The sequence below is a fragment of the Pontibacter qinzhouensis genome (genome assembly GCF_008017455.1).
GTDB lineage: Bacteria > Bacteroidota > Bacteroidia > Cytophagales > Hymenobacteraceae > Pontibacter > Pontibacter qinzhouensis.
This window is the reverse complement of the sequence record NZ_VRTY01000053.1, coordinates 1-42,354: the sequence shown is the minus strand read 5'-3', so window position 1 is coordinate 42,354 and position 42,354 is coordinate 1. Positions and strand designations below refer to the sequence as shown.

Sequence of the window (42,354 nt, the reverse complement as noted above, 5' to 3'; positions counted from 1 at the left end):
TTGCCCGTGCAGGGTAATAAACTGGAAAGTCCGGTAAATATCGATGCCCTTGATATCAATAATACTCAGTTTGTTCTGCTGCAGCTCCTGACCAATGGAGTGTATCGATAAAAAAGCAGCACAATCGGCATAGAGCAGGTACTGTTTAATGCTCTCGGTGCTATCGAGCTGTATTTCGGTTATCAGATCTTTCGGATGGATACCTGCCGTAGAGAGTTCTTTGTAAATTACGTCGAGGGTACCGGAACCGTGCTCCCGGAGTATAAACGGCATGTGGAGCAACTGCTCTGGTTTAATCTCATTCTTTTTGGCAAGTCGGCCATTGGTACGGGTTACCAGCACAATTTCGTCTTTTACGAAAGGCTCATACATGATCTGCGGATGGTGCGAGATACCTTCCACAATGGCAATATCTATTTTCTCGTTTATTAGTTGATGCTCGATTTGCTCGCTGTTGCCGGTGGCAAAAGTAAAATGTATGGCAGGATGAGCCGTTTTAAACAACGCCAGGATTTTTGGCAGCACGTACTGCGCCAGCGTTGTGCTCGCCCCAATATGGATAGTGCCGCCAGAAGTATTGGTTAGTTGCACCAGGTCGTTTTCGAGGGTAGCGTAAATCTGGAATATTTTCTGGGCGTGCTCCAGCAGAATTTGTCCTGCCGGGGTAATGGAAATGCTGTTGCCCTGCCGCTTAAAGAGTCCCACCCCCAGTTGCTGCTCCAACTCGTTTATATGCTTGGTAACGGCAGGCTGTGTTATAAACAGTTCGTTGGCGGCCTTTGTGAAGCTGAGCTTACGGGCAACGGTATAAAAAACTTTCAGTCTGAAGTCGAAGATCATGTAGCAAGATACTCAGCAGAACGTAGCTACCGCAGAAACAGCCATATAAAAGTTATGGTGTTTCTTTACAGGAAAATAATAGTCCTCGACTTTGTTTTAGCTAAAATAGCGTTGGAAGGGCTTTTTATTAGAATAATTCAGCGCTAAACATGCTGTTTCTCCTTTTCCTGGCAGGCACTGAGCCAGATAAGTGCTTCCATCCTGTTATCAAACATGCCGTAGGTCAGCTGCTGCCCTATCTGCCCCACCTGCATGACCTTACCAGCTTCTTCGCCAAAGGTACCTGGTGCGGCTACATGTGCCAGGTACCGGAGTCCGGCATGCAAAGCACCGGGCAACCATGCCTGTTCCAGCCACTCTACCATTTCACTCCACGGCCCCCTCAGGTTGGTATTATCATTCAGCTTGTACCGGCATCCGGTTTCCCGCAGCAGTTCCAGTCCTACACTACATGCCGTGCGGATGTCATTTTTAGAGGCGTAACCATGCCACACTGTATTAATAATGTCGCGACTTTGCTGGTACTCTACCACGTAATAAATTTTCCCAAACTGGTTCAGCTGCTCTCTGCGCATGTGCCGGATAAGATTTTATCGATTTTCTGAATAAAGGTAATTAATTTTCAGGAGGTTAGAAAGGGTCTTACTGAAGCAATATAAAATTTGGTTTGCTGCCAACATGGCCGCCCTTACCTTGCGGTATAGCTCCTGAGGTAGTTGCAAGGCAGATAAACAGCATTATTCTAATAAAAAAGCCTTTACAAAAGAAATTCACCAGAAATTGCATGAGGGTTTTCTAAGTGCTTCGGTACCGATGAGCCTGGTTATGGCCTTGGAAATGCATTTTGCGGAATACCTGCATTCGTTTTCCGCTGCCACAAAAGGCAAGCAGTGTGTTATGCAGGAATAGTGGCAGCCTCTGTTTTTTGAATTTTCTCGCTTGGGCCGGTTAAGGCTTGAGTAGCTTTAAAAAATGGCCTTCAGAAGAGGCAACAGTAATGCAACAGCAGCTTGAGAAACTAAAAAACCGCTTAGATTATAATGTCTAAGCGGTTTTTTAGTTTTGTACCAGGAGCGGGAATCGAACCCGCACGAGCTTGCGCTCACAAGATTTTAAGTCTTGCGTGTCTACCAGTTCCACCATCCCGGCAGCCATTCGGAGGAAGGTCCGAAGTGGTTTTTTCAAAAAATAAAGACGTTGTTCAGCACAACGTCTTTATCTTACCTTTTATTTGAGCGGGAGACGAGGTTCGAACTCGCGACCTCGACCTTGGCAAGGTCGCGCTCTACCAACTGAGCTACTCCCGCTTTTAGTCATTTCCTAAACCGTTGTAGTGATTTAGTGATGCAAAGATATAGACAATTTCTTACTTGTCAAGAGTCTGTGTAAAAAAATTCTGCTACTTTTTCGTTTCCAACTGATTTTCAGGAAGAAAAATTTTCAGATTCTCCGAATTTCACTTAACCTAAGTGACTAAAAAAGGAACTAAGTTGAAAAAAGTATCCGGAAACAGCCTGCAAGCAGTCGAATTATGGCAATAATGACAAATCAGGAAATGAGTATTATAAATCATTCACTCACCCTCTCATTCAAAATGACCCCATCCTCAACTACCTAAATCAACAATTTAACAATTCAACAATTTAACCATTAACGATCACCAACCAATTATTCAGATGAAAACCGCCTTCCGAAGCTTTTTCGCTGCTAAAAGGTCAAGGGTTCCTTACCGCACTTTATCACGTTTTGGTTTTGCCAGCAGCAGCTTTAGCTCATTCAGCTTCAGGAGCGCCTCTACCGGGGTTATGGTGTTAATGTCGAGTTGCTCCACTGTTTCCTTCAGGCGCTGCAGCTGCGGGTCCTGGGCTTCGAACATGCTGAGCTGGTAGCTGCTCTTTGGGAGCGCCTGCATGTCGGGTTGCTGTTCCGGGTGCGAGATCTTGTCCTGCTCCAGGTGGTGCATAATTTCGTTGGCCCGCAGCACCACGCTGTTGGGCATGCCTGCCATTTGCGCTACGTGTATGCCAAAGCTGTGCTCGCTGCCGCCTTCCACGAGCTTGCGCATAAACAGAATCTTGCCATTCGCCTCCTTCACCGACACATTGTAGTTCTTCACGCGCGGCAGGTCTTCGGCCAGCTGGTTGAGCTCGTGGTAGTGCGTGGCAAACAAAGTTTTACCTTTGCATTTGGGGTGGTTGTGCAGGTGCTCTACAATGGCCCAGGCAATGGAAATACCGTCGTAGGTGCTGGTGCCACGACCAATCTCGTCCATCAGCACCAGGCTGCGGTCCGAGAGGTTATTCAGGATGCTGGCCGTTTCGGTCATCTCCACCATAAACGTAGACTCGCCTTTAGAGAGGTTATCGGAAGCACCCACCCGTGTAAAGATCTTGTCGATAATGCCTACTGATGCTGCCTCTGCCGGCACGAAAGAACCGATCTGGGCCATCAGCACGATCAGGGCCGTCTGGCGCAGCAAGGCGCTTTTACCCGCCATGTTGGGGCCGGTAATAATGATGATCTGCTGCTCTTCGTTGTCTAAGAAGATATCGTTAGGCACGTAGCTCTCGCCCAGTGGCAGCTGCTTCTCTATAACCGGATGCCGCCCCTTTTTGATGTCGAGCACGTGTGCGTCGCTCACCTCCGGCTTCACGTAGTTATTTGTTAATGCGATGCTGGCAAAAGAGCTGAGGCAGTCGATGATGCCGACCACACGGGCATTCTGCTGCACCTGCGCCACAAAATCTACAGCGTAGAGCACCAGTTCATTAAAAAGACTGAACTCAATGGTATAGATGCGCTCCTCCGCGTTCAGAATCTTCTCCTCGTAGGTCTTCAGCTCCTCGGTAATGTAGCGCTCCGCATTCACCAGCGTTTGTTTCCGGATCCAGGAGGCAGGCACTTTGTCTTTGTGCGCGTGCGTTACTTCAAGGTAATAACCGAATACTTTGTTGTAAGCAATTTTAAGTGAGCTGATGCCGGTATTCTTCATTTCGCGTTGCTGCAGTTGCGCCAGGTAATCTTTGCCTGAGAAGGCGATGGCGCGCAGCTCGTCCAGTTCCTCGTGTACCCCTTGGTTTATCATGTTGCCCTGGTTGGTGAGCATTGGCGCGTCAGGACGCAGTATTTTCTTGATCTCCTGCCGCAGCCCGTCGCAGGGAGCCAGTTGTGCCGCCAGCTTCTGCAGGGCCGGAATATCGCTTATAGCCAGACTTTGCTGTATCGGCTCTATGGCATCGAGGGCTTTTACCAGTTGCATCAGCTCCCGTGGGTTTACACGGCGCACGGCCACTTTCGAAATCAGGCGCTCCAGGTCATTTATCTGCTTCAGGTGCTGCGTGAGTTCGTCCAGCAGTTCGCTGTGCTGCGTCAGCGCCTCCACGGTGTTGAGGCGGCGTTTTATCTGGGCCACATCTTTTAGCGGCAGCACCACCCACTTCTTCATCAGCCTTGCACCCATTGGCGTTACCGTCTGGTCGAGTACCTGAATGAGCGGTACTCCCTCCTGATGCTGCGTAAAAATCAGCTCCAGGTTGCGCACGGTAAACCGGTCGAGCCACACGTATTTATCTTCTTCCAGCCGCGAAAGCGTAGCAATGTGGCTGACTTCCTTGTGGTGCGTTTCGGAAAGGTAATGCAGAATAGCACCTGCTGAGATGATAGCTGCCGACATACCTTCCACCCCGAAGCCTTTGAGCGAGGTGGTACCGAAGTGGCGGGTAAGCGACTCGTAGGCAAAGTCGTGGCTGAACACCCACTCCTCCAGCGCATAGTAGCGGAAGTCGGGGCCGTAGTTTTCAAAAAAAGTCTCTTTCTCGCGCTTGCAGAACAGCACTTCGGCCGGAGAAAAACTCTGCAGCAGTTTCCCGATGTAGCTTTTGTCGCCTTGGGCGGTCATGTACTCGCCCGTAGAAATATCGAGGAAGGAAATGCCGGTTTCGTTTTTGCCGAAATGGATGGCAGCCAGGTAGTTGTTGCTGCGCCGCTCCAGCACCTGGTCGTTGAACGACACACCGGGCGTTACCAGCTCCGTCACCCCCCGCTTCACGATGCCTTTCACAGATTTCGGGTCTTCCAGCTGGTCGCAGATGGCTACCCGCTCCCCAGCCCGCACCAGCTTGGGCAGGTATGTGTCGAGGGAGTGGTGCGGAAAACCGGCAAGCGCCGTTTCGGAGGCAGAGCCGTTGCCGCGCTTAGTCAGCACGATATCGAGAATCTTGCTGGCCTTGATGGCATCTTCGCCAAAGGTTTCGTAAAAATCACCTACCCTGAAAAGCAGCAGCGCCCCCGGATGCTTCACCTTAATGGCGTTGTACTGCTTCATCAGCGGGGTTACGGTACTGTTGTCTCCACCTTTCATGCTACTGGTTGTTGGTTGTTAATTGATGATTCCTGGCTGCTCTTGCACAGCTTAGCTTACAAAGATAACAGGCTCATAAGAGCATCGGAATGAAACAACGGGATTTTATAGGAAATTATTCGAATGAAAATGGCCTTCGGAAGAAAAATTGGGCAATATCAGCCAAGGGGCAAACACGATTAGGTAAGCTTGAGGCATTGCTAAGTACATCCAAGAAAGTTATGTCAGATAAAATAACCTGTTGCAGCGCTGGCTTCCAAATTATTCGAATGAAAACAGCCTTCAGAAGGTTTTGCATCCGAATTTACCCAAGGGTCCATCCGGCAAAACTTCTTTGAATGTTACTTAGCAGGATTAGATTTAAACGAATGCAACAGGCCTGTGAATCTGACTATAGTTAGGTATGAATTACAACATGATCTTAAGGAAATTGCCGCAAAAGCGTTGATGCATGTTACAGGCAAAGAAGCACCAGCGCCACACACCGACAGCAATCAGAAACTTCCAATTTTCATTTTTAGCAGAAGACCCTCTATCTGAAGCCCCAATTCAGCGTATGCCCTTTACCTTTTTAACTTTCTAACTTTCCTCACTCCCTGCGTATTGCCTCCACCGGATCGAGGCGGGCGGCACGCATAGCCGGATAAGTCCCGAAAACCACCCCGATCAGCACAGCAATAATGGCGATAGTCAGGAAGGTAGCCCAGGTATAGGCCGCCTGAAAAGGAGCATCTGTAAGGGCTTTGATAATAGGCACTGCTCCCATAGTTCCCACTACCCCCAACATTACGCCCAGCACACTTCCGAAAACCGATACGGCCACAGACTCTGCCAGGAACTGCAGCAGAATATCGACTCGTTTTGCTCCCATGGCCTTGCGCACTCCTATCTCCACGGTTCGCTCGTTTACCGAGATCAGCAGCACATTCATCACACCTATACCACCCACCAACACCGACAATCCCACGATCAGCCCCATCACCACCCGGAACAGCATAATGCCTTTGGTTACCTGCGCTACCCGCATCTCGTTGGTGCCTACACTAAAATCTTCCGAGCCGGTTTTGTAGTGCGTTTTCAGCCAGGTTTCCACTTCCTTTTTCAGAGCGGGCACCTGCTCCACATCGTGTGCCTCCAGAATAGCCTGTGGTGGCTCTTCCCGCAGCTCTGCCCCAGAGAAGAGCGTAATGGGCACGTGTATGGCAGGTGTTTTAATGGTCTCATCCTGCGCCATGATGCCTGTTACCTGCAACTGCCTGTCTTTGAAGGCAATTATCTTCCCAAGCAGGTGCTGCACCGAATCTTTGCCCATCACCAGGCTGGCAAATAAGTAATTTACATACGCCACGTTTGCCCCGCTTTTTACATCAGCTTCTGTAAAGAGTTTGCCGTGTGCTAAGGTTATATCGCCATAAACAGCAGCTCCCCTGCCCACCACAGAGGCGCCCATTGTTTTGCCTTTCTCCACTACCTGCACCTCGCTGGGCCGGTGGTATTGGATGTATAAGTTGGCAGGTATTTTAAGAGATGCGGTAAGCGCTTCCAGATCCGGATAGGTAAGGTAGGCGTATGTCTCCTTCTTCAACCATACATTGTTTACCTGCTTGTTTAAATTGGTGCGGATAAAAACGGCTTTTAAGGAAGTAGTTCTGGTTATCTGCTCCTGTGCGTACTGCTGCATGCCATCAATCAGAGCCAGCACTGCCACCAACGCTGCCACGCCAATAACAATGCCTAGCACAGAGAGCAGCGTATGAAGCAGCCGGCCACGCATGTTCCGGAACGCAAGCAGGAAAGATTGCAGAAACTTTTTTACCATGGCTGTTGATGCTATCTGTACCTATGTTGCTCTTCCAAATTAAAAATTAGAAATTCAAAATTAAAAATGAGGTAGAGAAAGCACATTTTCTGAGCTTTCGATTCTAAGAACTAAGTTGGAACAGCACTATATTGCCTTTATTCCTATAAATCACAACAACCGGGCATCAGCAGCAAAAAAATGCCCGATAGGTTACTTGTAGCAGACCTGTTTTAACTATCTCTTTCTTCCAGTATTATGATTTCTCCGCTGTTCCCCTGACCTTTGCACCTAACGTTGCTCCGATGACAGCAGCAGCATTGTTAAAACAGAAGAAGCCTTGTGTCTTTTACACTTCGATGCTTGTGTCTTCTAAAATTTGTACCGAATAAAAATGCGTAAACTCTCGATGGATGAACTCAACCGCGACTCGGTAGAGGACTTCAAGAACAAGAAAAAACTGCCGCTCACCCTGATCCTGGACAATGTGCGGAGTTTGAACAATGTAGGTTCGGTGTTCAGAACAGCCGATGCCTTTATGGTGGAGAAGATTTACCTCTGCGGCATTACGGGCACTCCACCGCACCGCGACATCGAAAAAACGGCTTTGGGAGCTACGGAATCGGTACAGTGGGAGCATGTGCCCGGCACCCTGGATTTGGTAAAGCAACTGCAGGCGCAGGGCTACAACATTGTATCGGTGGAGCAGGCCGAGAACAGCATCATGCTGCACGAGTTTGTGCCAGAGCCGGAGCAGCAATATGCCTTTGTGCTGGGCAACGAAGTATTTGGCGTGGAACAGGAAGTGGTCAGCCTCTCCGATGTGGTGCTGGAGATACCGCAGTTCGGCACCAAGCACTCCCTTAACATTTCAGTAGCAACAGGCGTGGTTGTGTGGGATTTTCTGAGTAAAGTTATTCGGTAAGTGCAGAGGAGGGTAGAACCTGATGCGTGAACTGCTAACCTGCAATTATTCTAATGAAAACACCCTTCCGAAGGATTTTCAACAAAATCTATCCAAGGGTTTGTTCTGCCTGATTCTTTGCAAACAGTAAGCATTCTGCCAAGTTAGTTTTCTGAGTTACACCAACTGCAACTTCAATTTCTGTAACATCAAACTGTACACCTAAGAAAAACAAATTACCAGCCTCTTTTCCTTTTACCGCTGTATCAAGCATAGTGCCTCCAGCCACTGCCTTGGCTAATGAACCTGCACCAGTCTTTGGCCATCGCCGCCTTGAGCGCTAAGACCTAAACTATAAAACATATCGGCATAAGGGCACCTAAGAAAACTATTGCAAAAAGTATTAGAACCAACTTAAAGGAGACTTCCTGATAAATGTGCATAACATCTGTAATTAAAATAAAACAGCACCTTCTCTTCTGCTACTATCTGCCTCACCAACTCTTCCAATCCCTTCTCTTACACTTTATAATTTACTCCTGTTACTAAGCACTTCCGCCATTTAACGAGTACTATTAAGCCGATTACCCAAAAATAGCACAAACCCCAGACACTTGCGTTAAACCTAAGGAGGACTTATCGGTCTTACTCCTAGCGGCTACGGATTAAAAGTACGGTTTAAGATATTGTCTAACCCGATTCCGGACCGAACTTGCGGATCCGATTACAACTGTCGCGATGCGTAACCTGTTAAACCCACAGCTCTTCCTGGAGCTATTTTATACAAGAAACTATGAAACTGATTTATACTTTTATCTCCTTCTGCCTCCTCACCAGCATAGCCACTACCTCGTTGGCACAGTCTCAGACCGGTAGCGTATCCGGAACGGTAATAGACAGCAATACAAAAGAACCTGTGGGTATGGCCAGCGTTGTACTGCTAACGCCTGCAGACTCCAGCCTCGTTACCGGCGCTAATACCGACTTCGACGGTCTTTTCAGGATAGAGCGCGTGCCGATGGGGCGATTTATCATGCGCATAACAGTAGTGGGCTACCCTACCCGGTTTTCAAGTGTTTCTGTTTCGGAGAGCAACCCCAATGCAGCGGCAGGCACCATCAGCTTAAACCCCAGAGCTACGACTCTAAAAGCAGTAGAAGTAGTATCGCAGCGGGAGCTGGTGCAGTTCGAGCTCGATAAAAAGGTAGTGAACATCAGCCAGGATATTGCCGCCGAAAACGGGTCTGTGGCAGAGGCTCTGCAAAACGCCCCTTCTGTTGAGGTAGACATAGACGGTAATGTGAGCATGCGCGGCAGCAGCAATGTAACTGTGCTGGTAGATGGCAAGCGCACCGCCCTTGCCAACCTCAGCCTCGACCAGATTCCGGCCAACATGATAGAACGTGTTGAGATCATAACCAACCCATCTTCTAAGTACGACCCCGAAGGCACGGGCGGCATCATAAACCTGATTCTGAAGAAGGACAAAACCTCCGGCATGAACGGAGTTGTATCGCTGAACGCCGGCACCTACGACAACTACAATACCTCGCTTAACCTGAACTACCGCCACAACAAGCTCTCGCTTAACGGAGGCTACGATTTCAGGCAGCATAACAGGCCCGGCAACAGCTCCAGCTTCCGGACCACCTATTTCCCCAATAGCACGAACCCCGATCGTTTGAGTTTCCTGGACCAGGAGCAGGCCAGAACCAACCTCGACGTTTCGCATAACATCAGGTTAGGAGTTGATTATTACCTCACGCCGAAACGCACCCTCTCTGCCTCCACCCTGCTCCGCACCAGCAAAGAGCGTGGCTCTAACCACATTTTGTATCGCTTTCTGGGCGAAAACATGGCCCAGGACTCAGCCCAGACCCGCACCACAGCCGACCGGGAAGAAGACTTTTCTATGGATTATGTGCTCGGTTACCGCCAGACATTTGAGCGCCAAGGACAAGAACTGACAGCCGATTTTATTTACACCAACCACCTGGAAGATGAATTCAGCAATTTCGAGGAGCAATATGAGATAGCAGACCGCCCTCCGCTGTTGCAGCGCACTGCAGCCGATAATATGTTCAGGCGCATTGTGCTGCAATCAGACTACGTGCACCCAATTTCAGACGAAACGAAGCTGGAGGCAGGCTACCGCACCTCCATTCAGCGCATGGACACCGACAACACCTTTTTTAACTTCGATAATACTTTTGGGCAATGGGCAAGCGACAACCTGCGCAGCAACCATTTTGTTTTTGATGAACAGGTGCATGCCTTATACAGCAACTTCAGCAGCAAATGGAACAGCTTTAGCTACCAGGTAGGGCTACGCGCCGAGCAAACCCTGACCACCTCCGATCAGCGCACGCAGCAGGAGGTGTACCGGAACAATTACTTCAGCCTGTTTCCGAGTATTTTTGTTACCCACGACATTAACCAGGACAACAAAGTGCAGTTTAGCTACAGCCGCCGCATTAACAGGCCACGCAGCCGTAGCCTGAATCCTTTCATCGATTACACCGATCCGCTCAACATCCGTTTCGGTAACCCCAGGCTCAACCCCGAGTTTATTAATTCGCTGGAGCTGGGGCACCTCCGCTACTGGGAGAACTCCTCGCTCAACACCTCTCTGTTTTACCGCCGCACCACCAATCAGGTGCAACGTTTCCGGGAGTTCAACTCTGAAACCGGTGTTACCACTACGTCTTTTATTAACCTGAGCACCGGCTCCAACTATGGCGCAGAGGTAGTAGCTACACACTCCTTCTCGAACTGGTGGCGCTTAAACGGCAGCATTTCCGGTTTCCGCACCGAGCTAAACGACAGCCGCGGCGATACAGAGCTGAGCAATAACCAGTTCAGCTGGAACACCAAACTTAACTCCACCATGACTGTCTGGAAAGACATGGCCATACAGGTATCGGGCCAGTACCGGGCCCCTATGGTGACCATACAAGGACGCATGGAACAAATGTATGGTGTAGACCTGGGCATAAAGAAAGATGTGCTGAAAAAGCAGGGAACCGTTTCGTTGCGCGTAACCGATATTTTTAACACCCGCGAGTTTAACTTCCTGAGCTTTGGCCCCGATTTCGAGATGATAAACCGCAACAAGCGCCTAACGCAGATGGTGTACGTGGGTTTTACCTACCGCATAAATCGCGAAGGCAACCAGCGCAACCGCGACAAACAGGAAAATAACGACGACGCCGGCGACATGGAAGAAGGATTCTGAGACAGCATCAGAATAGAAGCCTACGATCCAGTAAACACTGAATCTCCAGACTAAAAGAGCCATTTTAGGCATCTACGGCACCAACTACTGCTGCAGCAAACACTGCAATAACTGTTGCTGACCCTTTTAGGTGAACCTTACAAAATGTTGTAACTAAATAAGCGTTTAGTAGTTACGTAGCGGCGGCAATATAAAATGTGAGAATTGGCAACAGGCTGTAATTTTTATTGTTATTTTCGAATAAAAATTTATATATTTAAGCAATACTCTGCTTATATTGCACCACGATTTATAGAGGGTGGCTTCTACTCCAGTTCAAATTTTAAATTCTTATTAGATGAAATTCTTCGGAATTCTGCTTTTTATGGCTGGGCTACTGTCGCTTTTGCTGGAGTTGATGGGTGCTAACTTATTAATTTTGAATTGGCTAAACCAATGGGGCCCTGCTGCCAGTTGGGGTATACGCATCAGCGCGATAGTACTTGGCGCCATTTTGTATTACGTGTACCGCAACGATGACTAACGTTTGTGCCCTTTACGAATCGGGAACTGCCCTGCAAGCCGTTTCGTATAATAACCTGATCTAACATACATCAGCACCCTGTTCCCGGACTGTCAGGCTGCTTCTTACACCTTTGAAAGACCAAACAGCCATGGATGCTCCGGAGTATATACCGCGCTTTGTACAAATAAACGAACTCTACATCGACACCGTAGTGATCGACGACACTGAGTTTCTCACCTTATGGTGCTTTACCCTGCTAGACGACGAGTACAAGTTTATTTACCTCGGCTGCGATTTCACACAGTTTAACCAGATACTGATTGGTGCCGGAGAAAAAGGCAAAGAGATAGCGCTGCACCTGGCAGAGGTGCTCAACAACCCTTACGAAACGCCTACCCTGATTCCGATAAAAGAGCAGTTCGAAGAATACCTGGAGTTGCTCGGCTTCGATATTATAATGTATGAACCGGTAGCCGTGGAAGATGACATAGAGGAGGAAATGAACGATGAAGACGAGCTACCGATAGAACAGCTCTTTGGCGCTCAACCCGACAACACCTCGCGCAAACACCTGATTTACCAACTCGACAAGCTGTACCCATCGAAGGTATTTGAGCCGGAAAAAATGCTGCACGACAAATTTGTGGAAGCCTTTGAAGACGACTCGCTGGAGCTGGCGCAGCTCTACTACGATTACCTGAACGCCATAGAAAATGGTTACAACGAAGAGGAAGCCCGACAGGTAGCAGGCCTGGAACGCGACATTTTCTTCCGGATGGCCAAGAAGGCGACGGAACTGTGGAAGTAGCAGGTAAGCAAAGTTTTGAATAATGAGTGAGAGAATGAGTCAATAACAAACCTCTCGCCTACTCAACCCTCAAATCAAAAACTCTTTTAAGTCTTCTGAAGGCCGATTTCATTCGCATAATTTAGTTATGGGTAAATTGTTAAATGGATGGATGGTAAATTTGAAGTTGTAAAGAGAAGGAGCTTGAGTTGAGTAATGAATGCATGATTCTCACTTAAGAATAGTCTTGCCCCTTATGTTCTTTGTCCCTGAAAAACCTTTGGGAGGCCAGTTTGATTAGAATAATCCGCTGGCATGGCATTTATCCAGATCAAAACACATACTCCTTCCTAACCACCAGCAGGTTACTGTCGCGGCCTTGCTCCGGAATTACGTGGGCGGGCATGGCAGTTTTGATCAGTTGCTGCGGCAGGCCTATGCTTTGGTCGAAGAGCAAAAGCCGCAGAGGCGTGCCCTGCTTTACCCGAGCCTCCAGCACCACCTCTTTTGAGACAGGCAACCCATAGAGCCTGGCAAAATAATACGGCTGTTCCTCTGCTGCTTTTATAGGACTTAACTTTAGCGGCAAGCCATTTAAAGTGGAGTAGCGCAGGCTGTCCTGCTCCGGTTGCAGCACCAGTTCCAGATGCGCCGCACCACGCGGCGAAAAGAGGCGCAGACGCAGGTGCCGCTCTCCTGCCGCTACAGAATCTGTCAGTACTTCGGCAACAGGCACTGGCACCGCTATGGTATCGGCAGTGTTCATAAGATAGGTGCGCGAAGCAAAAGGATAGAGGGCCGTTAAGGAGCCGGTGCTGGCATCTGAAAAAAACTGCTGGTTCCACTCATCCGTCTTCTGGAAAGGCGACACCCAAAAGGCCTCCCCACTGTCGGCATTCAGGTAATAAGACACAGCGCTGTGTAGTGGCTGCTGCGGCGAAGGCGCCTCGCTGCCGATGGCTTGTGCTAGTTGCAAGCCTCCTGCCAGCAAGAGCAAAAGCGGCAGCAAAGGCCAATTACGCCAGCTGTAACTATGCTCCAGCATGTGCAGCAAAGGCAGCAACAACCCGGCCAGCAGCACCAGCAGCGCCACCATGGCTATGGGCATCTGCAACTCAAAAATCACGAACAGGAAATGCACGTAAGGCATGAGCATAAAAATGGCAGGCAAAGCAGCCACAAACAAAATCAGGAGAGGACGCGCCAGGTAAGGCTGCTGGTGCAAATTAAGCCTGAAAACGAGCAAAGTGCCAGCCAGGCAAAAGAGCAACGGAAAGAGCAGCAGGTAAGTAGCCGACAGCAGAAAAAAGCAAACGCCCAGTACAAGCAAGTAGCAAAGCAGGTACACACCCATCAGCAGCGAGAACAGCCGGACCCAGCGCAGCGCCAGCCAACTGAGCAATAAAAATAGCCCTAGCGCCAGCAGCAGGTAGGCTATAAAAAACTGATCTGCACCGTACACGCCGTTAAAGGGATGCGAGTAAGGCAAAAGGCCAGTTACAAGATTATTCAGCAGAAAAACAACACCAACTGTAATGGCCAGCAGCAGCAGGTACATAAAAAAACTGCCTACTACCTGCAGCGCCGTTAATGCCTGCCGCTTCGCCCCCACCACACAGGTAGCCACCAACAACAGCGTTAGCAGGGCCAGCCAAACATAATTCAGCCACAGTGGGTACTGTAGCAGCCAGCTTCCGGCAGGGTTAAAAAACACTTTGTCTTTTGCTGCGGAAGTATTCAGCGGCACGTTGCCCAGGTGCCGGGTCAGGGCCAGCAGGTTGCTGCCGTGGTGCTGCAGGGTGTTTTGGTTCAGGTTTTCCGGTGAGTCTGTCAGTTTGTGGTAATGCACAAAGCCAGCCACAGCAGCCGAGTTAATGCCTTTATAACCAGCTTCGCGGAAAGGAGTGAAATCGGTATTGTTAGGCAGCATACGGTACACCTCGTACATCAGGGAGCTGGCAAACGGGTAAGGTGCGGCTTCAGCTAACTGCTCCACCACCCACTCGTTCCCGGGGCTTATTTCAAAGGTCATGCTCGGTCCGGAGTTTCCTCTTGCGTCGAGGTTGAGCACGATGCCAACACCTTTGGCCCAAGGGTGGTCCAGAAAGGCATAAGCGCCATACAGGCCATACTCCTCGCCATCGGTCAGCAAGAAGATGACATCGTGCTGCAGGGCTTCCTGTTGCTGTAGCGCACGGGCTGTTTCGAGTAAGGCAGCCACTCCGGCAGCATCGTCGCTGGCGCCCGGGGTGTTGGGTTGTGAGTCGTAATGCGCCATCAGCAGCACTGCTTCAGTAGCTGTGCCACTTCCTTTTAATCGCCCCATAATGTTATAGACATAGCCTGGCATGGCCGTTCCTGCCAACGAGTTACTTGCCATCGCTTCCTGCACCTGTGTCTCCAGGCCCAGCTTCTTCATTTCAGAGACTAAGTAAGCGCGAACTCTGGCATGCGCGGCAGTTCCCATGGCATGCGGCTCTTGCGCCACCTGCCGTACATGCTGCATGGCCCGGGCTGCCGAAAACTCCTGCAACGGAGCATCTGAGGGCAAAGCTTCCGGAGGGCGAACCAGGTAAATACTTAACCAGCAAATAGCCACCAGGCTTAGCAACAGGAACACAGCGTTAGTATGATGTCGGAATGGCATAGCAGCGAATTTTAGTGGCACTTACAAGAAGAAGAGGGCGCAAAGCGATTCGGGCAACTTGTAGAAACGCTTCACTTTAGTTTATCTCTGAAATATAGCAGTAAATCTGAAAATGACCAGCTGCAAGTTTCAGAATCCTGCGTTTCCGGTCTGTATAGTTACCGCTGCTTTAGCTGCAGGAAATTAAAAAGCAACAGCAATGGCTGCTATGCCAGACCCTTGACGAAATTCTGATGATATTCTTTTGGAAGGCTCTTTTCATTAGCATAATTCTGAAACACCTTTCACGCCATGATCCTGGGTTATAACTTTCTTAGCGCGCCTCACACAAAACCTGACTAACCTGCAGGAGATGTTCCTGCTTTACATTATCTTGAAAATTTGGTGATGATCCTGACACAGGTTCCAGGCAGCTTGAATCAAGTATTGCCTGGTAAGAACTCATTTTCTGGCCTTTTACAAGTTTATGTACTGGTTAAAGCTGAAGCAATAAATAAGCTTGTGTGTTATTGTGTAAAAAACACAATACAATAAAAACACACCCCCATGCACCTCCAAAGAAGCTGCAGATTAGAATAGTTATAGTTAACGCAACGCCATTAATCCTTCTCATTTTGCACACCACACCCATGCTACCGAAAAAATACAAAGTTAAGCATCAGAGCAGCACAACAGCAGTACTGGTGCAACTAACTAACATAAAAGCAAATACATCTTTACAGCTATCTGGAAGGGCTTCCATTTGAATACCGTTTTTTATTTTATTCATAATTTACAACCTGATTTTATTTCTGTGAGTTTCCGAAATAGTTCAAAACGCACTTGATTGGTCTTAATCGGCCAATTTTACTATAGATAGTCAAAGTTATAACTAACAAAAATTAGTTAAATTATATTATAGTCTTTGAAAAAAATAATTAAAAAGGATGTACATACCTTGCATCTTAATTAAATAATTTTTAAACTTACAGAACAAGGCTTACACAATTTCCACATTTACAGCATATTCTTTGATTAAATCATAATATTTTGATTCAAATCAAAGGCAGGATGAGATACATCCGCTCATTGCTTCACGAAGCAGTCTCATAATTATTTAATTATCCGGAATTACCCCTACTCCTTTACAGTACATATACCTACTGGTAATGTGCAAAATAAGGGCGCTGACTCTTCGCGTCTATTGTTTTCTGATTAGCTTATTTTATTGCAACCTCTAACGCTAGCACCATGAAACACTATTTACTTCTTCTAACCGCTTTACTCTTTGTACTAAAGACGCAGGCACAGACACCACATATTACAGGTAAAGTAACGGATGCCGGAGATGGCTTACCCTTGCCTGGGGTTACAGTAGTTGTAAAAGGTACTACTCAAGGCACTGCTACAGATGCAGAAGGATCTTTTGAACTAGACTGTCCGCCAAATAGTACCCTGATATTTTCGTATATAGGCTATAACAAAGAAGAGATACCCGCTAACAAACCTGTAATCAACCTGAAACTAGCCTCTGACTCTAAGCAACTTACAGAGGTAGTGGTAGTGGGTTACGGTACGCAGACCAAAGAGGAATTTACAGGATCAGCGGCCAGAGTATCTGGCGATGCCGTAAAAGACATGCCGGTGCAGAGCTTCGACCAGGCATTGGCAGGGAAAGCCACCGGTGTGAGCATTGGCTTACCGAATGGGGTGCTGAACAACGCCCCCGTTATCCGGATAAGGGGCATAAACTCCATTTCGCTTAGCTCCTATCCACTTATTGTGGTAGATGGCATTCCGATAAACACCGGCGACGCCTCCGGCAACTCTACAGTAGCCAACAACCCACTAGGCGATATAAACCCCGCCGACATAGAGTCTATCGACGTGCTGAAAGACGCTGCCTCTACGGCTATTTATGGCTCCAGAGCGGCTGCAGGCGTTATTTTAATAACGACCAAGAGCGGCAAATCTGGTAAGCCAAAAGTGAACTACGAAGGCTGGACCGGCATAACCAGAGCAGTGCGCTTGCCCGACCTGCTGGATGCCGAGCAGTTTATGATGCTCAAAAATGAAGCTGTTCTGAACTCTAAAATACTGAGCGGCAACATCAACAACCCTTCTGTGCCGTCTGAATCGTTTTTCCCGATGTACAACGAAGATGGCTCGCTGGTGAACACCAACTGGTACGATGAAGTCTACCAGACAGGCGTATCGCAGAACCATAGCATTAACTTTTCGGGTGGCAACCAGACCACCAAATACTACTTCTCTACCAACTACAGCAACCAGTCGGGCATACTTAAAACAAACGAGTTCACCCGCAAGGCCGCGCGCTTTAACCTCGACCACGAACTCACCAACTGGCTAAGCCTGACGGGTAGTCTGAATTATAACAACAGCCTCAACACCTCTCCTAACACAGGATCTCTGGAAGGAAATGCCTTTGGATTGGTAGGTGCTGCGAGGTTAGCCACGCTCTCTGCTCCAAACGTACCCGTGTTCAACCCGGATGGCTCCTACAACCTCAGCAACTCCAACACGCTGGGCATGGGCAATAACACTGTGGCGAGCAACTTTTACAATGTGGTGCCCATGATGGACCTGAACAAGTACTCCTCAGAGAACGACCGTATTATTGGCAGTTTCTCGGCGAGGGCCAAGCTGCTGAAGAAGTTAGATTATAAACTTACTTACGCCGTTGACCGCCTCAAAATTGAGAACAGCAACTTCCAGAGTGCCGTACACGGACCAGGCTTTGGTGCCGGCGGCAACTCTACCAACAGCAGTGTGCTCGTAGATAACTGGAACGCCACCAACACCCTGAGCTACCAGACCACCCTGGCTGAGAAACACAATATTTCAGCCCTGGCCGGTTACGACATCCAGAAGTTTAAGAGAAGCTCCTGGGGCGCCACCAGATCGCAGCTGTCAGATGAGTTTTTCGATGAGTTTCAGGGAAGCTTCGGCAACATTTCACCATCGAGCAACTCGCTTAACGAGCGGGCTTTTGCCTCTGTTTTCTCGCGCCTCACCTACGACTACGCCAGCAAATATTTTGTTACGCTTAACTTCCGCAGAGATGGTAACTCTGCACTGGGTTCAGGCAAGAAGTATGGCAACTTTGGCGGTGTATCGGCAGGATGGTTGCTTTCTGAGGAAGAGTTTTTCAGAAACTCGCCTATAGCCAATGTAGTGGATAACGTGAAGCTGCGCGGTAGCTGGGGCCGTGTAGGAAACGGGAACCTGCCCAATGCCTTTGGCTCACTTTCGCTTTACAATTCAGCCCTTTACGGTACTGCCGCCACATGGGCCTTCAGCCAGGGCGGCAACCCAAACCTGGGCTGGGAAACCAGCGACCAGACCAACATAGGCGCCGACATTGCCTTGCTCAACAACCGCATTACCCTGGACCTTACCTACTACCACAACAACGTAAACGGCCTGATCCTGGATGTACCGCAGTCTCCATCTAAAGGCATTCCAGGCAACTCTATTCTGATGAACGTAGGTGCCATGTATAACAAAGGCTTTGAGTTCGGCATTAATGCCAGCGTAATCGAGAAAGGCAAATTCAGCTGGAGTACCAACTTTAACTTCACCACCAACAGGAATCGTGTAACAGAACTGTTCGGAGAAGGAACCGAAATTGTAGGCACCACCAGCGCCTCTGCCGAAACCAGCAACATTACACGGGTAGGTTACTCCGTTGGCAGCTTGTTTGGTGCTAAAACAGACGGCGTAAATCCTGCCACTGGTCAGCGTGTATTCATTAACGCAAACGGCGAGCGTGTACAGTACAGCCATGCCGTGCCTTCTGGCGGCAGCCGCTGGACCTACTTCGACGGGTCTCCTGCACCGGCCATCAGCGTATCTGATTACCAGTTGCTGGGCAACGCACTGCCAACCTGGTACGGCGGCTTTAACAACACCATTAAATATGGCCAGTTCGATGTAGCCGTTAACTTTACTTACTCTGGCGGCAACTACATCATGAACGGCACCAAAGGCACCTGGCGCGATCAGCGCTTCTGGAACAACTCAACCGAGGTGCTGGAGCGCTGGACCGGGGAAGGCCAGGTAACCAACATTCCGCGTGTGGTAATCGGCGACCTGCTATCTAATGGTTCTTCTTTCCCGATCTCCGAGAACGTAGAGAAAGCTGACTTCCTGCGCCTGCAGACGGCCACACTTGGTTACAAAGTACCTGGCAGATTATTCGGAAACTCCGGCATTAGCTCTTTGCGCCTCTACACACAGGTGTTCAATGCCTTCCTGATTACAGGTTACACTGGCCAGGACCCGGACATTTCGTCTAACGGTAACTCGAACCTGACTCCTGGTGTCGATAAGAACTCTGTGCCACAAGGCAGAACGTTCACCTTCGGTGTAAACCTCGGATTCTAATTTTTCACTTCAAAAGATTCAGCATGATAACTATAAGCTACACAACTGCAGGAAAACTGCGCATGGCCTGCCTTGCCATTTCGCTTTGCCTTTCGGTGAGCGCCTGCGACGAAAAAGAACTTCTGAACCCAACGCCTGATACTTCGCTGCAAGACACGTTTCTGTTCGACTCGCCGGGCCGGGTACTGGGGCAGGTAAACGGTATGTACGCCGCCATGAAGAACGGCAGCTTTTACGGAGGCCGCTACTTAATGCTCTCCGATATCAGGGGCGAAGAGTTTATGAACCGCCTCCAAAACGTGTTTACCGGCTACGATGCCTGGAACCACACCATCAACTCCGGCTCTAACGATGCCCTGACTACCTGGAGCAACGCCTACTCCACCATTAACTCCGCCAACCTGCTCATAGATGGGCTTGCCGCTAACCCCGATGTAGTGCCTGCCGCCACAGCGACCCAATATGTAGGCGAGGCCAAGCTGGTGAGAGCTATTTCTTATTTTGCGCTCATAACCCTCTATGGCAAACCTTATGTGATGGATAACGGAGCCTCGCCGGGCGTGCCACTCCGCTTGCAGGGCGAAAAAACGCCTGCCAATAACGATCTGGCCTTAAGCACCGTGGCGCAGGTATACGAGCAGATTCTGACAGACCTGAACGAAGCCGAAACTGCCTTGCCTACCTCTTATGCCTCTGCATTGCTAAACACTACCCGCGCGCACAAAAACACCGCTATTGCGCTTAAAACCAGGGTGTACCTGAACATGGGCAAGTTTGAGGAGGTAGCGCTGGAGGCGCAGAAAATAGTGCAGCCCACAGCTACTGGTTCTTTTGCAGCTCCAACAGGTGTGGCGCACCAGTTGCAACCCAGCATCCGCACCATTTTCATGAATGACTACACCACCACCGAGTCTATCTTCTCAATGCCCATGACGGAGTTGAACAACGTAAGCGGGCAATCGTCGCTGGGCTACGAGTACAACACCAACCAGGAGTACAGCATGAACCCGACCGGCATTTACGGCCACCCAACCTGGCCTGCTACCGACGAGCGTAAAACCATGTTCCGCACCTCCGGCACCACCACCTACCTCATGAAGTACAGCAAGTTCAGCCCGTTTCTGGATTACATTCCGGTTATCCGCTACTCGGAGGTATTGCTGAATTATGCCGAGGCACTGGCCCGCAAAACAAGCCCCGACATGGCTCTGGCTACGCAATTGCTAATGGCTGTGCGCAAACGCGCCGATGCAACTTATACATTTCCGGCAGAAGCACTTGCAACTCAGGAAGCGATTACCAGCACAATTCTGGTAGAACGAAGAATCGAGTTTGTAGGCGAAGGTCTCCGCTCCAACGATTTGCTGCGCAACCTGCTCACCATTCCGGCAAAAGGTACGGCCCCGGCTATCTCACCTTCACAGCCAGAGTACATCTTCCCTATTCCGAATGCAGAGATTTCTGCTAACAGAGCCTTGTGACAAGGGGACTTCTGAGGCTGCGGGTCGGGCCTTCTGCTTCTATGCCTGACCCCGGCCAAAGAATCTTCTTCTTATATAACCTCAGCCTAAAGACAGTATTTGCTCAAAATGTCAGATCAGCGAAGGACAAGCTTACCACCAACTACTACTTCCTAAAGATTATATAACCGGAGCATTGCCCAATTATGCAAATGAAAATGGCCTTCAGAAGAAAAATTAACAAAAAAAGGTCAAGGGCTAAACCCGGGAACTACCTCTTTATGCAGTACCAGTCTAATAGCTTGCGTTCTGAAATTACATGTTGTGTACACCTTATAACTTGATGCCACCTGCTGCTGCCAGCCCTCAACAAGCTGGCGGCCTTGGCAGCAAAAAACCTAAACTCACATTAAAAACGCCTAACCTTTTCTTATGAAGATTAACCGATTACTAGTAGCAGGGCTACTTACGCTTAGCAGTCCTGTCATAGCTCAGGGTCCTGCCGGAAGAGCCGAAACGGCATCGGAAATGAGCATAGCCTCCCGCGTGCAGGGCCTGAAAAAAATGGATGGCTACTTTCCTTTTTACTACGAAGAGAAAACAGGCAAAATCCTGCTCGTGGTAGACAAGTTCGACACCGATTTTCTGTACTTCAAGTATATGGCCGAAGGAGTAGGCAATGGTGGTCCGGAGCGTGGGCAGGCTTCTTCTGCCATGGCAAAGTTTATGCGCGTGGGGCCAAAGGTATTTCTGGTGCAGCCTAACACCAACTTCAGGGCCAGCACCGCCAACCCCGACGAGCTGAAAGCAGTAGACAATGCCTTTGCCAAATCTGTTATTTTTGGTTTTACGCCTGTAGCAACCGAAGGAGAAAAGGTGCTGATTGACCTGACGCCTTTCCTGATCCGCGACAGCCAGAACATTGGCAGCCGCCTTGCCAACCGCAGCTACTCCGGCCTGAACCGTGGCGCTGCTGCCACCTCCTCTGCCACTGCTTACCGCATAGACGAAACCCGGTCGGCAGTGTTTTTGCCCAACACCAAAAATTTCCCTAAAAATACGGAGTTCGAGGCTATGGTTACGCTGGTGAACCCAGCTGCCAGCAGCGGCAACAGGTACGGAGGAGGCGGCGATGGCATTGCTCCGGACCCCACAGCCGTTACCGTAAAAATGCACCAATCGTTTGTGGAGCTACCCGACGATAAGTACAAGCCCCGCAAGTTCGACTCCCGTTCTGCTATGGGCATGTTCAGCTACACCGACTTTGCCGCCCCCATGAGCGAGCCTTTGGTAAAACGCTACAGCCGCCGCCACCGCCTCGAAAAGAAAAACCCGAATGCCAAAGTTAGCGAACCGGTTAAACCCATTGTGTATTATGTAGACCGCGGTGCCCCAGAGCCTATTAAGAAAGCGCTGATAGAAGGTGGCAACTGGTGGAACGAAGCCTTTGAGGCAGCCGGCTTTAAAAATGCCTTCCAGGTAAAAGAACTCCCCGCCGATGCCGACCCGATGGACATTCGCTACAACGTGGTGAACTGGATTAACCGCTCCGGCAGTCCACGAGCATTCTCTTCCGGTGCCTCTTACATAGACCCTCGCACAGGCGAAATTATTAAAGGTGTGGTCACCTTAGGAGCCGACCGCCACCGCCAGGATTACCTGATTGCTGTTGGCCTGACGCAGCCTTACGTAGATGGCAAACCCATACCAAAGCAATTAGAAGAAATGGCGCTGGCCCGCATCCGGCAGCTATCGGCACACGAAATTGGTCACACGCTGGGCTACGCTCATAACTTTGCCGCCAGCCCCAAAGGCCGTGCCTCCGTTATGGATTATCCCTTCCCTAAAATGACACTCAAAAAAGACGGCACTATCGATATTTCTGATGCTTACGCCAAAGGAATAGGTAGCTGGGATGTTCGCTCTGTAATATGGGGTTACACCGAGTTCCCGAAAGGAGCAAACGAAGACGCAGAACTGGACAAAATAATGCAGGAGACCTTAAAGCAAGGCTTCATCTTTATTCCGGGAATTGGCGGCTATGCGCACCCCACCTCGCACCAGTGGGACGATGGCGAGAACCCGATTGCCGAACTTGATAAACTGATGAAGGTGCGCCGCCAGGTACTGGACAATTTCTCAGAGAAAGCGATTCCGAAAGGCGAGCCGATGGCTACCCTCGAAGAAGTGCTGGTACCAATGTACCTGTTGCACCGCTACCAGGTAGAAGCCGTGGCAAAATCAGTAGGCGGGCTGTATTTTACACATGCCGTTAAAGGCGATGGGCAGGTAATCACCCGCATGGTGGAACCGAAAGAGCAATGGAAAGCCTTTGATGCCCTGATGGCCACTGTTACACCAGAAGCCCTTGCCCTGCCCGAAGCCCTGATCCAGAAAATACCGCCACGCCCTTCCGGTTATCCGTCGTCTGTAGAAACATTCAGCGGCAAAACCGGCCCCACCTTCGATCCTATTTCTGCTGCAGAGGCAGCCGCAACACTCACTATTTCCTCTATTCTGGACCCTGAGCGCGCGGCACGCCTCATCGAGTACAACGCCCGCGACAGAGAGCAGCCTGGTTTTATGGCCGTAGCCGATAAGCTGATAGAAAGTACCTGGAAAGCTCCCATGCAAACCGGCTACCACGGCCAGCTGCAAACCATGGTCAATAACCTGACGATGAAGCACCTGCTGGCTCTAGCAGCCAACTCCAAAGCCCCTGAAAATGCCCGCGGACAGGCGCTACTGAAAGTGGAAGAGCTCCGCGAGTGGCTGAACAGCAATATGGCAACGGCCCAGGCCAACCAGAAAGCCAACATGCTGTTCGCCCTTTCTCAGATCGAAGGTTTCAGAGCAGAACCGAACAAGTTTGAGCCAGGTCCGCAGTTCACGATGCCTCCAGGTGCTCCTATCGGCATGCCTGGCATGGACTTTCTGGACGACGACTGGGTATACTAGCCACCAGAACCCTTGACCTAAAAAAGCCCAACCACCTTCTGAAGGCCATTTGGCTGGTTGTTGATTGTTTGAAGGTTACATGGCTTAATGGTTGTTTGGAAGAAATTTTGAATGAGTGAATGAGAGATTGAATGAGTGAGTGTATGAATGGGTCAATTGTTTACATATTAAAGATGTCACGCACCTCGCGCTCGTCTCTGACGAGTGTGTACTCACGCTGCGTCTCCAGACGCGTTTTTAAAGTTTTATGAATTAAATATTGCTTTTTTAACACGGGCGATGGCTAATTTTTTTCGACTTACGCACGTCTGAAGACGCGGAAAGAATACACACTCGTCAGAGACGAGCGGGTGTAAAAAAATGCGTAACATCAGTTATTAAAGATGTCACGCACTGCCGAGACAAGTAAATTGAGTGAAAGAACCCAAGTTAATTGAGCTAACAAATACAGTTGCTGGCCCTGTAGCTCTTGCTCGTAGCACAAAACCCAGTCCTTGGCTTGAGCCGCCTTGTGAGATCCGGTACCGCTTTAGCGGCAGCCTGAGCGGGAGCGAAGGCAGGAGGGAACACAGCGGCGATGGCCAAGGACGCGGCCCCGCGGCCGTGAGCGCGAAGACTTCTACAATAAAACAACAAAGCCTGAGGGCACCGGATAAAGCTGTTACCAATTGTATTGGAACCTATTTTAAGCAACTTCCTAAATCGCAGGTGCTAAACATCAGCTTCTGAATAACTAAAAGAATCCAGCATCTAAAAAATAAACATTCATCTAAACTAGTTTTAATATGAAAAGCACAACTACTCCTTATTTCCGGCACAAAACTCACGCGTTCTGGACCGCCTGCCTGCTCGGTACACTGCTCTTGCTGCCCCCGGCCCTGCAGGCCCAGAAAAAAATGTCTCCGGCTAAAATAGATGCCCTGAAGAAAGAACTGGCCACGGAGATAGACAAGCAGCAGAAACACACACAGGAGATGGTCGATATGGTTTTCAGCTTCGGAGAACTTGGTTTTCAGGAAGAAGAAACCAGCCGCTACCTCACCGATATTCTGGAGAAAAACGGTTTTACCATAGAACATGGCATTGCCGGCATACCAACCGCCTGGACCGCGAAATGGGGCTCTGGCAAACCGGTAATAGCCGTTGGCAGCGACATAGACTGCATACCCAAAGCCTCGCAGAAACCGGGTGTAGCCTACCACTCGCCTATAGTAGAGGGAGCACCCGGCCACGGCGAAGGCCACAATGCCGGGCAACCACTTAACGTAACGGCGGTGCTGGCGCTCAAAAAGATAATGGAGCGCGAGAAAATTGGCGGCACCATAATGGTATGGCCGGGCGTAGCCGAAGAGCAGCTGGGCACCAAAGCCTACTATGTGCGCGATGGCTTCTTTAAAGATGTGGATGCCTGCCTCTTTACCCACGTTGGCAACAACATGGGCGTATCGTATGGCGATGGCGGTGGCAACGGCATGATATCGGTTAAATTCAACTTTTCGGGGCAGGCCTCGCATGCAGCGGGTGGCCCCTGGCGCGGCCGTAGCGCCCTTGATGCCGTGGAGCTGATGAACATTGGCTGGAATTACCACCGCGAGCACATGGAGCCAACGCAGCGGTCGCATTACGTGATTGTTGATGGTGGCGACCAGCCTAATGTGGTGCCTTCCAAAGCAGCGGTGTGGTACTACTTCCGGGAGCGCACCTATCCTAAAATAATGACCAACTACGAAGCAGGCATCAGAATAGCCGAGGCAGCCGCTAAAATGACAAACACCGAAATGACCTACGAAGTGCTGGGCAGCGCCTGGCCTGGCCATTTTAACAAACCCATTGCCGAGGCCATGTACGAAAACATAAAAGCCGTAGGCCTGCCAAAATGGAGCGAAGAAGACCAGCTACTGGCCAAAGCCGTGCAACTGGAAATGCAGGCGGGCAACGACGATGGCACACCGGGTCGTGGAGGCAATGGCCTGAGCACCTCCCTCAGCACCTTGTCGCGGCCTACAGCCACAGCCTCTACCGGAGGTGGCGGCTCCGACGACATTGCCGATATTTCCTGGAATGTGCCAACGGTTACCCTGCGTTTCCCGGCCAACATACCAGGTTTGCCGGGCCACCATTGGGCCAACGCTATTTCTATGGCCACACCTATAGCCCACAAAGGCGTAACAGCCGGAGCCAAAGCCCAGGCTATGACCCTGCTCGACATGTTTGTAAAACCAGAAATCGTGAAGGAAGCCTGGAGCTATTTCAACGAGGTGCAGACAAAAGAAACCAAGTACACCCCGCTCATTTCTAAAACCGATAAACCCGCCATTACCCTGAATAAAAAGATAATGGAGGAGTTCCGCCCAGAAATGAAGAAGTATTACTACGACCCAAGCAAATACGGCACCTACCTGGAGCAGTTGGGCATTACCTACCCTACCCTGAAACAGGAAGCATCTATAAAGGCGGCTGATGCTAAGTAAAAGGTGTGGTTGCTACCTTAAAGCAACCGTGAGTTAATATAGGTTAGTTTGAAGGCGAAGTCCGGAAGCGCAGGCTGAACTGCTGCTACTGGACTTTGCTGATTAGCGGGTACAACTATCCTTCTCTACCCTTGAGGCAAAAACCCCCAAAACACCTTCGGAAGGCCTTTTCTATTAGAAAAATTGTTAGTTGTTGGTTGATAATTGTTGATTTGGGAATTTGAAGATTTGAAGATTTATGGATTTGAAAATGTAGAAATCTGATTATATGAAAGAGATGTGTAACACCACTGATTAAATTTAACTCATAACTTTTAACTCTTAACTAATGAAGGTCTAGTATCTAACATCTAGAGTCTAACATCTATAAAGCTGCTTATGATATCTTTTCGCTCGGTGAGGCATGGCTATGGCAACAACATCAGCCTGAAATTTCAGGACTGGACACTGCAGCAGGGAGAGCCATGGCTTTTGCTTGGCAACTCAGGCAGCGGCAAAACCACATTACTCCACATCCTCACCGGCCTCTTAAAGCCACAGCAAGGCGAAGTGCTGGTAAAAGGCACTAACCTGTACCAACTGCGGCCCAAAGAATTGGACCTTTTCAGGGGCAGGAACATTGGTTTGATCCTGCAACGCGCCCACCTGATCCGGAGCCTGACTGTGCTGGAGAACCTGCTGCTGGCTCAATCGTTTGCGGGCCTTCCCACCGACAGGCAATTGGCAAAAGCAACCCTGGCTTCGCTTCATATGGAAGAGAAAATAAACCGCTACCCGCACCAGCTCAGCCAGGGGCAACTGCAGCGTGTTTCCATTGCCCGGGCTGTGCTGCACCGCCCGGCCCTGCTCGTAGCCGATGAGCCCACCTCCAGCCTCGACGATAAAAATGCGGAGGCCGTGCTGCAGCTGCTCCTCTGCCAGGCCAGGGCAACGGCGGCCACGCTGGTAGTAGCCACCCACGACCAACGGGTAAAAACCTCATTCTCTAACCAATACTCCCTCCCCGATGTCGCCGTTTAGCATCAGCTGGAAAAGCCTGCGGGCCAACAGCCTGACTTCGCTGCTGAACGTGCTGCTTATAGCTTTTGGCATTGGCATTCTGGCGGTGCTGCTGCTGGCCTCCAGCCAGATAAGCAGCAAAGTGCACGACAATGCCCGCGGAATAGACCTGGTGGTAGGAGCCAAAGGCAGCCCGATGCAACTCATCCTGAGCAGCGTTTTTTACATCGATTACCCCACAGGCAATATCTCGCTGCAAGAAGCCGATTCGCTGGCACGGCACCCGCTGGTAAAGCGAGCCGTACCGCTTGCCTTAGGCGATAACATTGCCGGAGCGCGCATAGTCGGAACCGATTCCAGTTTTATAAACCTCTATAACCTACAACTGGCGCAGGGCAACTTCTGGCAACACGATTTTGAAGTAACCGTTGGCGCCACCGTGGCACAGGAGCAACACCTGCAACCCGGCGATATATTATATGGCGCTCATGGCTTATCGGAGGGGGCGGCGCTGCACGAGGAGCACCCATACCGGGTTGCAGGCATTCTGAAACCAAAAGGCAACGCCACCGATCACCTGGTCCTGACGGGCATAAACAGCATCTGGCGCATGCATGGGCAGGAGGAAGAACACGATTACGAACATGGCGAAGAAGAAGAGCATCATGCAGCAGAAAAGGAAATAACCGCCCTGCTCATTCAGTATAAATCGCCTGGGGCTATGGTGCTTTTCCCGCGCCTCGTGAATAAATCTACGAACATGCAAGCAGCCTCTCCTGCCCACGAGAGTGCCCGGCTTTTCTCGCTGATTGGCGTTGGCATAGATACCTTGCAGTGGTTTGCCCTATTTATTATGCTGATGGCCGCTATCAGCGTGTTCATCAGTTTGTACAACTCCCTGAAAGAACGGAAGTACGACCTGGCCGTGATGCGCATTATGGGAGCCTCTAAAAGCAAGCTCTTCCAGATTGTGCTGCTCGAGGGTGTGCTGCTGGCGCTGGCAGGTTCGTTGCTGGGCCTGCTGCTGGGCCACGCTACGCTGCAACTGATAAACAGCTACCAGGAGTCGGCGCATACGCGGCTTTCGGGTTTGTATTTTATGCCACAGGAGCTGTACCTGCTGGCTGCCGGCTGTTGTGTAGGCATGGTAGCCGCTGCCCTGCCTGCCATTCAAGCCTACCAATCTGACATTTCAAAAATCCTTTCAAAAAGCTAACCCATGAAAATACTGTTTCCCCTACTTTTCTTGCTGCTACTCGGCTTTGCGCCTGCCGTGCATGCACAAGCTCCCACGCACATTCCGCTCATGAACAGCACCTGGAAACTGGTGGCTGAGAGAACCTACGTTAAAAATGCGAACTTTAAAATGGTGCCGTCTTTTCCGGCTAAGCTCAAAGCGCTGCACAACAAACAGGTAGAGCTGCCGGGTTACATCATCCCGATTCATGCGGAGCTGGAGCAGGACGAGTTTATGCTCGCCGTGCTGCCACTAGACCAGTGCCCCTACTGCGGCACGGGCGACATCCCGACCATGATCGAGGTAAAAATGGCCTCCACCATCCGCTACACCGATAAACCGGTAAAAATAAAAGGCAAGCTGGTCCTGAACGAAACCGGAGACTCCCGCTCCGAGATTTTTCTGGTGCAGGCAAAGCAGGTGAAGTAAAGCCTGTACCCTTAGAAGCATTTTCGTCTCAAACCCTTCTGAAGGCTGTTTTCATTAGAATAATTGGGTTTTATGCGTTGACCTTGCTTTCCGGAATTCGAGACGATAGAACTTCCGGAAAAAGGACACAGGTAGCAAGACACAGGACACAAGACATGTTTCCTTCTGCTGGAATAGAACGTTAGGTTTTTACGCAGCAGCAGGAGAAGCAGAGGCTGTTGACGTAGTGCTTCGCCAAACCAGAAACTAAAAAATCATGCTGCCGCGAGCGTCCTCGCTCGTGACAATTATTCCACGGCCTCTGGCCGCTTTGAAGCTCTTTTGCAGGGGCACATCATTCGAAAAAATTGGAGGAGCAGTAGGTGTTTGTCCTGATACTCTGATTTTTGGCAAACCGATCAGTTGCCGTGCGGTTTCCACTTTGTAGTGCAGCTTCTGGTCCTTCAGACGCTCGCAGGAGCTGCGCACGCTGCGAGGTCCTGGCCACCAGCACCTAAACAGAATCGGCTCCCCCTGGGCAGGGGGAGCCGATTCTGTTCAGGTACTTCAGGAAATGAAAGCTTTTATTCTACACCTGTTACGCCGGGTTCTTTTACTTCGCTCTGTCGCAGCTGCACCGGGGTCGATTTTTTACGGAGCTTCATGTTCAGGAACTCTACCAGCAACGAGAAGAACATGGCAAAGTAAATGTAGCCTTTCGGAATGTGCATGTGCAGGGCCTCTATTACCAGCATAAACCCGATCAGGATCAGGAACGACAGGGCCAGCATTTTTACGGTTGGGTGCTTGTTTACAAAGTCGCTCACCATTTTGGCGAAAATCAGCATAATACCCATGGCCAGAATTACGGCTACAATCATTACCTCCACGTGCTGCGCCAGGCCCACGGCCGTCAGAATCGAGTCGAACGAGAACACAATATCGATCAGCACGATCTGCACCAGCACCTGCGACATGGTGGCGTGCTTCACAGCACCTCCGTGCCCCTCTTCCTCGCCTTCCAGCTTATTGTGAATTTCGGTGGTACTCTTCGCCAGCAGGAACAAGCCGCCTGCAAACAGAATAATGTCGCGCCACGATACCGGAAAATCGTTTTCGGTAAACGGCAGGTTAATGGTGAACAGCGGTGTGTTGGCACTTACGATCCAGGAGATGCCCAGGAGCAAAATTATCCGGAAAACGAGCGCCAGCGTAAGGCCGATAACACGCCCTTTGCCCTGCTCCGATGGCTGGAGCCTCCCCACAATAATGGAGATGAAAACAATATTATCGATGCCCAGCACCACCTCCATAAAGGTTAGTGTCAGCAAGCTTATCCAGGTATCAGGATTAGCGAATATTTCCATAGTCTTTGTTTGTTGTTAGTTGTTAATTGCTGTTTGTTTTAGCACATCTTAATTGTTACTCTTTTCTATTTAACCGAATAAGTTTGTACAGCGAAAGCGTTTAAATTCACTTAAAAAACCTAACAATATAACACATCAACTAGCACCAACCAACAAAAATCACGACTTCATGTTCACGAACTGAAGCGGCATGCCAATCTCTTCGGTCTTGCTTCGCATAATGGCAATAACTTCCTGTAAGTCATCTATCTTTTTGCCGGTTACGCGGATCTGCTCATCCATAATGGCTGCCGACACTTTGGCTTTGCTGTCTTTGATGAGCTTCATTATTTTTTTGGATGTTTCCTTATCGATACCGGCTTTTACTTTGATATCTTTTTTCACCATAGCACCCGACTGGTAGTGCTCCTTAGAGAAATCGAGGGCGGTGGCATCGAGCCCCTGCTTCACCATTTTGCCGATCAGCACATCTTCGGTATGCTGCAGGCGCATCTCGTTTTCCATGGAGATGTGCACCTCGCTCGATTTTTTGTCGTACTCCAGCGTTCCTTTAGTATCGCGGAAGTCGTAGCGGTTCATGATTTCTTTACGGGCTGTGTTTACAGCGTTGTCCATGTTTTGCGGATCAACTTTGCTTACAATGTCGAAAGAGGCCATAGTAGGTTATTTTAGCTTGTTAGAAGATTAGAATTACACGGTTTACAGCCAACAAAGTTATCTTAATGCGACGCCAATTTAAAAATTATATCAGCTGTATATTTCTGAAACTTCCCGAAACTCATTTTCTTTTAACATACTTATGAGGGGAGTCCTAATCTAAAATTTATAGACTGGTAATTTCGAAATCAGCTAACTTGCCGCATGACCATTATAGAACCCAAAACCGCCGACGAACTGGCTCAGTACTACCAGCTCCGCTACGATACCCTGCGCCGCCCCTGGAACCAGCCACCCGGCAGCGAACGCGCCGACGATGACGACACGGCCCTGCACGCCCTGCTGCTCGACGATGCCGGCAGCCCGGCCGGTGTTTGCCGCCTGCACCTGAACACGCCATATGAAGGGCAGCTGCGGTTTATGGGCATCCGCGAAGATATGCAAGGCAAGGCACTCGGCAATTTGCTCGTTAACTACCTCGAAGACAAGGCCAGAAGCATGGGCGCCACCACCATGACCTTGCAAGCCCGCGACTACGCCGTAAACTTTTATCGGCGGAATAAGTATGAGGTGGTAGAAAAAACGTATTTGCTGTTTGGCACCATACAACATTACAAAATGACCAAACAGCTGTAGAAACCTGGTTTTTGCCGCACACGTGGTGCAGCCAGAACCAGGTCTTAAAGGTGCCCCACAAGTTATGACACAAACAGTTCGTACGCTTCAGACTGGCCTCCTGCTTGTAGGGGCCAGCCTGTTTAGCGCCTGCAGCAAGCAATACCCGGCCCTCCAGACAGTAGCCTCTGTAGACCTGAACAGGTATGCGGGCACCTGGTACGAAATTGCGTCGCTGCCACAGCGCTTCACCAAAGACTGCCACTGCACCACCGCCCAATACACCCCACACCCCGATGGCTATGTGGAAGTCTACAACTCCTGCCGCCAAGACAGCCCCACCGGCGACACGAAAGATGTAAACGGCAAGGCCTTTCCGGTAGAAGGCAGCAGCAACAGCAAGCTCAAAGTGCAGTTTTTCTGGCCCTTTAAAGGCGATTACTGGATTCTGGACCTGGCCGATGATTATAGCTATGCCCTGGTAGGTGCGCCAGACCGCGAAAGCCTCTGGATTTTGAGCCGGAAGCCGGTGCTGGATGCGGCAACCTATGAGCAACTGGTACAGCTGGCCAAACAAAAAGGATTCCCGGTGCAGGACCTGCAACCCATGGACTAGAGCTGCCAAAAATAACCCTGCTCCTACCCTTGGAATAAAATACTATCATTTGCTTTGGAAGGCTGTTTTCATTAGAATAATTGGTGGTCGGTTATTGCTGATTGTTAAATGGCTGAATGGTTAAATTGTTGTTTCTGATAGATTTTGGATGAATGACTGAGGTAGCCCTTGACTATTTAGTGTCGAAAGTCCTGCGGAAGGCCAAAATCATTAGAATAATTTCGAAGCAAAACGAGCTAATCCTAAACAACGTATTGCGACAGGTAGCTACAAGGCGGACATTTTTGCCAGGTGCACCTATTGAGGCTCCAGTGTCTGAGCGTTCAGCGAGTGGGGGAAGGGGCGCTCTATTTGGAGCCTCTTGATTTTTTTGGTTCTTTTTGTATCAAGGCAAAAAGAACAAGTAAGCCAGCTATGCAATAGCTTCAGCCTGATGAAGAGGTAAACAGCAGCTATGCAAACTTAGACTACCAAGCTAGCAGCAGCTAACGGATCTCGCTCATAAGATCCCTTCCGGATAACAAGAGTGAAAAGGAAGAGATGGAAACCAGCTTTTACCTAACAGCCACTCACTCCTCAAAAACCTTCGGTTATATTCTCTGTTTTCTTGCTGTTCCAGGCAGAAACAGTCATTGCCCGGAACCATACACCTCCCTCTGCTATTCCTATCTTACTTGTAATAAGCCGATTAACCTTCACAAACTTTCCACCTCAAAAATCAACGTGTTCATCTACTGAATGCGCTTGTTTGTCTAATACTTAGCTCCTGCTATATATCTTCAACGCCAAAAAAGCACCATTTTTGTAGCTTTGCACTACAATTGCGCACCAAACCTACACACAAAATAAAACTATGAATTTGTTACAAAAACCAGGCGTTTCCCGTCTGCTGGTAGTGCTATTATTACTGGCAGGAACCCCCTCCCTCTCCGTTGCCCAACAGCTTACACAAACCATTCGGGGCCGCATCATCGACAAAGAATCGCAGGAGCCGCTGCCGGGCGCTACAGTAGCAATTTATAGCCTCAGCCCTGCCGTTGGCACCACCACCGACCTCGATGGTAACTTCAGGCTGGAGCAGGTGCCTGTGGGGCGGCACACCCTCCGCATCAGTTTTATGGGCTACGAGGAGCAGGTGCTGCCGGAGTTGCTGCTGGGTTCCGGCAAGGAGATGATCCTGACTATTGGCCTGACAGAATCGTTTAAAAGCCTGAAAGAAGTGGTGGTAAGTGCCAAAGCGCAGGCAAAAGGAGCACCTTTAAATGAGATGGCTACCCTGAGTGCCCGCTCCATTTCTGTTGAAGAAACCAAACGCTATGCCGCCAGCATAAACGACCCGGCCCGTGCCGCCCTGAACTATGCCGGCGTAGGCGCCAGCCAGGATATGGGTAACGAAATTGTGGTGCGTGGCAACTCGCCGCGTGGCGTGCTGTGGCGTGTAGAGGGCGTGGAGGTTCCGAACCCCAGTCATTTTGCTGAAGAAGGCGCTGCAGGTGGTGCCGTGAGCATCCTGAGCGTAAACATGCTCGATAACTCCGACTTTTATACAGGCGCTTTTCCTTCGGAATATGGCAATGCCTTATCTGGCGTGTTCGACATCAGGTTGCGCCATGGTAACAACGAGAAGCGCGAATACGCTTTTCAGGCGGGTGTGCTTGGCGTCGATTTTGCTGCCGAAGGTCCGTTTAAGCAGGGATCAAAAGCTTCTTTCTTGGCTAACTACCGCTACTCTACCGTGGCTATGCTAAATGCCGTGGGTGTGAAAATAGCCGGAGATGCCACGCCCGTATTCCAGGATTTTTCTTTTAAAGTACGCGTACCCACCGCAAAAGCAGGCATTTTCTCGTTCTGGGGACTTGGTGGCCTGAGCAGCCAGAACATGCGCGCCGAGCGGGATGCAGCCAAATGGGAAGACTATTACGACCGCTTTGATGATGTGTACACCGCCAATATGGGCGCCACCGGTGTTACCCATACGCTGTTCCTAGGCAAAGACGATTACCTGGAAACTACACTCAGTTATTCAGCCAAACTGACCAAAGTCGATTTCGATTCGCTGTCTGCCACCTACGAGGCTCATCCGATTTACAAGCACCGCATCGCCTACAACACCACCCGCCTCTCCACGCTTTATAACCGCAAATTCAACAACCGGCATACCCTGCGCTCGGGCATTATTCTGAGCCAGCTGGGCTACGATGCCAGTTCGGAAGGGCAAAACGACGATTTTGAGTTTGTGCGGTTCATAAAGCAAGACGGAAGTACCAGCATGGTGCAGGCCTATACTCAATGGAAATACCGCTTAACCGAAAAGCTGACTCTGAACTCCGGTTTGCATGCCACACATTTTGCCCTGAACGGCAATAGCAGCATAGAACCACGGGTGGGCCTGAAGTGGCAGCTCATGCCAGGCAAATCATTAAGTGCGGGTGCTGGCCTGCATAGCCGACATGAGGCCCTCTCGACTTACTTTACAGAGCAGCGCGTGCAGGATGCGGTGGTGCAACCCAACCGAAACCTAGGCTTTACCAAAGCGGCTCATTATGTGCTGGCTTACGACCACCTGCTCCGCGAAGACCTTCGCCTGAAAGTGGAAACCTATTATCAGCACCTCTACAACGTGCCGGTAGGTGTGGGCAACAGCAGCCTCTCTACCTTAAACGCCTCCGCCGGCTTTACCACCGATAGCCTGGTGAACGAGGGCACAGGCCGCAACTACGGGCTGGAGCTGACACTCGAAAAGTTCTTCACCAACAACTTCTACTATCTGGTTACAGCATCGCTCTTCGACTCTAAGTACACCGCCACCGATGGCATAGAACGCAGCACGCGCTTTAACGGCAACTACATTACTAACTTTTTGGCTGGCAAGGAGTTTAGAGTTGGCAAGGGCGGCAAAAACATGATCGGCACCAACATAAAATTGCTTTGGGCAGGCGGCAACCGCTACACGCCCATCGACCTGGAGAAATCGAGGGAAAAAGGAAATGCGGTGTACAAAGAGGAACAGGAAAACGGAGCACAGGCAGATGCTTACTTCAGGTCCGATATCCGGGTGAGTTACCGCAAGAACAACCCTAGAGCTTCCTATATTCTGTCGCTGGACCTCCAGAACGTGACCAACCGCCAGAACATGTTTGCCCAATACTACGACCGCACCACAAAAGACATTAAAACAAGTTACCAAATGGGCCTGGTGCCGGTACTTAACTACAGAATTGAGTTTTAGTTGCTATTAAATTTGAGGGGAAGCAACGACTTCCCCTCAAATTATTCTAATGAAAAAGGCCTTCAGAAGGTTTTTTTAGATTTTAGATGATCGATAGTAGATGCTAGACCTTTTATTAGTTAAGAGTGAAAAGTTTTGAGTTACAATGTCTCGTAAAAAGGAGCTTCCCTATAGCTTCTGCTAAGCAGAGGACTCTCTATGGGTGCTACAGGACAGAAAAGGCAGCCAGGTGCACTTATTGCAGCTTTTCAAATTCTGACTTGGTAACTTTAAAAATGGAGCCATGCCGCATTCCTTTCGGAAAGGAAATCTTTTCAGAGATGTCGGTCCAGTTCTGCAGGTCTTCCGACTGCACGGCGCCCATGGCTTTGTCGCGGTACTTATCGAAGTACACGGTCCAGGTGTTGCCTAGCTTAAGTGTGGTAGGGCCTTCAGCCCAGTAATTGCCTGTTATAGGAGGACCAGCCGCTGAATAAGGGCCAGTCAGGTTATCAGCAAAGGCTACTTTAAGGTTCTTTAGAGGAGGCTCCCGTGTCTCATCCTTCAGAAACATAACAAAGCGGTTGTTGTCTTTCACGATGGTGGCATCTATTACGTTAAAGCCCGGCTCGTACAGCAATCTGGTGTCGCTGTAGGTTTTAAAGTCTTTGGTGGTCACGTAGTACATGCGGTGGTTGTAGGCACTCTCCTCACTTGACTGGGTTTCGGGGTAAAGGCCGGTAATGGTGGTGGCCCAGTAAATCAAGTACTCTCCGGTTTTGTCGTCGTAGGTAATTTCGGGGGCCCAGGTGTTGCGTGCGCCCGGCTCGTGCTCCATTACAGGCACATACTGCTGCTCCGACCAGTTCAGCAGGTCGGTGGAGCTGGCGTAGCCAATGCCTCGCTCGTTCCAGCTCACCGTCCAGACCATATGAAACTTGCCATCGCCACCTCTGATAATGCAGGGGTCGCGCATCAGTTTGTCTTTACCGGCCGTTGGCCTTAAAAATATGGAGTCGTTTTTCAGGGCCTGCCAGTTGTAGCCGTCGTTGCTGTAGGCCAGGTGCAAGCCATCGCCATTGCCTTTAAAATAAGAGAATAGGTATACTTCTTCCTCTTCGGAAGCGGCCGCCTGGCGAGAGGTGGTGCAGGACCAGAGAGCTGGCAAGAGTAGTAAAAGCAAGAACTTCAACTTAATCATCTGTAAACGTTAGGTATGCTATAGAAAATAATAAGAGCAGCTTTTGTTTATCTGAAGCAGCCGACCGTTGCCTTTCCTGCTTCAGATAAAGTTATTTAAGGGCAGCACACATTTTCCTGCTCCGTTAACAGCTACTTATTCAAGCTCCTAGATAATAGCTTTTGTACTTGAATCCAAAAATCATCATAAATAAATTGCAAGGCAAAAGCAGGGAAATAGCTGCCAATGGGCCATGTATATAACCAGTGTTTATTTTTTTGTTAACTTCATCAGAAGGCAAGATAGTTTGTGCTCTCCTCGGAACTTCGCCAAATTTAGATGATGCCGCTTAAAACTAAGCCAGAAGAAACCGAGTTAAACTACACATGTTATAATCTGGAGCCCTCGTTACATTTTTTCCGATAGAAAAATAATTGCCAACAAGAATTTGGAACCACAGAAGCCCCCGTTAGCAAAGGCCCGGATCAGGACCCGCATAGCCCCCACTCCGAGTGGCTACCTGCACCTGGGCAATGTGCTCTCGTTTGCCCTGACATGGGCGCTGGCCAGAAGCCAGAACGGCACCATTGCCTTGCGCATTGATGACCTGGACAACACCCGCTTCAGGCCCGAATACCTGCACAACATTTTCGAGACGCTGCAGTTTATGGGCATCGATTATGACGAAGGACCTGCCTCTCCCGACGATTTTTTAAAGAACTACTCGCAACACCAGCGCCTGCCGCTCTACCGCCAGTTGCTGGACCAACTGCAGGCAAAAAACCTGCTCTACGCCTGCCCCTGTTCCAGAAGCCAGATTGCGGCAGTATCGCCGCAAGGGCTGTACCCCCTCACCTGCCGCTCCAGGCAAGTGCCCCTCTCGGAACCCGGCACAGCCTGGCGTATTCGGGTTCCGGAGCACGAAAAGGTTTGTTTCTACGATCAGCTGCTGCAACAGAACTACGAAGTGCCGCTCTGGCAACAAATGCCCGACTTCGTTGTTCGCCGCAAAGATGGTATACCCGCTTACCAGGTAGCTTCGGTGTGCGACGACCTGCAGATGGGCATAAACCTGGTGGTAAGGGGCCAGGACCTGCTAACCTCTACGGCAGCACAAGTATATCTGGCAGCATGCACAGGTAACACGGCTTTTGCTAACATGCAGTTTTTTCACCACCCGCTGCTGCTCAATGCCGCAGGCGATAAACTTTCTAAATCGGATGGAGCTTTATCGGTGCACCACATGCGGCAACAAGGCCTGTCTAAAACAGAGCTTTGGCAGTTACTGGCACAGCTGCTCGGCTGGCAAGGGTCTCCTGTTACAGATGCACATACTTTTCTGGAAAGGTTTAAGCAGGAAGAGGTGCCTGTTGTTGTAGAGCAGAGAATAGCCTAACCCTGAAGTCAACACTGCCAATCAGAAAAGCGCAGAACGTCAGGAGCTTCGTTTAAGCTAAAATCAACCATTTAACTGAAGGTACTCCAATGGCGCGTTTAGTATGGTTTTTATCAGTTCTTTAGGTAAAAGCTGCTGCTTTAGTAAGACACATCGTTACGATGCTATAGTAGCGGGCAGCAATTATTCTAACGAAAATAGCCTTCAGAAGGAATTTGATGAAAATGTTGCCAAGGGCTTGGTGATGTGAGCTTTGAAAACTATTGGAAGGGCATTTTCATTAGAATAATTCGTTTCTTCAGCGGGAACCAGGGTAGTTCACGTTTTATCATCTAAGTTTAACAAGCCGTAATAACAGACATCTACTACCTCTCCTAAACCTGTTTTATACTCTTTGCGGAGTGTCCCTTCCAGCAAAAAACCGAGTTTCTCTACCAGTTGCCGGCTCTGGCTGTTGGTCGGAATTATTTTGGCGCAGATCTTTAGAATAGAAAGCTCCTCCAGGCAGTAGTCGCAAACAGCTTTCAGCGCCTCTGAGGTAAAACCCAACCCTTCGTAGGTTTTTGAAACGAAGTAGCCGACTTCGCTCCTGGGTATTCGCCAATCAATGTTTTTTACGATAATCATGCCTACCAGCGTCTCCCTGAACCAGAGGCCGTACAACACAGACCTGCCTGTGTTACGGTCCAGCTCCAGCTCTTGCAGATAAGTGCCGGCAGAGGCAGCATCAGTGGCTCTTGAAACGGTTATCGGGAAGCTTTCCTGCAACCGGCTCCTGTTCTTCGAAACCAGCGAGGCAAACACCTCGGCGTTCTGGTGCCGCAGCACTTTTAGCCGCATTCTGTCTGTCCTGATTTCCTCCTTAAACTGTATCATCGGGGTAAGATGTGTCTCATAGAAGAAGTGGTGCACCCGTTGCTAACAACAAGCGGGCAAAAACAAGAGCAGCCGGCACAGCAGCATTTTAAGGCTCCTGCTCCGGCCGCTACTGCTTATTTTTTAGCGTTAACAGCTACTGGCAACTCCAGGTTTTCCCAGCGTAAGATAAAGCCCGGTGCTTTTACATCGTATACCAGGCGCTCCTGCATGGCAGCTGCTTTTCGGGGTTTTGCCATTACGCGCAAAGCATCCTGATCTTCTTTGTATTGCGTGCCCCACTGGTCTGCTGTTTTATTGAAAATAACTGTCCACTGGTCTTCGCCCGGAATGGTGTACAGGCTGTACTTACCGGCAGGCAGCGTTTTACCTTCTACTGTCACATCCTGATCTACTTCAAAGGTGGTAGCTTCGTTGGCTCCGGCACGCCATACTTTCCCATATGGTATTTTGTCGCCCCAGAGTGTGCGGCCTTTAACTGCCGGGCTGCTGTAGTTAATGGTAACGGTAGCCTGGCCAATTTTACCTGTGGCTGTAGCTGGCGGGCTAGGCCGATCTGCTTTGTCGTTCTGAGCACTGGCTCCGGCCGAAACCAGCAGACACAGCACGAGCATCAAAAGCGAATGGAACAAACGATTGTTTTTCATATTTCATTTTGTTTTGATTGTAGCAGAAAGATAAGAAACTATTTAGTATTCTGCTACACAAGCTTTTAGAAGCTTCAGCAAGAGGTTTATTTGGTAGTTTAAAGGTAATAAACCGCCTACTCAGGCTGCTAAGCAGCAGCAGGTGATGCTGAGTAAATGGCGGTAGCTTTAAAAAAGAATTTAACGCCAGATAGCCGAATCAATTTTTCGCTACTCACTCTGTAAAACAACAACTTACGATGCAGTAGCTGACAATATTAAGCAATCAAAATTAAAAACACCTAACCTCTGCTGCAGTAGTTCCGTATAAACCATTCAGCAGTATAGCCCATTGCAATTTTATCAAGCTATTGCATTAATTCTTACGAATAGAAAAAAAATAAATTATTTTTGATAAAATATTTGCAACATAATAAACTTTCGTATACATTTGTATCATCAGTAACAAACAATGTAGGGTGTTGAAACTGGCAGACAAGCCCTCCTCTCTCGGGGGTGGAGAATCTGGGATAAAGCAGCTATTTTACACTTTTTAGTACAAAGATTTTTGCCTAACTACTTCGTGGAGGTTCGATTCCTCCCCCTACAGCAAAAGCGGCCCCAGAAGCAATTCTGGGGCCGCTTCTTTTTATGCCATCTCAGTTAAACACGATTTAACATGTAGAATATATTGATGGGAACTGCCTTGGCAGTGAAGAGTTTAGTTGCGCGTCAGAGCGGCACCTCTGTCAGGTCGTGCAAGGGTACACCCAGGTCCTGGGCTATTTTGTTCATTTGCTGTAAGGCGGTTTCTTTAACCTGCTGCTGTAGCAAGTGCAGTTTGGCGCCTCCTGCCAGTTGCAGGTAGCCATCGAACCTGGTGCTGTAAAACGTTGCCATCGACCCCCTCGATTCGGCTAAGCGGCTGTAGTTGTTGCGCTTCAGGTAAAGGAACTCCAACTCCGGAAGCGGCTGCTCCGCCCCGAAAAATTTGCCGAATAGCTGCACTCCCTGCCCATATCTGCGCTGTTGCAGATCGAACTGCACAGCCTTGTAAGTCAATTCCATTACAATGGCAGCCGAAAACAGCAACACTCCGGCCAATACTCCTTTCAGAACAGCCACCACGCCAATAGCCGCTAACACCCACGCGAGCATGCGCGCGCCTCCAGAAAAATACCTGCCTGTTTTGTAGGTGTAAGTAGCCATAAACGTTATTGTTTAGCTAAAGGAATCCGCTGAAATTTACCACAAAAGCCACCTTCTACGTTAAGGAGCTACTTTACTTTACAGCAATGCCCAGGACTGGGTAGTTTTTGAGGTACTGCAGCAGAACAGACACAAAATAAAGTATACTCCCCATTTCAAACACTTCCTCCAGTGTCATCACGAGCATAAAAGCCAGTTCACGGTCGTTCATGCCCTGTGCCAGCAAACCCGTTCCAACCATTTCAAGACCAACGGCCCCAAACAAAAAGCAGAACCCGGCAACAAAAAAACCACGGCGGGTAGCTTTGTTCAGGCTTTTGTAAAACTGGTAGTAAAATGTCGCAAACACCAGCATAGCAGCACCACTTGCCTGCCCCCACACAACATGCCCATTGCTAAACTTGCTCAGCACGAGCTCATGCATACCGGCAGCTTCATCTATACCCAGGAACAGAAAAATAAGCGCCAGCGCCACCCAATATCCCGAGAAAAAGTTCTTCTCCTGTTGTTTGCAGGCAGCAATTAGGCCCAGAAATAACGAGGCCAACAGCAACAGAAAAGCACTGAAAAACGATGGCAGGTTACCTTCTTTGTCGAAGTAAAAGGTGGCTTGCCAGGTGGGTAAAAAGCTATCGGCGCGGCCACTGTAAATTGCCAGCACCACCAAACCATGAAGCAGAAACAGCACTGCCCCTGCCAACAGCAAATACCGAACTATGGTAGCCCGCTGCACTACCACCATGCCCGTAACCTGCTGCTGGTGCGGCAGAACAAGCTCTTTAGCTGCCGAAGGATTTTGAATTCCATCTGGCATTTTCCCATTAATGATTTGTGGCATGGTATCCTGCAGAAAAGTATATAGGAAGAATAAATTAATAAGTAAAACTATTTGAACAATAAACATAAACTAATACATAGGATAAACCTAATTTTTAAGTCTGAATATAAATTGATGTCTGCTCTCATCGTCGCTACATTTTTCGCGTAGGTATGTACTATTATTATTTAACCTGTTCTGCATGCGCCTACTCTGGAACTACCTGAAGCCTAACCGCGGGCTAGTGTTACTGTCGTTGCTGCTGGCTGCCCTGAGCCAGGTACTCTCGCTCGTAGACCCTATTATTTTTGGGCAGATTATAGACCGTTACGCTACGCCACCCTTTAATTTGCCTCCCGAGGAGCGTGTAAAGGGCGCGCTGTGGCTGATGCTGCTGGCGGTGGTGGTGGCACTGCTATCGAGGCTGGCAAAGGCATTTCAGGAGTACCTGACCAACCTGGTGGTGCAGAAGTTCGGGGTGCAGATTTTTAACGATGGCCTGAAGCAGACGCTGCGGCTCTCGTACCAGGAATATGCCGACCAGAACAGCGGCGAAACCCTCTCTATTCTGCAGCGGGTGCGCCGCGATACGGAGCGGTTTATAAATGCCTTTATCAACATCCTGTTTTCGTCGGTAGTGGGTGTGGGGTTTCTGGTGTGGTATGCTGTTACGAAGCACTGGGCGCTGGTGCCTATTTTTGTGATTGGCATACTGGTGCTGGGCGGGCTTACGGGGCTGTTGAGCGAGAAGATAAAAACCATGCAACGCTCCATTAACCGGGCCACGAACAA

At 49.6% G+C, this 42,354-nt stretch carries 30 protein-coding genes and 2 tRNA genes; 16 read left to right on the top strand and 16 right to left on the bottom strand.

Features of this window, described 5'->3' with window-relative positions:
* The 6 genes from FVR03_RS14320 to FVR03_RS14295 form a co-directional block, all read right to left on the bottom strand.
* On the bottom strand, positions 1–840 hold an 840-nt coding region (locus FVR03_RS14320), incomplete at its 3' end, for a LysR substrate-binding domain-containing protein (RefSeq protein WP_147922445.1).
* A gap of 143 nt (positions 841–983) precedes the next feature.
* Positions 984–1,415 (bottom strand): hypothetical protein, encoded by a 432-nt coding sequence (locus FVR03_RS14315; protein ID WP_147922444.1) that lies wholly within the window; start codon positions 1,413–1,415, stop codon positions 984–986.
* A gap of 490 nt (positions 1,416–1,905) precedes the next feature.
* Positions 1,906–1,989, bottom strand: a tRNA-Leu gene (locus FVR03_RS14310).
* A gap of 85 nt (positions 1,990–2,074) precedes the next feature.
* Positions 2,075–2,147, bottom strand: a tRNA-Gly gene (locus FVR03_RS14305).
* 419 nt (positions 2,148–2,566) lie between these two features.
* A complete protein-coding gene (mutS, locus tag FVR03_RS14300) occupies positions 2,567–5,200 on the bottom strand; it encodes a DNA mismatch repair protein MutS (protein ID WP_147922443.1) in 2,634 nt (877 codons plus the stop codon).
* Positions 5,201–5,789: 589 nt separating this feature from the next.
* Positions 5,790–7,019: an ABC transporter permease gene (locus FVR03_RS14295; protein ID WP_147922442.1), complete on the bottom strand. Its 1,230-nt coding sequence runs from the start codon at positions 7,017–7,019 to the stop codon at positions 5,790–5,792.
* A 373-nt stretch (positions 7,020–7,392) separates the two neighbouring features.
* Here FVR03_RS14295 and FVR03_RS14290 point away from each other — a divergent pair, with 373 nt between their 5' ends.
* Positions 7,393–7,923, top strand: a complete 531-nt coding sequence (locus FVR03_RS14290) for an RNA methyltransferase (RefSeq protein WP_147922441.1) — start codon at positions 7,393–7,395, stop codon at positions 7,921–7,923.
* 88 nt (positions 7,924–8,011) lie between these two features.
* On the opposite strand, the gene FVR03_RS24435 is transcribed toward FVR03_RS14290, so the two are convergent.
* Complete coding sequence (locus tag FVR03_RS24435; RefSeq protein ID WP_187270169.1) at positions 8,012–8,176, bottom strand: hypothetical protein; 165 nt, start codon at positions 8,174–8,176, stop codon at positions 8,012–8,014.
* 519 nt (positions 8,177–8,695) lie between these two features.
* On the opposite strand from FVR03_RS24435, the gene FVR03_RS14285 reads away from it, so the two are divergent.
* The 3 genes from FVR03_RS14285 (at position 8,696) to FVR03_RS14275 (ending at position 12,450) form a co-directional block, all read left to right on the top strand.
* Entirely contained in the window at positions 8,696–11,137 is a 2,442-nt protein-coding gene (locus FVR03_RS14285) for a TonB-dependent receptor (RefSeq protein ID WP_147922440.1), read from the top strand.
* A 337-nt stretch (positions 11,138–11,474) separates the two neighbouring features.
* Positions 11,475–11,660: a hypothetical protein gene (locus tag FVR03_RS14280; RefSeq protein WP_147922439.1), complete on the top strand. Its 186-nt coding sequence runs from the start codon at positions 11,475–11,477 to the stop codon at positions 11,658–11,660.
* Positions 11,661–11,772: 112 nt separating this feature from the next.
* Complete coding sequence (locus FVR03_RS14275; RefSeq protein WP_255474223.1) at positions 11,773–12,450, top strand: hypothetical protein; 678 nt, start codon at positions 11,773–11,775, stop codon at positions 12,448–12,450.
* Positions 12,451–12,760: 310 nt separating this feature from the next.
* Here the strand turns inward: FVR03_RS14275 and FVR03_RS14270 are convergent, their stop codons facing one another.
* On the bottom strand, positions 12,761–15,076 hold the full coding sequence (locus FVR03_RS14270) for a M20/M25/M40 family metallo-hydrolase (protein ID WP_147922438.1): 2,316 nt from the start codon (positions 15,074–15,076) through the stop codon (positions 12,761–12,763).
* Positions 15,077–16,306: 1,230 nt separating this feature from the next.
* Here FVR03_RS14270 and FVR03_RS14265 point away from each other — a divergent pair.
* The 7 genes from FVR03_RS14265 to FVR03_RS14235 all read left to right on the top strand — a co-directional run bounded on the left by FVR03_RS14265 (position 16,307) and on the right by FVR03_RS14235 (position 29,016).
* Entirely contained in the window at positions 16,307–19,462 is a 3,156-nt protein-coding gene (locus FVR03_RS14265; protein WP_147922437.1) for a SusC/RagA family TonB-linked outer membrane protein, read from the top strand.
* Between the two features lie 23 nt (positions 19,463–19,485).
* Complete coding sequence (locus FVR03_RS14260) at positions 19,486–20,943, top strand: RagB/SusD family nutrient uptake outer membrane protein (protein ID WP_147922436.1); 1,458 nt, start codon at positions 19,486–19,488, stop codon at positions 20,941–20,943.
* Between the two features lie 411 nt (positions 20,944–21,354).
* The gene (locus tag FVR03_RS14255; protein WP_147922435.1) at positions 21,355–23,880 is read left to right on the top strand and encodes a zinc-dependent metalloprotease; all 2,526 of its coding nucleotides are present in this window, start codon (positions 21,355–21,357) and stop codon (positions 23,878–23,880) included.
* Positions 23,881–24,776: 896 nt separating this feature from the next.
* Positions 24,777–26,351 (top strand): amidohydrolase, encoded by a 1,575-nt coding sequence (locus FVR03_RS14250; RefSeq protein WP_147922446.1) that lies wholly within the window; start codon positions 24,777–24,779, stop codon positions 26,349–26,351.
* Positions 26,352–26,729: 378 nt separating this feature from the next.
* Complete coding sequence (locus FVR03_RS14245; protein WP_147922434.1) at positions 26,730–27,371, top strand: ABC transporter ATP-binding protein; 642 nt, start codon at positions 26,730–26,732, stop codon at positions 27,369–27,371.
* The gene (locus FVR03_RS14240) at positions 27,358–28,566 is read left to right on the top strand and encodes an ABC transporter permease (protein ID WP_147922433.1); all 1,209 of its coding nucleotides are present in this window, start codon (positions 27,358–27,360) and stop codon (positions 28,564–28,566) included. Before FVR03_RS14245 ends, FVR03_RS14240 begins: the two co-directional genes overlap by 14 nt.
* A 3-nt stretch (positions 28,567–28,569) precedes the next feature.
* On the top strand, positions 28,570–29,016 hold the full coding sequence (locus FVR03_RS14235) for a hypothetical protein (protein WP_147922432.1): 447 nt from the start codon (positions 28,570–28,572) through the stop codon (positions 29,014–29,016).
* A gap of 246 nt (positions 29,017–29,262) precedes the next feature.
* On the opposite strand, the gene FVR03_RS14230 is transcribed toward FVR03_RS14235, so the two are convergent.
* The 3 genes from FVR03_RS14230 to FVR03_RS14220 all read right to left on the bottom strand — a co-directional run bounded on the left by FVR03_RS14230 (position 29,263) and on the right by FVR03_RS14220 (position 31,019).
* Positions 29,263–29,484, bottom strand: a complete 222-nt coding sequence (locus FVR03_RS14230; protein WP_147922431.1) for a hypothetical protein — start codon at positions 29,482–29,484, stop codon at positions 29,263–29,265.
* A 95-nt stretch (positions 29,485–29,579) separates the two neighbouring features.
* The gene (locus tag FVR03_RS14225) at positions 29,580–30,362 is read right to left on the bottom strand and encodes a TerC family protein (protein WP_147922430.1); all 783 of its coding nucleotides are present in this window, start codon (positions 30,360–30,362) and stop codon (positions 29,580–29,582) included.
* Positions 30,363–30,521: 159 nt separating this feature from the next.
* On the bottom strand, positions 30,522–31,019 hold the full coding sequence (locus FVR03_RS14220) for a YajQ family cyclic di-GMP-binding protein (RefSeq protein WP_147922429.1): 498 nt from the start codon (positions 31,017–31,019) through the stop codon (positions 30,522–30,524).
* Between the two features lie 204 nt (positions 31,020–31,223).
* Here FVR03_RS14220 and FVR03_RS14215 point away from each other — a divergent pair, with 204 nt between their 5' ends.
* From FVR03_RS14215 to FVR03_RS14205, 3 genes are all read left to right on the top strand, one after another.
* Positions 31,224–31,655 carry a GNAT family N-acetyltransferase gene (locus FVR03_RS14215; protein WP_147922428.1) on the top strand — a complete coding sequence of 144 codons (432 nt, stop codon included), beginning with the start codon at positions 31,224–31,226 and terminating at the stop codon, positions 31,653–31,655.
* A gap of 64 nt (positions 31,656–31,719) precedes the next feature.
* Entirely contained in the window at positions 31,720–32,250 is a 531-nt protein-coding gene (locus FVR03_RS14210; protein ID WP_147922427.1) for a lipocalin family protein, read from the top strand.
* 853 nt (positions 32,251–33,103) lie between these two features.
* Entirely contained in the window at positions 33,104–35,479 is a 2,376-nt protein-coding gene (locus FVR03_RS14205) for a TonB-dependent receptor (protein WP_147922426.1), read from the top strand.
* A 235-nt stretch (positions 35,480–35,714) separates the two neighbouring features.
* Here FVR03_RS14205 and FVR03_RS14200 read toward each other — a convergent pair whose 3' ends face one another.
* Complete coding sequence (locus FVR03_RS14200) at positions 35,715–36,641, bottom strand: glycoside hydrolase family 43 protein (RefSeq protein WP_255474222.1); 927 nt, start codon at positions 36,639–36,641, stop codon at positions 35,715–35,717.
* Between the two features lie 445 nt (positions 36,642–37,086).
* Here FVR03_RS14200 and FVR03_RS14195 point away from each other — a divergent pair, with 445 nt between their 5' ends.
* A complete protein-coding gene (locus tag FVR03_RS14195) occupies positions 37,087–38,034 on the top strand; it encodes a glutamate--tRNA ligase family protein (protein WP_147922424.1) in 948 nt (315 codons plus the stop codon).
* 318 nt (positions 38,035–38,352) lie between these two features.
* On the opposite strand, the gene FVR03_RS14190 is transcribed toward FVR03_RS14195, so the two are convergent.
* The 4 genes from FVR03_RS14190 to FVR03_RS14175 form a co-directional block, all read right to left on the bottom strand.
* Positions 38,353–38,910, bottom strand: coding sequence for a GNAT family N-acetyltransferase (locus FVR03_RS14190; protein ID WP_147922423.1), 558 nt, complete (start codon positions 38,908–38,910; stop codon positions 38,353–38,355).
* Between the two features lie 116 nt (positions 38,911–39,026).
* Positions 39,027–39,557 (bottom strand): DUF2911 domain-containing protein, encoded by a 531-nt coding sequence (locus tag FVR03_RS14185; protein WP_147922422.1) that lies wholly within the window; start codon positions 39,555–39,557, stop codon positions 39,027–39,029.
* A 711-nt stretch (positions 39,558–40,268) separates the two neighbouring features.
* Entirely contained in the window at positions 40,269–40,745 is a 477-nt protein-coding gene (locus tag FVR03_RS14180; RefSeq protein ID WP_147922421.1) for a hypothetical protein, read from the bottom strand.
* Positions 40,746–40,818: 73 nt separating this feature from the next.
* Entirely contained in the window at positions 40,819–41,583 is a 765-nt protein-coding gene (locus FVR03_RS14175) for a DUF8692 domain-containing protein (protein WP_147922420.1), read from the bottom strand.
* 181 nt (positions 41,584–41,764) lie between these two features.
* Between FVR03_RS14175 and FVR03_RS14170 the strand changes: the two genes are divergently transcribed.
* The coding region (locus FVR03_RS14170) for an ABC transporter transmembrane domain-containing protein (RefSeq protein ID WP_147922419.1) at positions 41,765–42,354 on the top strand (590 nt) is incomplete at its 3' end.

What these genes read in the sequence shown, in the direction of transcription:
- FVR03_RS14315 (WP_147922444.1), bottom strand. Translation starts at nt 1,415, where the DNA reads ATGCGCAGAGAGCAGCTGAACCAGTTTGGGAAAATTTATTACGTGGTA.
- mutS (WP_147922443.1), bottom strand. Translation starts at nt 5,200, where the DNA reads ATGAAAGGTGGAGACAACAGTACCGTAACCCCGCTGATGAAGCAGTAC.
- FVR03_RS14295 (WP_147922442.1), bottom strand. Translation starts at nt 7,019, where the DNA reads ATGGTAAAAAAGTTTCTGCAATCTTTCCTGCTTGCGTTCCGGAACATG.
- FVR03_RS14290 (WP_147922441.1), top strand. Translation starts at nt 7,393, where the DNA reads ATGCGTAAACTCTCGATGGATGAACTCAACCGCGACTCGGTAGAGGAC.
- FVR03_RS24435 (WP_187270169.1), bottom strand. Translation starts at nt 8,176, where the DNA reads ATGCTTGATACAGCGGTAAAAGGAAAAGAGGCTGGTAATTTGTTTTTC.
- FVR03_RS14285 (WP_147922440.1), top strand. Translation starts at nt 8,696, where the DNA reads ATGAAACTGATTTATACTTTTATCTCCTTCTGCCTCCTCACCAGCATA.
- FVR03_RS14280 (WP_147922439.1), top strand. Translation starts at nt 11,475, where the DNA reads ATGAAATTCTTCGGAATTCTGCTTTTTATGGCTGGGCTACTGTCGCTT.
- FVR03_RS14270 (WP_147922438.1), bottom strand. Translation starts at nt 15,076, where the DNA reads ATGCCATTCCGACATCATACTAACGCTGTGTTCCTGTTGCTAAGCCTG.
- FVR03_RS14265 (WP_147922437.1), top strand. Translation starts at nt 16,307, where the DNA reads ATGAAACACTATTTACTTCTTCTAACCGCTTTACTCTTTGTACTAAAG.
- FVR03_RS14260 (WP_147922436.1), top strand. Translation starts at nt 19,486, where the DNA reads ATGATAACTATAAGCTACACAACTGCAGGAAAACTGCGCATGGCCTGC.
- FVR03_RS14255 (WP_147922435.1), top strand. Translation starts at nt 21,355, where the DNA reads ATGAAGATTAACCGATTACTAGTAGCAGGGCTACTTACGCTTAGCAGT.
- FVR03_RS14250 (WP_147922446.1), top strand. Translation starts at nt 24,777, where the DNA reads ATGTCTCCGGCTAAAATAGATGCCCTGAAGAAAGAACTGGCCACGGAG.
- FVR03_RS14245 (WP_147922434.1), top strand. Translation starts at nt 26,730, where the DNA reads ATGATATCTTTTCGCTCGGTGAGGCATGGCTATGGCAACAACATCAGC.
- FVR03_RS14240 (WP_147922433.1), top strand. Translation starts at nt 27,358, where the DNA reads ATGTCGCCGTTTAGCATCAGCTGGAAAAGCCTGCGGGCCAACAGCCTG.
- FVR03_RS14235 (WP_147922432.1), top strand. Translation starts at nt 28,570, where the DNA reads ATGAAAATACTGTTTCCCCTACTTTTCTTGCTGCTACTCGGCTTTGCG.
- FVR03_RS14225 (WP_147922430.1), bottom strand. Translation starts at nt 30,362, where the DNA reads ATGGAAATATTCGCTAATCCTGATACCTGGATAAGCTTGCTGACACTA.
- FVR03_RS14220 (WP_147922429.1), bottom strand. Translation starts at nt 31,019, where the DNA reads ATGGCCTCTTTCGACATTGTAAGCAAAGTTGATCCGCAAAACATGGAC.
- FVR03_RS14215 (WP_147922428.1), top strand. Translation starts at nt 31,224, where the DNA reads ATGACCATTATAGAACCCAAAACCGCCGACGAACTGGCTCAGTACTAC.
- FVR03_RS14210 (WP_147922427.1), top strand. Translation starts at nt 31,720, where the DNA reads ATGACACAAACAGTTCGTACGCTTCAGACTGGCCTCCTGCTTGTAGGG.
- FVR03_RS14205 (WP_147922426.1), top strand. Translation starts at nt 33,104, where the DNA reads ATGAATTTGTTACAAAAACCAGGCGTTTCCCGTCTGCTGGTAGTGCTA.
- FVR03_RS14190 (WP_147922423.1), bottom strand. Translation starts at nt 38,910, where the DNA reads ATGATACAGTTTAAGGAGGAAATCAGGACAGACAGAATGCGGCTAAAA.
- FVR03_RS14185 (WP_147922422.1), bottom strand. Translation starts at nt 39,557, where the DNA reads ATGAAAAACAATCGTTTGTTCCATTCGCTTTTGATGCTCGTGCTGTGT.
- FVR03_RS14180 (WP_147922421.1), bottom strand. Translation starts at nt 40,745, where the DNA reads ATGGCTACTTACACCTACAAAACAGGCAGGTATTTTTCTGGAGGCGCG.
- FVR03_RS14175 (WP_147922420.1), bottom strand. Translation starts at nt 41,583, where the DNA reads ATGCCACAAATCATTAATGGGAAAATGCCAGATGGAATTCAAAATCCT.